Annotated in this window: 61 protein-coding genes (1 of these 61 only partly in view); 28 read left to right on the top strand and 33 right to left on the bottom strand. The window is 57.7% G+C overall.

The window, feature by feature from the left end; all coding sequences use genetic code 11:
* The 5 genes from AC2FF7_RS11765 to AC2FF7_RS11745 form a co-directional block, all read left to right on the top strand.
* Positions 1-1,264: the 3' portion of a xanthine dehydrogenase family protein molybdopterin-binding subunit gene (locus AC2FF7_RS11765; protein ID WP_496905671.1), read on the top strand. It extends 923 nt beyond the left edge of the window; the window shows 1,264 of its 2,187 coding nt (coding positions 924-2,187); the start codon falls outside the window, past its left edge; the stop codon is at positions 1,262-1,264.
* A 111-nt stretch (positions 1,265-1,375) separates the two neighbouring features.
* Complete coding sequence (locus AC2FF7_RS11760) at positions 1,376-2,695, top strand: glutamine synthetase family protein (protein ID WP_480866646.1); 1,320 nt, start codon at positions 1,376-1,378, stop codon at positions 2,693-2,695.
* A 59-nt stretch (positions 2,696-2,754) separates the two neighbouring features.
* Positions 2,755-3,435, top strand: coding sequence for a type 1 glutamine amidotransferase (locus AC2FF7_RS11755; RefSeq protein WP_170752475.1), 681 nt, complete (start codon positions 2,755-2,757; stop codon positions 3,433-3,435).
* Entirely contained in the window at positions 3,435-4,793 is a 1,359-nt protein-coding gene (locus AC2FF7_RS11750) for a glutamine synthetase family protein (RefSeq protein WP_496905670.1), read from the top strand. Before AC2FF7_RS11755 ends, AC2FF7_RS11750 begins: the two co-directional genes overlap by 1 nt.
* Before the next feature lie 6 nt (positions 4,794-4,799).
* A complete protein-coding gene (locus tag AC2FF7_RS11745) occupies positions 4,800-6,104 on the top strand; it encodes an NAD(P)/FAD-dependent oxidoreductase (RefSeq protein WP_480865867.1) in 1,305 nt (434 codons plus the stop codon).
* A gap of 34 nt (positions 6,105-6,138) precedes the next feature.
* Here AC2FF7_RS11745 and AC2FF7_RS11740 read toward each other — a convergent pair whose 3' ends face one another.
* Positions 6,139-7,086 (bottom strand): formylglycine-generating enzyme family protein, encoded by a 948-nt coding sequence (locus AC2FF7_RS11740; RefSeq protein ID WP_480865869.1) that lies wholly within the window; start codon positions 7,084-7,086, stop codon positions 6,139-6,141.
* A gap of 215 nt (positions 7,087-7,301) precedes the next feature.
* Here AC2FF7_RS11740 and AC2FF7_RS11735 point away from each other — a divergent pair, with 215 nt between their 5' ends.
* The gene (locus tag AC2FF7_RS11735) at positions 7,302-8,516 is read left to right on the top strand and encodes a DegT/DnrJ/EryC1/StrS family aminotransferase (RefSeq protein WP_170752468.1); all 1,215 of its coding nucleotides are present in this window, start codon (positions 7,302-7,304) and stop codon (positions 8,514-8,516) included.
* Between the two features lie 3 nt (positions 8,517-8,519).
* On the opposite strand, the gene AC2FF7_RS11730 is transcribed toward AC2FF7_RS11735, so the two are convergent.
* The 4 genes from AC2FF7_RS11730 to AC2FF7_RS11715 all read right to left on the bottom strand — a co-directional run bounded on the left by AC2FF7_RS11730 (position 8,520) and on the right by AC2FF7_RS11715 (position 12,359).
* Positions 8,520-9,278, bottom strand: a complete 759-nt coding sequence (locus AC2FF7_RS11730; protein WP_480865871.1) for a trypsin-like serine peptidase — start codon at positions 9,276-9,278, stop codon at positions 8,520-8,522.
* Positions 9,279-9,289: 11 nt separating this feature from the next.
* A complete protein-coding gene (gene phaR / locus AC2FF7_RS11725; protein WP_480865872.1) occupies positions 9,290-9,844 on the bottom strand; it encodes a polyhydroxyalkanoate synthesis repressor PhaR in 555 nt (184 codons plus the stop codon).
* 133 nt (positions 9,845-9,977) lie between these two features.
* Positions 9,978-10,424 carry a phasin family protein gene (locus AC2FF7_RS11720; RefSeq protein ID WP_170354599.1) on the bottom strand — a complete coding sequence of 149 codons (447 nt, stop codon included), beginning with the start codon at positions 10,422-10,424 and terminating at the stop codon, positions 9,978-9,980.
* Between the two features lie 132 nt (positions 10,425-10,556).
* Positions 10,557-12,359, bottom strand: coding sequence for a PHA/PHB synthase family protein (locus AC2FF7_RS11715; RefSeq protein WP_480865874.1), 1,803 nt, complete (start codon positions 12,357-12,359; stop codon positions 10,557-10,559).
* A 114-nt stretch (positions 12,360-12,473) separates the two neighbouring features.
* Here AC2FF7_RS11715 and phaZ point away from each other — a divergent pair, with 114 nt between their 5' ends.
* A complete protein-coding gene (gene phaZ, locus AC2FF7_RS11710) occupies positions 12,474-13,745 on the top strand; it encodes a polyhydroxyalkanoate depolymerase (protein WP_496905669.1) in 1,272 nt (423 codons plus the stop codon).
* A 5-nt stretch (positions 13,746-13,750) separates the two neighbouring features.
* Complete coding sequence (locus AC2FF7_RS11705) at positions 13,751-14,335, top strand: DUF6151 family protein (protein ID WP_496905668.1); 585 nt, start codon at positions 13,751-13,753, stop codon at positions 14,333-14,335.
* On the opposite strand, the gene AC2FF7_RS11700 is transcribed toward AC2FF7_RS11705, so the two are convergent.
* The 4 genes from AC2FF7_RS11700 to AC2FF7_RS11685 form a co-directional block, all read right to left on the bottom strand.
* Complete coding sequence (locus tag AC2FF7_RS11700; RefSeq protein ID WP_170752458.1) at positions 14,326-15,042, bottom strand: alpha/beta fold hydrolase; 717 nt, start codon at positions 15,040-15,042, stop codon at positions 14,326-14,328. The two genes, AC2FF7_RS11705 and AC2FF7_RS11700, sit on opposite strands and share 10 nt — an antisense overlap.
* Before the next feature lie 81 nt (positions 15,043-15,123).
* On the bottom strand, positions 15,124-15,738 hold the full coding sequence (locus AC2FF7_RS11695; protein ID WP_496849125.1) for a hypothetical protein: 615 nt from the start codon (positions 15,736-15,738) through the stop codon (positions 15,124-15,126).
* A gap of 20 nt (positions 15,739-15,758) precedes the next feature.
* Positions 15,759-16,742, bottom strand: a complete 984-nt coding sequence (locus tag AC2FF7_RS11690) for an alpha/beta hydrolase (protein ID WP_480865878.1) — start codon at positions 16,740-16,742, stop codon at positions 15,759-15,761.
* Positions 16,739-17,488 (bottom strand): alpha/beta hydrolase, encoded by a 750-nt coding sequence (locus AC2FF7_RS11685; RefSeq protein WP_480865879.1) that lies wholly within the window; start codon positions 17,486-17,488, stop codon positions 16,739-16,741. The genes AC2FF7_RS11690 and AC2FF7_RS11685 overlap by 4 nt, the downstream gene beginning before the upstream one ends.
* A gap of 217 nt (positions 17,489-17,705) precedes the next feature.
* Between AC2FF7_RS11685 and thrS the strand changes: the two genes are divergently transcribed.
* The 5 genes from thrS to AC2FF7_RS11660 all read left to right on the top strand — a co-directional run bounded on the left by thrS (position 17,706) and on the right by AC2FF7_RS11660 (position 22,391).
* Positions 17,706-19,664: a threonine--tRNA ligase gene (gene thrS, locus AC2FF7_RS11680; RefSeq protein ID WP_480865880.1), complete on the top strand. Its 1,959-nt coding sequence runs from the start codon at positions 17,706-17,708 to the stop codon at positions 19,662-19,664.
* Between the two features lie 221 nt (positions 19,665-19,885).
* The gene (locus tag AC2FF7_RS11675) at positions 19,886-20,188 is read left to right on the top strand and encodes a BufA1 family periplasmic bufferin-type metallophore (protein WP_170354607.1); all 303 of its coding nucleotides are present in this window, start codon (positions 19,886-19,888) and stop codon (positions 20,186-20,188) included.
* A 72-nt stretch (positions 20,189-20,260) separates the two neighbouring features.
* Entirely contained in the window at positions 20,261-21,118 is an 858-nt protein-coding gene (gene bufB, locus AC2FF7_RS11670) for an MNIO family bufferin maturase (RefSeq protein WP_480865882.1), read from the top strand.
* A complete protein-coding gene (locus tag AC2FF7_RS11665) occupies positions 21,115-21,876 on the top strand; it encodes an HvfC/BufC family peptide modification chaperone (protein WP_480865883.1) in 762 nt (253 codons plus the stop codon). Before bufB ends, AC2FF7_RS11665 begins: the two co-directional genes overlap by 4 nt.
* The gene (locus tag AC2FF7_RS11660) at positions 21,873-22,391 is read left to right on the top strand and encodes a DoxX family membrane protein (protein ID WP_170354610.1); all 519 of its coding nucleotides are present in this window, start codon (positions 21,873-21,875) and stop codon (positions 22,389-22,391) included. Before AC2FF7_RS11665 ends, AC2FF7_RS11660 begins: the two co-directional genes overlap by 4 nt.
* A gap of 1 nt (position 22,392) precedes the next feature.
* Here AC2FF7_RS11660 and AC2FF7_RS11655 read toward each other — a convergent pair whose 3' ends face one another.
* From AC2FF7_RS11655 to AC2FF7_RS11645, 3 genes are read right to left on the bottom strand one after another with little or no spacing between them, the layout of a single operon-like run.
* Complete coding sequence (locus tag AC2FF7_RS11655; protein WP_170752445.1) at positions 22,393-22,761, bottom strand: hypothetical protein; 369 nt, start codon at positions 22,759-22,761, stop codon at positions 22,393-22,395.
* 41 nt (positions 22,762-22,802) lie between these two features.
* Positions 22,803-23,120, bottom strand: a complete 318-nt coding sequence (locus tag AC2FF7_RS11650) for an ArsC/Spx/MgsR family protein (RefSeq protein ID WP_496905667.1) — start codon at positions 23,118-23,120, stop codon at positions 22,803-22,805.
* A gap of 30 nt (positions 23,121-23,150) precedes the next feature.
* The gene (locus tag AC2FF7_RS11645; RefSeq protein ID WP_269149578.1) at positions 23,151-23,285 is read right to left on the bottom strand and encodes a hypothetical protein; all 135 of its coding nucleotides are present in this window, start codon (positions 23,283-23,285) and stop codon (positions 23,151-23,153) included.
* 50 nt (positions 23,286-23,335) lie between these two features.
* On the opposite strand from AC2FF7_RS11645, the gene AC2FF7_RS11640 reads away from it, so the two are divergent.
* A complete protein-coding gene (locus AC2FF7_RS11640) occupies positions 23,336-23,542 on the top strand; it encodes a cold-shock protein (protein WP_008758035.1) in 207 nt (68 codons plus the stop codon).
* A gap of 76 nt (positions 23,543-23,618) precedes the next feature.
* Here the strand turns inward: AC2FF7_RS11640 and AC2FF7_RS11635 are convergent, their stop codons facing one another.
* Positions 23,619-23,819: a hypothetical protein gene (locus AC2FF7_RS11635; RefSeq protein WP_480844989.1), complete on the bottom strand. Its 201-nt coding sequence runs from the start codon at positions 23,817-23,819 to the stop codon at positions 23,619-23,621.
* 159 nt (positions 23,820-23,978) lie between these two features.
* Positions 23,979-24,890, bottom strand: a complete 912-nt coding sequence (thyX, locus tag AC2FF7_RS11630; protein WP_170354614.1) for an FAD-dependent thymidylate synthase — start codon at positions 24,888-24,890, stop codon at positions 23,979-23,981.
* A 177-nt stretch (positions 24,891-25,067) separates the two neighbouring features.
* On the opposite strand from thyX, the gene AC2FF7_RS11625 reads away from it, so the two are divergent.
* From AC2FF7_RS11625 to AC2FF7_RS11615, 3 genes are read left to right on the top strand one after another with little or no spacing between them, the layout of a single operon-like run.
* A complete protein-coding gene (locus AC2FF7_RS11625) occupies positions 25,068-25,496 on the top strand; it encodes a VOC family protein (RefSeq protein WP_170752437.1) in 429 nt (142 codons plus the stop codon).
* Positions 25,493-26,197 (top strand): DUF1194 domain-containing protein, encoded by a 705-nt coding sequence (locus AC2FF7_RS11620; RefSeq protein ID WP_480865888.1) that lies wholly within the window; start codon positions 25,493-25,495, stop codon positions 26,195-26,197. Before AC2FF7_RS11625 ends, AC2FF7_RS11620 begins: the two co-directional genes overlap by 4 nt.
* Positions 26,194-26,916: a DUF1194 domain-containing protein gene (locus AC2FF7_RS11615; RefSeq protein WP_496905666.1), complete on the top strand. Its 723-nt coding sequence runs from the start codon at positions 26,194-26,196 to the stop codon at positions 26,914-26,916. Before AC2FF7_RS11620 ends, AC2FF7_RS11615 begins: the two co-directional genes overlap by 4 nt.
* Here the strand turns inward: AC2FF7_RS11615 and AC2FF7_RS11610 are convergent, their stop codons facing one another.
* The 3 genes from AC2FF7_RS11610 to AC2FF7_RS11600 form a co-directional block, all read right to left on the bottom strand.
* A complete protein-coding gene (locus tag AC2FF7_RS11610; protein WP_170354630.1) occupies positions 26,917-27,414 on the bottom strand; it encodes a MarR family winged helix-turn-helix transcriptional regulator in 498 nt (165 codons plus the stop codon). It lies immediately after the preceding gene.
* A gap of 78 nt (positions 27,415-27,492) precedes the next feature.
* Positions 27,493-27,750 (bottom strand): succinate dehydrogenase assembly factor 2, encoded by a 258-nt coding sequence (locus tag AC2FF7_RS11605; protein ID WP_480865891.1) that lies wholly within the window; start codon positions 27,748-27,750, stop codon positions 27,493-27,495.
* Complete coding sequence (locus AC2FF7_RS11600) at positions 27,747-28,139, bottom strand: helix-turn-helix domain-containing protein (RefSeq protein WP_170354632.1); 393 nt, start codon at positions 28,137-28,139, stop codon at positions 27,747-27,749. Before AC2FF7_RS11600 ends, AC2FF7_RS11605 begins: the two co-directional genes overlap by 4 nt.
* 91 nt (positions 28,140-28,230) lie before the next feature.
* Here AC2FF7_RS11600 and AC2FF7_RS11595 point away from each other — a divergent pair, with 91 nt between their 5' ends.
* Together AC2FF7_RS11595 and AC2FF7_RS11590 are read left to right on the top strand one after the other, a co-directional pair.
* Positions 28,231-29,433 carry a pyridoxal phosphate-dependent aminotransferase gene (locus AC2FF7_RS11595; protein WP_480865895.1) on the top strand — a complete coding sequence of 401 codons (1,203 nt, stop codon included), beginning with the start codon at positions 28,231-28,233 and terminating at the stop codon, positions 29,431-29,433.
* A gap of 13 nt (positions 29,434-29,446) precedes the next feature.
* Positions 29,447-29,848 (top strand): hypothetical protein, encoded by a 402-nt coding sequence (locus AC2FF7_RS11590; protein ID WP_170752425.1) that lies wholly within the window; start codon positions 29,447-29,449, stop codon positions 29,846-29,848.
* Here AC2FF7_RS11590 and AC2FF7_RS11585 read toward each other — a convergent pair.
* Both AC2FF7_RS11585 and ppk2 read right to left on the bottom strand, forming a co-directional pair.
* A complete protein-coding gene (locus tag AC2FF7_RS11585; protein ID WP_170752423.1) occupies positions 29,845-31,206 on the bottom strand; it encodes an MATE family efflux transporter in 1,362 nt (453 codons plus the stop codon). The genes AC2FF7_RS11590 and AC2FF7_RS11585 overlap by 4 nt on opposite strands.
* Before the next feature lie 105 nt (positions 31,207-31,311).
* Positions 31,312-32,220: a polyphosphate kinase 2 gene (ppk2, locus tag AC2FF7_RS11580; RefSeq protein ID WP_170354636.1), complete on the bottom strand. Its 909-nt coding sequence runs from the start codon at positions 32,218-32,220 to the stop codon at positions 31,312-31,314.
* Between the two features lie 128 nt (positions 32,221-32,348).
* Here ppk2 and AC2FF7_RS11575 point away from each other — a divergent pair, with 128 nt between their 5' ends.
* Positions 32,349-33,224 (top strand): alpha/beta fold hydrolase, encoded by an 876-nt coding sequence (locus AC2FF7_RS11575; RefSeq protein ID WP_480865896.1) that lies wholly within the window; start codon positions 32,349-32,351, stop codon positions 33,222-33,224.
* A 4-nt stretch (positions 33,225-33,228) separates the two neighbouring features.
* Here the strand turns inward: AC2FF7_RS11575 and AC2FF7_RS11570 are convergent, their stop codons facing one another.
* Complete coding sequence (locus AC2FF7_RS11570) at positions 33,229-33,837, bottom strand: carboxymuconolactone decarboxylase family protein (protein WP_170354638.1); 609 nt, start codon at positions 33,835-33,837, stop codon at positions 33,229-33,231.
* 91 nt (positions 33,838-33,928) lie between these two features.
* Positions 33,929-34,741, bottom strand: coding sequence for a class I SAM-dependent methyltransferase (locus AC2FF7_RS11565; protein WP_170752415.1), 813 nt, complete (start codon positions 34,739-34,741; stop codon positions 33,929-33,931).
* Positions 34,742-34,913: 172 nt separating this feature from the next.
* Here AC2FF7_RS11565 and parE point away from each other — a divergent pair, with 172 nt between their 5' ends.
* The 3 genes from parE (at position 34,914) to AC2FF7_RS11550 (ending at position 38,115) form a co-directional block, all read left to right on the top strand.
* Positions 34,914-36,872, top strand: a complete 1,959-nt coding sequence (parE, locus tag AC2FF7_RS11560; RefSeq protein WP_170354640.1) for a DNA topoisomerase IV subunit B — start codon at positions 34,914-34,916, stop codon at positions 36,870-36,872.
* 9 nt (positions 36,873-36,881) lie between these two features.
* The gene (locus AC2FF7_RS11555) at positions 36,882-37,574 is read left to right on the top strand and encodes a hypothetical protein (protein ID WP_496905665.1); all 693 of its coding nucleotides are present in this window, start codon (positions 36,882-36,884) and stop codon (positions 37,572-37,574) included.
* Between the two features lie 259 nt (positions 37,575-37,833).
* On the top strand, positions 37,834-38,115 hold the full coding sequence (locus AC2FF7_RS11550; protein WP_496905664.1) for a hypothetical protein: 282 nt from the start codon (positions 37,834-37,836) through the stop codon (positions 38,113-38,115).
* Here AC2FF7_RS11550 and AC2FF7_RS11545 read toward each other — a convergent pair.
* From AC2FF7_RS11545 to AC2FF7_RS11505, 9 genes are all read right to left on the bottom strand, one after another.
* On the bottom strand, positions 38,105-38,884 hold the full coding sequence (locus tag AC2FF7_RS11545; protein ID WP_170752407.1) for an alpha/beta hydrolase: 780 nt from the start codon (positions 38,882-38,884) through the stop codon (positions 38,105-38,107). The genes AC2FF7_RS11550 and AC2FF7_RS11545 overlap by 11 nt on opposite strands.
* Positions 38,885-38,942: 58 nt before the next feature.
* On the bottom strand, positions 38,943-40,088 hold the full coding sequence (locus tag AC2FF7_RS11540) for an iron-containing alcohol dehydrogenase (protein ID WP_480865902.1): 1,146 nt from the start codon (positions 40,086-40,088) through the stop codon (positions 38,943-38,945).
* Entirely contained in the window at positions 40,085-41,467 is a 1,383-nt protein-coding gene (locus AC2FF7_RS11535; protein ID WP_480865903.1) for an aldehyde dehydrogenase family protein, read from the bottom strand. The genes AC2FF7_RS11540 and AC2FF7_RS11535 overlap by 4 nt, the downstream gene beginning before the upstream one ends.
* Before the next feature lie 92 nt (positions 41,468-41,559).
* Positions 41,560-42,921, bottom strand: a complete 1,362-nt coding sequence (locus AC2FF7_RS11530) for a glutamine synthetase family protein (RefSeq protein WP_170752402.1) — start codon at positions 42,919-42,921, stop codon at positions 41,560-41,562.
* Between the two features lie 56 nt (positions 42,922-42,977).
* Positions 42,978-44,663, bottom strand: a complete 1,686-nt coding sequence (locus AC2FF7_RS11525; RefSeq protein WP_480865905.1) for a Na/Pi cotransporter family protein — start codon at positions 44,661-44,663, stop codon at positions 42,978-42,980.
* Between the two features lie 148 nt (positions 44,664-44,811).
* A complete protein-coding gene (locus tag AC2FF7_RS11520; protein WP_170752398.1) occupies positions 44,812-45,846 on the bottom strand; it encodes a TRAP transporter substrate-binding protein in 1,035 nt (344 codons plus the stop codon).
* Positions 45,847-45,897: 51 nt separating this feature from the next.
* On the bottom strand, positions 45,898-47,217 hold the full coding sequence (locus tag AC2FF7_RS11515; RefSeq protein WP_170354649.1) for a TRAP transporter large permease: 1,320 nt from the start codon (positions 47,215-47,217) through the stop codon (positions 45,898-45,900).
* Positions 47,214-47,798, bottom strand: a complete 585-nt coding sequence (locus AC2FF7_RS11510; protein WP_170354650.1) for a TRAP transporter small permease subunit — start codon at positions 47,796-47,798, stop codon at positions 47,214-47,216. Before AC2FF7_RS11510 ends, AC2FF7_RS11515 begins: the two co-directional genes overlap by 4 nt.
* On the bottom strand, positions 47,795-48,550 hold the full coding sequence (locus tag AC2FF7_RS11505; RefSeq protein ID WP_480865911.1) for an N-formylglutamate amidohydrolase: 756 nt from the start codon (positions 48,548-48,550) through the stop codon (positions 47,795-47,797). Before AC2FF7_RS11505 ends, AC2FF7_RS11510 begins: the two co-directional genes overlap by 4 nt.
* Positions 48,551-48,705: 155 nt before the next feature.
* Here AC2FF7_RS11505 and AC2FF7_RS11500 point away from each other — a divergent pair, with 155 nt between their 5' ends.
* Positions 48,706-49,575, top strand: a complete 870-nt coding sequence (locus AC2FF7_RS11500; RefSeq protein ID WP_170752392.1) for a MurR/RpiR family transcriptional regulator — start codon at positions 48,706-48,708, stop codon at positions 49,573-49,575.
* Positions 49,576-50,414: 839 nt separating this feature from the next.
* On the opposite strand, the gene AC2FF7_RS11495 is transcribed toward AC2FF7_RS11500, so the two are convergent.
* A complete protein-coding gene (locus AC2FF7_RS11495; RefSeq protein WP_170354652.1) occupies positions 50,415-51,089 on the bottom strand; it encodes a TIGR04283 family arsenosugar biosynthesis glycosyltransferase in 675 nt (224 codons plus the stop codon).
* A 73-nt stretch (positions 51,090-51,162) separates the two neighbouring features.
* On the opposite strand from AC2FF7_RS11495, the gene ygfZ reads away from it, so the two are divergent.
* Positions 51,163-51,900: a CAF17-like 4Fe-4S cluster assembly/insertion protein YgfZ gene (gene ygfZ / locus AC2FF7_RS11490; protein WP_480865914.1), complete on the top strand. Its 738-nt coding sequence runs from the start codon at positions 51,163-51,165 to the stop codon at positions 51,898-51,900.
* Between the two features lie 105 nt (positions 51,901-52,005).
* Positions 52,006-52,950 (top strand): ABC transporter transmembrane domain-containing protein, encoded by a 945-nt coding sequence (locus AC2FF7_RS11485; RefSeq protein WP_496905663.1) that lies wholly within the window; start codon positions 52,006-52,008, stop codon positions 52,948-52,950.
* A 52-nt stretch (positions 52,951-53,002) separates the two neighbouring features.
* Here AC2FF7_RS11485 and efp read toward each other — a convergent pair whose 3' ends face one another.
* Positions 53,003-53,566 (bottom strand): elongation factor P, encoded by a 564-nt coding sequence (efp, locus tag AC2FF7_RS11480; protein ID WP_480865917.1) that lies wholly within the window; start codon positions 53,564-53,566, stop codon positions 53,003-53,005.
* Between the two features lie 218 nt (positions 53,567-53,784).
* Between efp and AC2FF7_RS11475 the strand changes: the two genes are divergently transcribed.
* The gene (locus AC2FF7_RS11475; protein ID WP_108785849.1) at positions 53,785-54,105 is read left to right on the top strand and encodes a DUF6280 family protein; all 321 of its coding nucleotides are present in this window, start codon (positions 53,785-53,787) and stop codon (positions 54,103-54,105) included.
* 74 nt (positions 54,106-54,179) lie between these two features.
* Here AC2FF7_RS11475 and AC2FF7_RS11470 read toward each other — a convergent pair whose 3' ends face one another.
* Complete coding sequence (locus AC2FF7_RS11470) at positions 54,180-54,749, bottom strand: cobalamin biosynthesis protein CobQ (protein ID WP_480865918.1); 570 nt, start codon at positions 54,747-54,749, stop codon at positions 54,180-54,182.
* Between the two features lie 61 nt (positions 54,750-54,810).
* On the opposite strand from AC2FF7_RS11470, the gene AC2FF7_RS11465 reads away from it, so the two are divergent.
* Positions 54,811-55,128, top strand: a 318-nt coding sequence (locus AC2FF7_RS11465; RefSeq protein WP_496905662.1) for a nucleotide-binding protein, incomplete at its 3' end; no start/stop codon positions are given.

Here is a 55,128-nt window from a genome sequence, read left to right as displayed (position 1 = left end):
CAACGTGAACAAGGCGGATGTTGCAGCGGTTTCAGCAGCCATCGATGGCGCGGATAAGGTGGTTGAAAAGACCTTTTATTTCCCACTGCTGGCCCACGCGCCGATGGAGCCGCTGAACTGCACCATCGAACAAACTGCTGAGGGTGACATCGTTCTGCATGATGGCGCGCAGATGCCGACGGGCCCGCATATGGCCTATCAGCAGATCTTCCAGCTGCCGCCCGAGAAGATCCACATCAAGACCATGCTGGCCGGAGGCTCGTTCGGTCGCCGCGCCACGCCCGATGCGGATTATCAGGTCGAAGCCGCGCTGGCCTTTGTGGTCACAGACCGCTCGCGCCCGGTGAAACTGGTCTGGACGCGAGAGGATGACATTCGCAGCGGTTACTACCGTCCTGCCTTCGGCCATAAGGTGCGTGTGGGTCTGGATACGGATGGCAATATCGTAGGCTGGCAACATCAGATCGCCGGGCAATCGGTGATCAAAGGCACCGCGTTCGAGGCCGTTTTGGTCCATGACGGCGTCGATCACAGCTCGGTCGAAGGTGTGGCTGACAGCCCATATTCCATCCCTGGAATGGCCGTTGGCCTGACCGACACGCCCAAGGCGACAACGGTTCTGTGGTGGCGCTCGGTGGGTCATACCCATACAGCCTACGCGATGGAAACCATGATGGACTTGGTGGCCGAAGCCGCAGGTCGTGACCCGGTTGAATTCCGTCTGGCCCACCTGTCCGATAGCGCCAATCCAGATCAGCAACGCAAGGCCGCCGTTCTGAAACTTGCGGCTGAAAAGGCGGGTTGGGGCAACGCACCTGCGGGGCGCTCGCAGGGGATTGCGGTGCATAAATCCTTTGGGTCTTATGCGGCTGAAGTCGTTGAAATCTCGGGCGATCCGGAAGACGGCATCAAGATCGAAAAGGTCACCTGTGCCGTGGATTGCGGCATCGCGGTGAACCCCGATGTGGTCAAAGCGCAGATGGAAGGCGGCATAGGCTATGGCATCGGCCATGTGATGCGCGACCAGATCACGCTGACAAGCGGGGCGGTCGATCAGTCCAACTTCCCGGATTACGAGCCGCTGCGCATCAGTGATATCGCCGCCATCGACGTGCATATCGTGCCGTCTGCCGAAGCGCCGACTGGCGTGGGCGAACCCGGAACCCCGCCTTCGGCACCGGCGCTGGCCAATGCGATCCACGCGATGTCAGGCGTTCTGGTGGCCGAACATCCAATGGCTGAAAACGGTGTAAGCTTCGCCTGACCCTCTGCCCCGCGCCGCCTGAACCCGGCGCGGGGTTAATTTGATCAAATTTCGTGACAAGGCGCGTCGTGTCGACTAAACCTCGGAGGAACCACAATGATGGAGCCCCCGATGGACCTGAGCGCCTTGCACAGTTTTCGCGTTGCAGCCTGTGATCTAAACGGTCAGTTGCGGGGCAAACGCGTGCCGCCCTCGTATTCCGACAAGCTGGACAAAGGCTCCGTGCGGATGCCGTTCTCGGCGCTGAATGTGGACCTGTGGGGCGCAGATATTGACGGCAGTCCGCTGGTGTTTGAAACTGGTGATGCCGATGGTGTGCTGCTGCCCACCGATCGCGGTGCGGTCCCGATGCCTTGGCTTGAGGTGGACACCGCACTGGTGCCGATGTGTCTGTACGACGACCACGGCACCCCCTTCGCCGGAGACCCCCGCCACGCGCTGAGCGCTGTACTGAACCGCTATGCCCAGCGCGGTTGGTCCGTGATCGCGGCGACCGAGCTGGAATTCACTCTGCTCGATTCCTCGGGCGCGCAGCCACAACCGCCGATGAACCCCATTACCGGGCGCAGGCTGGTGGATGAGGCCGTGCTGTCCATGGCCGAGATGGACGCATTCGATGCCTTTTTCACCGAGCTTTACGATGGCTGCGCCGCGATGGGCATTCCCGCCCAGACCGCCATTTCCGAAAGCGGCATTGGCCAGTTCGAGATCAACCTGAACCATCAGGGCGCAATGCGCTGTGCTGATGATACATGGCTTTTCAAGGTGTTGACGCGCGGTCTTGCCCGCAAACACGGGTTCACCGCGACGTTCATGTCCAAACCCTATGCCGATGACGCAGGCAACGGAATGCATGTGCATTTTTCGGTTGTAGACGATCAGGGCCGCAATGTGTTTGACAATGAAGGCCCCGAGGGGACGGACACGCTGCGCTACGCCATTGCAGGCTGTCTGGCGGCGATGCCCGGCAGCACACTGATCTTTGCGCCGCATGGCAATTCCTATACCCGGCTGGTTCCCGGCGCCCACGCGCCCACCGGCGCCAGCTGGGCCTATGAGAACCGCACTGCCGCCCTCCGCATTCCCGGCGGTGCCCCTGCCGCCCGCCGGATTGAACATCGTGTGGCCGGAGGCGACATCAACCCTTACCTCATGCTGGCCGCCGTTCTGGGTGCTGCGATGAACGGGATCGAGGACGCAACCGACCCGCCCGCCCCGATCACCGGTAACGCCTATGATATCGACGGCCTGCCCCAACTGGCCGGCGATTGGGAGGCCGCGATCACTACCTTCGAATCCGATCCCCACGTGGCGCGTATCTTCCCCGCTGATATGATCCGCTTTCTGGCGATGACCAAACGGCAGGAAATCCGCCGCTTCGCCGAGCGCCCCCCAGAAGAGCACTGGCTAAGCTACGTCGAGGCCGTCTGACCCCCCTTGCCCGGCCCCTTTTGGTTCGTTAGAATGAATTTGATCAAATTTGGTGACCTATGAAAATCGGCATCCTTGTAACCGGCCACCCTCCGGATGAGCTGCGTTCAGACTTCGGCACATATGACGGCATGTTCCGTACCCTGCTGGGCGGCAACGGCTTTACGTTTCAGACCTACAACGTGGTGGACGGCCAGTTCCCTGACGGCACAGACTCTGCCGACGGCTGGGTCATCACCGGCTCGCGCCATGGGGCGTATGAGGATCACGCGTGGATACCCCCGCTGGAAAATCTGATCCGCGCGATCCGCGACAAAGGCCAGCCGCTGATTGGCGTCTGCTTTGGCCACCAGATCATCGCACAGGCGCTGGGCGGAAAGGTTGAAAAGTTCACCGGAGGCTGGGCCGTTGGGCGCACCGACTATGACCTTGATGGCCAAACAGTTACGCTGAATGCGTGGCATCAGGATCAGGTAGTCGCCCTACCCGACGGCGCACGCGTCACCGGTACCAACGATTTCTGTCGCAACGCCATGGTGGCTTATGGCGACACGATCTGGACCGTACAGGCCCACCCTGAATATGGTGACAGCTTTATCCAGGGCCTGATCGAGACACGCGGCAAGGGCGTGGTCCCCGATGAATTGATGCAAGCGGCCACTGACCGCCTGCCCGCCAATGACGACAACCCCAAAATCGGGCAGTTCATGGCGGAGTTTTTGAAGAAAGAGAGGGCCTGATGGCCGACTGGACAGACCAACTGCCGCAGGCAGCCCGCACCTATTTCGAAGGCCACCGACTGGACGAGGTCGAATGCATCATCTCGGACCTGCCCGGCATCGCGCGCGGCAAGGCGGTACCCGCCTCGAAATTCGCCAAGCAATCCTATTTCCACCTGCCCGACAGCATCTTTTACCAGACCATTACCGGTGATTGGGGCGAGGCCGCGGGTGAGGACGGGTTCATCGAACGCGACATGATCCTGAAGCCTGACTTCTCGACAGCATCCGCGGCACCGTGGACCGGCGACTGGACGTTGCAAGTGATCCACGACGCCTATGATCGTGATGACAATCCGATCCCGTTCAGCCCGCGCAACGTGTTGAAACGCGTGGTCCAGATGTATCACGACAAGGGCTGGAAACCCGTCGTCGCACCCGAGATGGAGTTCTTTCTGGTCGCCCCCAATGTGGACCCTGCGCAAAGTATCAAGCCTATGATGGGCCGCTCGGGCCGTCCGGCGGCGGCGCGGCAGGCATACTCGATGACGGCCGTGGACGAATTCGGCCCGGTGATCGACGACATCTATGATTTCGCCGAACATCAGGGGTTTGAGATTGACGGCATCACGCAGGAAGGCGGCGCGGGCCAGTTGGAAATCAACCTGCGCCACGGCAATCCAGTGAAGCTGGCCGACGAGGTGTTCTATTTCAAGCGCCTGATCCGCGAGGCCGCCCTGCGCCACAACTGCTTTGCCACCTTTATGGCGAAACCGATTGTGGATGAGCCGGGCTCGGCCATGCATATCCACCACTCGATCATCGACATGGAGACCGGGCAGAACATCTTTTCCGGCCCACAAGGGGGCGAGACGGACGCATTCTATCACTTCATCGCCGGGTTGCAGAACCACCTGCCCTCGGGTCTGGCGGTGATGGCGCCCTATGTGAATTCCTATCGCCGCTATGTGAAAGATCACGCCGCGCCGATCAATCTGGAATGGGCACGCGACAACCGCACCACCGGCATCCGCGTTCCGCTGTCGGGGCCCGAGGCGCGCCGGGTCGAAAACCGCATCGCGGGGATGGACTGCAACCCTTATCTAGGCATCGCGCTATCTCTGGCCTGTGGCTATCTGGGCTTGGTCCAACAGGAACGCCCGCGCCGTCAGTTCTATGGCGACGCTTACGAAGGCGAAGGCGATATCCCTCAGGTCATGGGCAACGCGCTGGACCTGTTCGATGAGGCGACCGCCTTGCATGAGGTTCTGGGCCCCGAATTTGCCCGCGTCTACGGCATCGTCAAACGCGCCGAGTATGAAGAGTTCCTGCAGGTCATCTCTCCGTGGGAGCGTGAGCATCTGCTGCTGAACGTCTGATCCGCGATGAACCTGCTTTATTCCAACGACCGCAAGGCTGAATACCCGGCCAGCTGGTACGCGGCTACGGCCAATTCGATTGACCGCTTTCCTGTTCTTGCAGGCGATGAAAAAGCCGACGTCTGCGTGGTGGGCGGCGGTTATACCGGCCTGTCCGCCGCGCTGCATCTGGCTGAGGCAGGGTTCAGCGTTGTGCTGCTTGAGGCGCATCGTGTGGGCTTTGGCGCATCAGGCCGCAATGGCGGGCAATTGGGCAGCGCGCAGCGGATGGATCAGGAAGATCTTGAGCGGCTGGTTGGCGATGACGACGCCGCCAAGCTGTGGGATTTGGCCGAGGACGCGAAGGCGCTGGTCAAATCGCTGATTGCCAAGTACCAGATTGACTGCGATCTGAAACCGGGCGTCGCCGTTCTGGGCCTGTCCGCTGGAGAACAGCAGGAATTGCACGACCACGCGGCGCATCTGTCCGACCGCTATGGCTATGACCAGATGGAACTGCTGGACGAAGGCGCGGGCCACGGTCTGTGCCCCTCGCCCGCCTATCGCGGAGGCTATCTGGACATGGGTGCCGCGCATCTACATCCACTGAACTACGCTTTGGGTCTGGCGCAGGCAGCGGCCAAGGCAGGCGTGCGGATATATGAAGGCACCGAGGTGAGAGGGGTCGAGGAAACCTCACCCGCCATCATCCATACCGCGCAGGGCAAGGTCACGGCCGATCACGTTGTTCTTGCCTGCAATGGATACCTTGGCGATCTGAACGGCAAGGTCGCCGCGCGTGTTATGCCGATCAACAATTTCATCGCCGCGACCGAGCCTTTGGGCACCGATGCTGCCCGCGTTCTGACCCGGGACGTGGCGGTGGCCGATACGAAATTCGTGGTGAACTATTTCCGCCTTAGCGCGGATAACAGATTGCTGTTTGGCGGCGGCGAAAGCTATGGCTATCGCTTCCCGGCAGACATTGCCGCCAAGGTCCGCAAACCAATGGTCGAGATTTTTCCACACCTGCGCGACGTCAAAATCGACTATGCCTGGGGCGGCACGCTGGCGATTACCATGCGGCGGATGCCGTATCTGACGCGGGTTGCGCCCAATATCCTGTCAGCCTCGGGCTACTCTGGTCACGGGGTCGGAACAGCCACCCATGCGGGGCAATTGATGGCACTGGCCATTCAGGGGCAGGCCGAAGGGTTCGACACCATGGCCCGCGTCCCCGCCCTACCTTTCCCCGGAGGCCCCGCCTTGCGCAGCCCCCTGCTGGTGCTGGCGATGACGTGGTTTGCTTTGCGGGATCGGCTGGGGGTGTGATCGAGCCCCCAGTTAACTGAGGTCTTGCAGACTATCAAAAATCGCGTAGCACTCGAAACCCAGCGGCCATTAGCCTTGCGTCCTCATCTACTCGCCCGCGCGAAGCGACCCTAGAGAAATCCATAGCGGTCCAATAGGCACCACCTCTCCCGACGCGGTCTGTACACGCAGGCAACATAGCGTGTCGCAGATAGTCACTTACAGTCGCAAAACCTATGTGAGTTGAAGTCCAGCAAGACATTGTACGCTCAACTACATTGCCTGACATATGGCGCAATCCCCACGCATTGGCGGCGTCGAGATCATCAACCCGAACCGGATGACCACGCCGTGCCAGTTCCGGACGCTTGACACCCAACATCTCTTCGGTTGGTTTGCCGTGGAAATTGACTTGATCGGTTGTTACTTCCTCACCCTGAGCAAATGGGGTCTGCGTTCCGGCGCGTGCTGCATACTCCCACTCTGCTTCCTTTGGCAAACGGTACACATCGGCGCCAATCTTGTCGTTGAGCCATTTTGTATAAGCCACGCCGTCGGAATAAGAGACATCAACAACCGGGTAGTTGCCCCGAACATCTACGCAGGCAGCATCGCGCTGTAATATACAATCGCGCGGAACATGCCCTCCACAGCCACCGTCATTGACGCACGCCATCCACTGTTCATGCGTCACTTCATTTCGACCAATAGCAATTGGCATATCAATCTTAACAGGATGAACAGGGCCCTCGTGGTACGCGATATAGGGATCCTCAGGAGTGGCCCACCGCATAGGATTCGCGCCCAAGTGAATTTTCAAACGAGATTCACCCGGCGGCCCGCCGATCAGGAACTCTCCCAACGGCAACACGATCATCTCGGGGCAGACGTCGCATTCCTGAAACATCTCAAGCGGGGCTACCTCGGTTCCGTCGGACAGGACGTATTGCGCCTGAGCTGGCAGAGCGAGAATGGACAATGAAAAAGCAAGTCTAGCAAGCATGATGGGAACAATCCGAACCGTGAAATGCAATGTTTAGATTTTCCCATTGCCACCCGGATTCCCCAACGGATGCAAGGCGCTATCCGGGGTCCGAACGAAGTTATCCTCTGGATTGCGACAGTTAGGTGAAATTTTGCTGCATGGTCACGTAGGGGCTTGGATTGACGTTCTTTTAGCTTTATCTTTTCCAAAGATAGAATTTGGGAAAATCAAATATGACGCTTCCGCCTAACGTTCATGACGCCGAACCCATCCCTGCCGCCGCGCGTGAGGCCATCGACGCCCTGATGCAATCGGGCGACCTGTTCCGCTATACCGCGCCGCAAGACGCGCCGGTCGCGCTTCTGGAAAGCGAATTCGCGGCCCTTTTGGGCGCGAAATACGCGCTGGCCGTATCGTCCTGCTCGGCCGCTTTGTTCCTGTCGCTCAAGGCATTGGGTCTGCCTCGGGATGCGCGGGTGCTGATCCCCGGATTTACCTTTGCGGCCGTGCCGTCCTCGGTCGTTCATGCGGATTGCATCCCGGTGCTGTGCGAAGTGGGCGAGAACTATCGCATCGACATGGCCGATTTCGAGGCCAAACTGGACAGTGTTCAGGCCGTCATCATCAGCCATATGCGAGGCCATACATCCGACATGGACGCGATCATGGCGCTGTGCAACGCGCGTGACATTCCAGTTGTCGAGGACGCGGCGCATTCGCTGGGCACCACATGGCACGGCAAGAATATCGGCACGATTGGCAAAGTCGGCTGTTTCTCGTTCCAGTCCTACAAGATGATCAACGCGGGCGAAGGTGGCATTCTGATCACAGACGACGCCGATCTGGTGGCGCAGGCCGTGATCATGTCAGGCGCGTATGAGCATAACTGGAAGAAACACAAAACCCCGCACGGCGACAACTCGCCCGAGTTGGAGCAGGCCTTTGCCCGCTGGCAGAACAAACTACCACTGTATAACCTGCGGATGAGCAACCTCAGCGCCGCCGTGATCCGTCCCCAGATTCCCGAACTGGCGCGGCGCGTCAAGGATGGCTTGGCCAATCATGACTATGTGGCCGAGCGTCTGAATGGCTCGGATTTCATCGACGTCCCTGCCCCCCTGTCGCCCGAGCGCCGCGCACCGGATTCGATCCAGTTCAATCTGGTGGGCCTCAGCGATGACGAGATCCGCGCCTTTGCCGAAGCTTCCGAGGCGCGTGGGGTCAAGGTTCAGGTCTTTGGTCAAAGCGCGGATAACGCTCGCGCCTTTTGGAATTGGCAGTTCCTACCGGAACAGTTTGAACTGCCGCAGACGCGTGACATGCTGATGAAGGCGTGTGACGTGCGCCTGCCCGTGCGTCTGACGCGTGAGGAACTAGACGTGATCGCCGACATCCTACTGGCTTCGGTTGGTGAAGTAACCGGGCCGGTTCCGGTCTATGGCACCTAGCTGCTAGTTCCCTTGAGGACCAACAAGGTCCGACGAGACAAACAGCGCCGTGACCCCTTGCGCGGTCGCGGCAACACGCGACAGAACGGCTGCCACCTGTGGCCCCTCCGGGCCATCCACCAAAAGCGGCGCACCCGAATCCCCCATCATCACGGGGCAAATAGCCACTAAAATTCCTTGCTCTGCGCGGGTTGGCGGGCATGACGGGGTGCGGCTCAGGACATGCGGCCGCACGCCGGGATAGCCCACCAGATAGGATGAGGGCGCAGCGGTTTTCGCTAAAGGCACCGGTGCGATCTGTTGTCCAAGAGGCTCGGTCAGTTCCAGCAGCGCCCAGTCCAGATCCGCGCGCCGGTTGAATGTTGTTGGTCCCTGCCCGGGCGGCAGCCGATAGCCCGACACGCCCGAGACCGCGACCGCTTCTCCTCGCTGATAACCAGCTGCGAACCGTATGCTGGCGGGTGGGATCCAACGGTTGCGTGCCGTGTTGAAAAGGCAATGCGCCGCAGTCAGAACCAAACGCTCTGCCACCAGAGTGCCAGTGCAATGTGATCGTTGGTCCCGACCTGCAAAATTGACCCGCCCGACTGCGCGCCAGGGCACTTGCGTCGCGTCCTGGATCTCTCGTTCACGCACGGCGTCGCAACCGAGTGAGGCCGCGCTGCCCAACCTGCAAACCTCGGACCAATCATCCGAATAAACACCTTGCGACAGCGCAGGGCTTGACCACGCTAATGCGACACCCAAAACAAGCCGGAGCATTACCGGTCGCGTCAATTCAGCTTGGATAGCTTTTGCTGCAGCTCAGCCAGTTGTTTCTTGATTTCGTCCAGATCCTCTTTGGGTTCTGTCGAAGGCTGTTCTTCTTTGTCCGGACCGGACCAGTTGCCCGAAAGTCCACCGGTCATCGCCTTCAAAAACGCCTGTTGCTGCGCCTGCATCGCTTCGAACCCCGGCATCTGCGACATCGGATTCATGGCGCTCATGTTTTCCATCATCTTCGACTGGCTTTCGCGCAGCATCTCGAACGAGCTTTGCAGGAACTGAGGCATCATACCCCCGCCCGGCAGCATGTAGCTGCGGACCAGATCGTTTAGCACGTTCACCGGCAGAACGTTTTCGCCCCGGCTTTCGTGTTCCGCAATGATTTGCAGCAGATATTGGCGTGTCAGGTCATCCCCTGTCTTCAGGTCGATAATCTGCACTTCGCGTCCATCGCGGATGAACACGGCGATATCCTCTAGCGTGACGTAGTCGCTGGTCTCGGTGTTATACAGCCGACGGCTGGCATAGCGTTTGATCAACAACGGTTTTTCTTGTTCTGACACCGTTTACCCTCCCCAAGGATGATGCGTTGCAGCAGAGATTATGCGACTGCAGAACAAAAAGAAAGGGCAGGTCTTTCGACCTGCCCGACGCGATTGCACCAGATGGGAGGATGGGTGCGCCTCGCGGCCTTACTTACTTGGCAGCTGTTGCTTTCTTGGCAGCAGCAGTCACCTCGTTGGTGGCTTTCTTGACAGCAGCAGTTGCGTCTTCTGCAGCGTCTTTACCGGCAGCCATCAGCAGCTCGACGGTTTCGCTCTGAACTTTTTTCGCGATTTCAGCGAAAGCAGCCATGTTTTCAGCGGCAACTTCGGCCGACGCGCTTGCGAAGTCGGTTGCGGCTTTTGCGTAGTCAGCAGGCTCTGCTTTTGCTTTCGACATCTCGGTCAGTTTGGCCAGAGTGTCTTTGGTCCATTTGTTCGAAATTTCTGCCGATTTCTCTGCAGCTTCCAGAGCAACACCCGACAGTTTTTCGTTCAGGGTTGCGGTCGACTTGAAGGCACCTTCCAGTGCGGTGGTGTCAACGGGAAACGCGCCCATGATGTCTTTCAGAGCAGCGGTGAAGTCTTGTGTCTTAGCCATTGTCCAAATCCTTTTTGCCGAACCGGGCCTGCCCCGGTTTTCATCAGCTTGAGGACAATATGATTGCTGCATCGCAGCATTACAAGAATTTTCTTGCTGCGATGCAGAAAAAACTTCTGATTCCCTGATAAATCAATCGGTTGCCTTGACCAAAACATAGGTTCCGGGTGCCGGACACAAAGACGGATGGTCCGAATCGCCCGGTTCACGCGCCGGGATTTGCTTGCCAGAACGCTTTTTCAACCAAGCTTCCCAAAGAGGCCACCACGATCCCTCATGGAAATCCGCCTCTTTCATCCAACCATCGGCATCCGCCTTTAGATCGGGATTGGTATAGTGTCCGTATTTCTTCTTGCTGGGCGGATTGACAATCCCGGCGATATGGCCGGATTGCGAGACAACAAACGTTTTTGACCGCGAGCCCATCTGCTGCACGCCACGGTAGCAGGCTTTCCATGCCGCGATGTGATCCGTTTCGCATGTTATGGCCATCAATGGCACATCCACATCGCGGATATTCAGCTTATGCCCCAATAGCTCGAACCCATCATTGACGAAATCATTGCTTTGGCAAAGACCCCGAAGGTATTCGATTGCCATTCGACCGGGCAGGTTTGCTCCATCCCCGTTCCAGAACAACAGATCAAAGGCCGGGGGGGTTTCGCCCATCATATAACTACGGATTGCAGGACCATAGATCAGGTCATTGGACCGAAGGAAAGACATCGTCCGCCCAACCACCCAAGCTTTGAGAACACCGTCTTTGCCGACCTGATCCTCGATCCCGTCGACAAAGTCATTCTGGAGGAACGGGGTAAACTCGCCCTGATCTCCGAAGTCGGTCAAAGTGGTGAAGAATGTGGCCGACTTGATCGACTTGTCCCCGCGCTGTTTGAGCAGCGACAAGGTCAGACTAAGCGTCGTTCCCGCAATACAATAGCCTACAGCGTTGACCTGCTTGACCTTGCAGATCTGTTTCACCTGCTCAATCGCGGTCAGATAGCCTTGCTCGATATAGTCGCCCATCCCGATATCCGCGTGGGAGGCATTCGCGTTCGCCCAACTGACAACGAATAGAGTATAGCCTTGTTCAGTCACCCACTTGATCAGGCTGTTCTTCGCCTTGAGGTCCAGAATGTAGAACTTGTTGATCCAAGGCGGAAAGAGAATAATCGGTGTTTCGAAAACGGTCTCGGTCGCGGGTTTGTACTGGATCAGCTCCATCAACTCATTGCGGTAGACCACCTCACCCGGTGTCGTGGCAATATTGCCTCCAATCTCGAACGCGCTGTCATCGGCCAGACGTACGACCATCTCGCCATTGTTGGCTTCGAGATCAGAGACGAGATTCTCCAGACCTTTAATCAAGGATTGACCTTCGGTCTCAACCGCCTTTTCCAAGGCATCGGGATTTGTGGCCAGAAAATTCGTAGGGGACATCATATCGATGATCTGCTGCGAGAAAAACTGAAGCCGTTGCTTGTCTTTTTCGGGCATATCGTCAACTGACGCGACCGCCTGAGCGATCGCTTGGGCGTTTGTCTGGTATTGCTGACGTACAAAGCGGAAATAGGGGTTTGTGTCCCACATCGGGTTGGAAAACCGCTTGTCCTTCGGGCCGAGTTCCGCAGCGTCGGTGTTTCCGGACGCAAGAGCCTGCTGCGCTTCGGCAAAGTTCAGAACTGACTTTCCCCAAAACTCGATCTGATGCTCCAACAGCTTGGCAGGATTTTGCCATGCCTCGGTCATATAGGCCGTTGCTGCTTTTGCAAAAAGATCTTGATTCGGGCCATCTAACGCAGGGGAATGCGCAGTTTTTCCAGCCATGACTTCAACCAGCCGCTTCGACAAAGCTTCGACTTTGTTCATATTTTCTTTAAGCCGCTCAAGGTGTTCCTCGGTTAGCTCTGGCGATCGGTCTTCGGTTGTTGTCATTTTAACAATTCCCCCCTACTATTTTCTGCTATGCAGAATAACGTCGCGGAAACTATAAGGCAAAGCGACGAAAAGTCCTTACGTACAGGCTGACACTCATAGGGGGCCCAATCCATGCGCTACATGATGACCTACGATCTGATGGAAACCATGCGCAATACCAACCAATGGATGGGCGCGACGGCAAGTGCGATGGCTTCGTACCCGCTGTTTGCAATGGTACCCAATCCCGCGTTCAGCATGATGGCTGCCTGGGGCGAAGTGACCGAACGGACATTTCAGCGAATGATTGTCAAACCCGACTGGGGCATTCGCACCTTCACCTGCGAAGATGGTAAGGACCATTTGGTAGACATCGTGCCTGTGTTGGAGCGTCCTTTCGGTGACCTGATCCACATCCGCGTCAACGGACGAAAAGAACAACCTCGCAAGGTTCTGTTGGTTGCGCCCATGTCCGGGCACTACGCCACCCTGTTGCGGTCCACAGTCAAAAGCTTGCTGGTAAATTGCGAAGTGTATGTCACCGATTGGCATAATGCGCGCGACATCCCTGTGTCTGAGGGCAAGTTCGATGTAGAGGACTATACGCTATATCTTGTTGATTTCATGAAGGAGCTCGGCCCTAAAACGCATGTAGTTGCCGTCTGCCAACCTGCTCCTTTGACCTTGGCCGCGACAGCCTATTTGGCCGAAGTCGAGCCAAAGGCACAACCCTGCACCCTGACGCTGATCGGAGGACCAGTGGACCCGGATGCAACGCCAACTGACGTCACCGATTTTGGCCGCCGCGTGACCATGGGGCAGTTGGAAGAAACGATGATTCAACGCGTGGGCTTCAAGTACAAAGGCGTCGGGCGTATGGTCTATCCCGGCCTGCTGCAGCTTGCCTCATTCATGTCGATGAATGGGGATCGCCACTCCAAGGCGTTCTCGGACCAAATTCAGCGCGTCATGCGCGGTGAGGCGTCGGACCATGACGCACATAACCGCTTTTACGATGAGTACCTTGCAGTGATGGACATGACGGCCGAGTTCTACCTGTCCACCGTGGAGCGCATCTTTAAGAACCGTGAAATTGCAAAGAACGAATTCATTGTAGCGGGACACAAAGTAGATATCGGCAAGATCACTGACGTAGCAGTTAAAACGGTTGAAGGCGCGAATGACGATATCTCTGCGCCTGGCCAGTGTATCGCAGCGCTTGAACTTTGCACCGGCCTGCCCGCTTCGAAAAAAGCCAGCCACGTCGAGCCCGGCGCTGGCCACTACGGCATCTTCGCAGGGCGAAGCTGGCGCGACAATATTCGTCCGTTGGTTATCGATTTCATGAACGCCAACACGCGCAAGCCTCAACGTCGCCCGGCAAATAAAAACAAAGTCGCCTGACCAAGATGCGTAAGGCAAAGGCAGTGGATACAGCCTTTGCCTGTTCGTGTGGTTGTCTGCGCGGTCATATTACCGCGGCAGGTATAAGGTCTTCGACACATGTCGTTTGCTATTGCAACGACTGCCGCGCGGCCCAGCTCTATTTCAACCAACCCGATCCAGCGCCCGGGCCGGTCGAAGTTCTGCAGATGTTGCCCGAAGAAGTTCGTATCGAAACCGGTGCCGAACAATTGGCATTGATGCAACTCAGCCCAAAAGGAATGCTGCGCTGGTACGCCAGTTGTTGTGATGCCCCATTGGCCACCACGTCACGCACAGCGAAATTCCCATTCGCAGGATTCATTGTCGCGCGCATGTTGGATACATCCGCCGTCGGCCCTATCACCACACGTGGCTTTGTTCCAAATCCCGGCGGCAAACAAGAGCATGAAAAGCTGGGATACGCGGCTTTCGGGCTTGTCTCACGGGTACTCAAGTCTCTTTTGACAGGAAGCTGGAAGCACACTCCGTTTTTTGACATCGGCACGGGTGATCCGATCAGAACCCCTGTTATCCTAACCAAGGCTGAACGTTCAGCACTTTATAAGTAAGGCAACCCGACTCTAATATTCAGCCATTCTTCCAGCGCTTGCGTGACTTCTGCGGGCGTCTCTAGAGGGGGCAAGTGCCCTGCGTCTTCCATAATCTTCAGTTCGGCGCTAGGGATCATCTCGGCCATAAACCGGTGCCGCTTGACTGGCGTAAGCTGATCATGTGCCCCGCAAATGATCAGTGTCGGCACGTTTATATGCCTAAGCGCAGGTTGCTGATCCGTGCGCCTCTGCAGCGCCCGCATCTGCCGTTCAAACAGCTCTGGCCCCTGATCCTTTGCCATGGCCATAACCTCGTTCAAAATCGGTACGCGCCCCGGCCCCGGAGCAAGCGTCTCCGTTCCAATCAAGCGCTGCATGACCTCTTCGAACCGGCCTGATTTGGCCCCTACGATCAACTCCTCTCGGTCAGCAGCAATCTGGGGTGTATCGGCCTGTGCGTCGGTAGACATCAGACACAAACGCGTCACCCGGTCAGGAGCCCTACGGACAAGTTCCAAAGCAACGACCCCGCCCATGTTAAACCCGCAGAGCGCAAAGCGATGTGGCAACTGGTCCAACAACCCCGAGGCTATTTCCTCGATCCGCTCGCCGCCCGATACCGGGGCAACCGTCACAGCACGAGCACCAGAAATCTGCAAAATCTGGGCGCCGAACAACCTTGCATCACACATAAACCCGGGCAGAAATACCAACGGTTCAATCACACAGGGCCTCCTTGAAATCGACCACTTTGTGTTACGTTTTCCGTAAGATGCGTAGTTTTGTTGAACTGGGCAAGCAAAAGTTCAGGGATAAGCGATCCCCTTGAACGGCGGAAAATCTGCATAGCGTGCGCGCCGTCGATGCTGATTTTCTGCAGGCTCGGCGCCGGGTCGCAACAGGCATCCGCGCGGCGCAATATAACTGTCGATCCGCTTGTGGGGCATCGGCCTCCAGACCAAATTAAACGCGCAGAGTTTGGGAAAAAACCATATCTCGGAATAGTCCAGATGATCGTGCATCCACCACGCCAGATCCCGCCAGTCCCGGCCTGCGTCATACTGATCAGCAAACCAAGGAATCACGATCGAAGCCCCCGCTATGCGCGCGTCCCCTTCGCCCCGATCCCAGATGTGGCACTCCAATGGATTGTCGTTGCGCGCGCAATTCAGCCGGTTTTCATTGCCGAACCGGTTCAGCGACGGCGACCGATAGCCCGAGCGTACGGCGACACGCCCAAAGGTTTCCTCTAAAGGATCCAGCAAGGTTTGGCACAGGGCTTGACCTGTTTCTATGGCAAGGTTGGGGTTATCGGGAAGGTTTTGTTTTTCATGGAAATTCCCGATCTCGGAATACAGGAAATCGCGCATGTAGAAATGTTTGGACAGTCGCACGCGGCCCAACGCCTCAAGGCTCCACATGCTGCCTGGTTTGCGCATGGTTATTCGACCCCCAGAGTTTTAAGCCATGCCAGAATACCCGATACGGTCGCATCGGTTTGCCCCGGCGACATCAGGCGTCCGGCTATGACATGCGATGCCGGATCATCCTCGGGGCCCATAGTCACCAGTTCGACCACAGCCGGTCCGCCCCAGGCTTGCGCAACTTTGTGGGTTAGATCAGGGCGCACCACCTGATCGTCATCCGAGAACCAGAATAATGCCGGCACCTGCGCATCCGAAAAATCAAGCGCATAGACCACATCCAGCAATACAGTCATGGGAACCACTGCTTCCCAAGGATAGGACGCTGACCAATAGGTGTTCTTTTCTTCGTCCGGCCCCGAGACATCACGGGTTTCACCCATCACCAGCGGCAACCAGCTTCGCGCCCATGGCAGACCAGGAATCCAAGCCCCGGGCGCATTCACACCGAAATTCGGTGACACGAATACCATCCCCGCTACATCCTGGCTTAACTCAGGGTTTACCGCTACTGCTGCTGCAAGTGTCCCGCCGGTTGAGGTTGAGATCACTATTACCTTTTCCCCAACGGCGCGGGCTGCGGCCAATCCTTCGGCGACATCCTGCATCCAACCCGAGGCCGTGCCCTCAGCCATTGCCTCGCCACTGCGGCCATGACCTTGAAGCCGTGTGTAGACCAGATTGGCCCCAAGCGCATCGGCCACCAAATCAGGGACCGGGCGGATTTCCTCGGATGAGGCTGAAAACCCATGAAGATACAAAATGGAAACAGGTGTGCGCTGCTCTTTGAAACCGTCCTGCCAGATCACGCGCTTTTCAACACCGGGTACGATATCGTCATATGCCGATTCTGTGCTTTCGAAATAGACCTGAACACCTTCCCCGAACTTGCGTGACTCGAATGTGGGGTTGAGTTCCACCGGTTCGCGTGGACCAAACCAATAAGTCCCGAAACCTACTGCGACTAAAAGCAGACCAGTCCAAACCAATGCGCGCTTCATTGTGATGGCATCACGTCAAGTACCGCCTGTTCGATCAGCTCAAGACAAGGGCCATCCGAAAACCGATGGTCGGCGTCTTTGACCAGCAATAGCCTCATATCCGGCCCGTCGGCGTGGTCCAGCAGACGAACGGCAGTTTCAGTGGACACGGCAGTATCTGCAGTGCCTTGCAAAAACCGAACTGGGAAGGGCAAATTCAGCGCTGCGCGCAAGACCAGCCTTTGCCGTCCGTCCTCAATCATCCGCTTGGTTATGACGTAAGGCTCCATGTAGTCCGAGGGCAGTTCCACATGCCCCACCGTCTCCAGCGCTGCCTTCTGCTCATCACTGAACGAGGCCCAATACCCGTCCTCGGTAAAATCCGGCGCAGCAGCGATTGTAACCATCCCGGCGATCCGTTCCGGCATCGCGTTTGCCAACAGCAACGCCTGCCATCCGCCCATCGACGATCCCACAACGACCAAGGGCCCTTCGGTCAGTGCCTCAATCGCCGCAACTGTATCCTCATGCCAGTCCCCAATGCATCCCTCTTCGAACGTGCCGGAACTTTCTCCGTGCCCAGAGTAATCGAACCGTAAAAACGCCTGCCCGCGTTCCTGTGCCCACGCCTCAAGATGCACCGCCTTGGTACCCTCCATATCCGACTTCAGCCCGCCAAGAAAAACAATCGTAGGCGCCGCCCCCTCGCTTTTGCGAAACGCCAACCGCCGCCCCTGCGCGGTGTCCATAAATTCAGCCACTGCCATAAAACCCTCTTTGCTTTACCGACATCATGCACGTCCCAACCCCAACCGCAATTCCCTGATCCGCCCTTCATCTGGCCCAAAATACCTCGGGGTGCGCGAGGGGCAGCGCCCCTCGCTCCAACACTTGACACACGCGCACCCACCTGCCAAAGCAGCCAGATGCAAATAACCCGCAACCGGGCGTTCAGTGGGCGCCAAACCGACGAGGAGAGCCAACATGGCCTTGGATTCAAAATCCGTCTCACTCACCTTCCCCGATGGCAATGCACGATCCTATGACGCAGGCATCACACCTGCGCAGGTGGCAGCCGATATCTCGACCTCGCTGGCCAAAAAGGCAATCTCGGCCACGGTCGATGGCAAGCATTGGGATTTGCAATGGCCTATTGAGACCGACGCACAAATCGCCATCCACACAATGAAGGATGAGGAACAGGCCAATGAGCTGATCCGCCACGATCTGGCGCATGTCATGGCCCGCGCCGTGCAGGAAATCTGGCCCGCGACCAAAGTCACCATTGGCCCCGTCATCGAAAACGGCTGGTACTACGACTTTGACCGTGAAGAGCCGTTCACGCCCGAAGATCTCGGCCTCATCGAGAAAAAGATGAAAGAGATCATCAACAAACGCGACCCCGTCACCACCGAGGTCTGGGACCGCGACCGCGCGATCGAATTCTACAAGGCCAATAACGAGCCCTATAAGGTCGAGTTGATCGAATCCATTCCGGGCGATGAGCCACTGCGCATGTATTGGCACGGCCACTGGCAGGACCTGTGCCGCGGCCCGCACCTGCAGCACACCGGCCAACTGCCCGGCGATGCGTTCAAACTGATGAGCATCGCGGGCGCCTATTGGCGCGGCGACAGCGACCGCGCGATGTTGCAACGCATCTATGGCGTGGCCTTCACCGGCAAGGAAAAGCTGAAAGCCCACCTGCATATGCTGGAGGAGGCCGCCAAGCGCGATCACCGCAAGCTGGGCCGCGAGATGAACCTGTTCCACATGCAGGAAGAGGCCCCCGGCCAAATCTTCTGGCATCCCAACGGCTGGAAAATCTACACCACCCTTCAGGACTATATGCGCCGGATGCAGGAGCATGACGGCTATGTCGAGGTGAACACGCCTCAGGTCGTCGACCGTAAGCTGTGGGAGGCCTCGGGCCACTGGGACAAATACCAGGAAAACATGTTCATCGTCGAGGTTGACGAAGATCACGCCCGCGAAAAGGCGATCAACGCGCTGAAGCCGATGAACTGCCCCTGCCACGTGCAGGTGTTCAATCAGGGTCTGAAATCCTATCGCGACCTGCCGCTACGCATGGCCGAGTTCGGGTCTTGCGCACGTTATGAACCCTCGGGCGCGCTGCACGGGATCATGCGGGTGCGCGGCTTTACGCAGGATGACGGCCATATCTTCTGTGCCGAGGATCAGATCGAATCCGAGACCGCAAAGTTCATTGCCTTCCTATCCAAGGTCTATGCCGATCTGGGCTTCCACGACTGGACGATTAAACTATCCACCCGCCCGGAAAAGCGCATCGGGTCGGATGAAAGCTGGGATCTGGTGGAAAAGGCCCTTGGTGATGCCTGCAAGGCGGCCGGGTACGACTATGAGATCCTCGAAGGCGAAGGCGCGTTTTACGGACCCAAACTGGAATTCACCCTGACCGACGCGATCGGGCGGACGTGGCAATGCGGCACGCTGCAGGTTGACCCCAACCTGCCCGAGCGTCTCGATGCCAGCTTTATCGGCGCAGATGGCGCAAAGCATCGCCCCTTCATGCTGCACCGGGCAACACTGGGATCGTTCGAGCGTTTCATCGGCATTCTGATCGAAGAGCACGCAGGCAAACTGCCCTTCTGGCTCGCCCCGCGTCAGGTGGTTGTCGCCTCGATCACCTCCGAGGCGGATGACTACGTCAATGAAGTGGTCGAAACCCTGCGCGCCGCTGGTGTCCGGGCCGAGGCCGACATTCGCAACGAGAAAATCAACTACAAGGTTCGCGAGCATTCAGTCGGCAAAGTGCCTGTCATTCTGGCCATCGGACACCGTGAAGTTGAGGAACGCACCGTCAGCGTTCGCCGTCTGGGTGAGAAACAAACACAGGTTCAATCACTTGAGGCTGTAACAATTGAACTTTCCAAGTCGGCAACTCCGCCCGATCTGCTGTAACATTCGGTGAAAATTCACCGCTGATCCGGCCCCAAGATAGGGGCCGGGTTGAAATATTTTCCTTTTTAGATTTCAAAAACAATGTGTTAACTTGCAATAGGGCATGACAGTGCCTGACGGGGTTGTGAGACACGGGCTCGTGAATTCAACTCTGCCCCGCAAGCTACTACCTTTGTTAGTGTCAAACACGGACATACGCAGTCATCAAAAGGATTACCGAGATGTCGAACACCGCTAAATCCCTGGTTATCGCAACCGCAGTCGCAGCCGCCGTATCCGGTGCCGCCACCACCGCAACCGCCCAAGCCAAAGAAAAGTGCTATGGCGTTTCGCTGGCAGGTGAAAACGATTGCGCAGCAGGCCCCGGCACCACCTGCGCCGGTACTTCGACCGTTGATTATCAGGGTAACGCATGGACGCTGGTCGACGCAGGCACCTGCGCCGATATCGAGCTGCCCCAGACCGCAGACGGTTCGGACCGCAAAGGCTCGCTCGAGCCGCTGGACCGCGACCTGCCGGCATAAGCCCGCGCTTAGGAAAACCGAAGGGGCGGGCCTTGTCGCCCGCCTCTTTGTCGCGAACCGGAGACCATTGTAATGCTGGACAACGCTATTCGATCAAACAGACTGCCCGCAGCGCCGGGTATCGGATACAAACCCCAGCATTTTCAACAGATTCTGGATCACGCGCATCCGGTGGCATGGCTGGAAATCCATGCCGAGAATTACATGGGCGATGGCGGACGCCCGCTGGCGCAGCTGCGCCACCTGTCGGAACAGTTTCCTGTTTCTGTGCACGGTGTCGGCCTGTCCATTGGCGGCGAAGGCCCATTGGACCCCGATCATCTGGCCCGTCTGAAACATCTGGTCGGCTGGCTGAACCCAGCCAGTTTCTCTGAGCATCTGGCGTGGTCAACCCATGACAGCCACTTCCTGAACGACCTGTTGCCTCTGCCCTATACTGACGCAACACTTGCCCGGATTTGCGAACACATCGATCAGGTGCAAGCGGTTATCGGGCGGCAGATGCTACTGGAAAACCCTTCCAGTTATCTGGCGTTTGAGGAAAGTACGTGGTCCGAGCCTGACTTCCTGCGCGAAATCTCGCGCCGCACTGGCTGCGGCCTTTTGCTAGACGTGAACAACGTTTTCGTCTCGGCCACCAATCTGGACTTTTCACCACAGGGCTATATTGACGCCTATCCACTTGAAAAAGTTGGCGAAATTCATCTAGGCGGCCACGACGAAGACGAGGACGACCACGGTCGCCCCCTGCTGATCGACAGCCACGGGCGCGAGGTCGTGGACCCCGTCTGGGCATTGCTGGACTACGTGCTGGAAAGTTCGGGTCCGAAACCAGTCCTGATCGAATGGGATACAGATGTTCCCGACTGGCCTGTTCTTCGAGCCGAGGCTGACCGGGCACAAGCGGCATTGGACCGCATCCCGGCATGAGCGTGTCTCAATCCACCTTTCACACTGCCCTTTTGAACCCGTCTGAGGCGGTTCCAGAGGGGTTGGTGGATGCCCGCGCCCAACCGGCAGGCCGACGGTTCAGCGTTTATCGCAACAATGTTGCGGTGTCCCTGACCGAAGCAATGCATCAGGCCTTCCCGGTAATCGCGAAGCTGTTAGGCGCTCAGAACATGGATGGTCTGTCGGGAATTTTCCTACGCCAGCATCCCCCGACGACGCCGATGATGATGTTCTACGGCGAAGCGTTCCCTGAATTTCTGGCGGGAATGGAGCAGCTTTCGCACCTGGGATATTTGCCCGACGTTGCCCGGTTGGAACTGGCCCTGCGTCGCTCCTACCACGCGGCGGACAGCACGCCTGCACCGGGTGACGCACTGGCCGTGGACCCAGAACAGGTCATGCGGGCCAAGCTGGAATTCGCACCATCAATGCAGGTGGTCCGCTCTGAGTGGCCAATATTCTCGTTGTGGCGGTTTAACACCATGGACGACGCCCCCAAACCCCAGCCCGGTGCTGAAGACGTGCTGGTTACCCGCCCCGAATTTGATCCCGCGCCGCATCTGCTGCCTGCAGGCGGCGCAGATTGGATATCTAAGATGCAGACTGGTCATACGATCGGTCAAGCATTCGAAAGCGTATCCGCTACCACCCCCGAGTTTGACCTTGGGGCCACTCTGGCGCCTCTGCTTCAAGGTGGCGCCATTACTTCTGTGACTATCGAAAGGCTGGCACAATGACTGCCCTGATCTCTCTTCACAACAATGTCCTGGGACGGCTGGACAGCTCGGCCAACTGGCTGACACCGACCCTGGCACGGCTTGTTTTTGTTGCTGTATTGCTTGTTTACTACTGGAATTCGGCCACTCTGAAGATTGACGGGTCGATCTTCTCGGCGTCAGCCGGTGCCTTTGGCCAGATCTTCCCCAAAGCGGCTGAAGCCGTTTTGTATGACGTCACCCAGATGACCTTCTTCCAGCGTATCGTGATCTTTTTAGGCACCGTGGCCGAGTTTGTTCTACCAGCATTGCTGCTGGTGGGTCTACTCACCCGCGTCGCGGCCCTGGCCATGATCGGCTTCGTCTGGGTTCAAACCATCGTTGATGTCGCCGGTCACGGTGTGAAACTGGGTGGGCTGTTCGACAATGCCATCACCTTGATGGACCAGCGCGTCATGTGGACGTTCCTGTTCCTGGTCATCGTGATCAACGGTGCAGGCCCCATTTCAATAGACCGCATCTTGCGTCTAAAGTGATTTAGAAATGCGCCTTGGGCTCGTCCGGTTTACCCGCGGCCAGCCCAAGGGCCCCTGCCACCCCGGCAAATGCAACCGGGAACATGGTAAAGGCATTGAACCCAAACGCGTAATACATGCCGCCGGCTGAAATTAGCAACAATGCCCCGCCAATCAATGCCCTCGCCTTGGCCATAGCCCCTCCGGCAATCGCCAGCAAAGGTGCCAGGATCGACATAGCCTGGATAAGCTGCGCGTTGTCCACCTGCTCGGCAAGGCCGTCGATCTCTCCGAACCGGTCGATCAGTTCGACATATCCATAGCCGACAAAACCGACCAACATGCCGATTAGCCCGGCAATCACACCCAAAATCATCGCTGCGTTACGCATCTTTCGTCCTCTTGCTTGCGCCTTTGCAGATAAGCATCCGCTCAGTCGACGCCAAGAGCCGCCTTCGTCGCCGCCGTCCAGCCAAGAAAAAGCTGCCCGTCACGCTCGATCAAAGGACGTTTCATCAAGGTCGGATGATCGTGCAACAGCTCCAGCGGTGCCCGCGCGCGCTCGTCTTCGCTTAGGCCCCGCCATGTCGTGGACCGGGTGTTGAGCAAAGCCTCGCCGAATTGTGTAAATGCCTGTGACAGCACTGTTTCGGGCACCCCATCCGCTCGCACGTCGACAAAATCAACACCTCTCAATGATTTCAGTACCTTACGGCAGGTATCACAGTTCTTTAGTCCATATAGGCGCATTTTAGGGGGCTTCCTATGCTTGTGTGAATTTTAGGCAAATTCGCCAAGGTGTTCCGGTAATTCTTGATTTTTTACTTCACCGTGCAATGTTGAAAAAGACGAAATACGCAATTCGGGCCGAAGCGTGTGGGCGCGGCGGTGATGAAAGGCGGTGGCGTCAATCACTTCCCCCACCAATTTGTGGGACAACGTGTAAGTAGAAGGAGACACGGGAAATGCCAACTGGCACCGTGAAATGGTTTAATACCACTAAAGGCTATGGGTTTATTGCCCCCGATGAAGGTGGCAAGGACGTATTTGTACATATCTCGGCTGTTGAACGGTCAGGTCTGACCGGGCTCGCAGACAATCAGAAAGTCTCATACGAATTGCAGGACGGACGCGACGGTCGCCAGATGGCCGCCGATTTGAAACCGTTGTAAGGCCCCCTCCCGACGGGAAGACAAAGCAGGGCAACGGCCAATTTCCGGCCGTTGACCAATAATGGTTCGACCAATGTTAACCGCGCGCCGGATCTGTGTCGGCGTGCGTGAACCAGTCTTGACCCATCGCAACGATGCAGGACGTGCCGGTCGAATAAGTGACAACCATCGTCCAATCACCTTTCTCGCTAGTCCAGACTTCCATGATCTGTTCGGGACTGCGCACCCCGGTGGCCGCGCGCTGCGAGCCGAACTGACGTTCAAGCTTGTCGTGCATTCGGGATGTCGGTTCACACAATACCTCGGCAATCGGAGACTTGGCGAAAACCGGGCCGCCAAGCAAGCAAAAGAGGCATGCAAATCGGATGTAAGAAAGACATGTCATGAAGCCAATGTAACAGCTTCACGACAAAACGTATAGACAAACGATATGCGATTAGCTTTCGCGGATGACGGCCTCAAACTCGCGCCACTCGCGGGCGGTCATTCCCGAATTTTCCTGAGAAACGGTTTCCCCGGACAACATTCGCCGCAGGCAGTCGACCATCTGCGCGGATAGATTCACCGCGCCAAGACGGTAATCTTCAAACGCCTTGTAAGCGAAAGGAACCCAGTCGGCGACGATTTTGCACATCGTGTCCGCATATACACGGATTTCATATTGCGCGTGGGGGTCCGCTCGCAGCCGCAGGAAGTGGAACAGATTGTGCAGGTCCACCTTCCAGTACCATTGAGTGTAGATATTCGCCGGAAGGTTCATCCGCGCCAGTTCACGTGCCAGACCCTGCTGACCATCCTGACTGATCATCGCCTCGTAATTGTCATAGCACCGGGCACTGTCTGCCTTGAGCATCTCAAGTACGCGCGCGGCTTCTTCGCCCTGCAGAGCGTCGCCCCGGCCCTGGTTGTTCACCTCGGATTGTGCCGCGACATGGTCGGGCGCGGGGATATAGAACTCGCGGTCCAGGATAGAATATCGCGCCGAGTATTCATTCACATTCGCAGTCCGATGTCGGATCCATTGCCGCGCCACAAAGACGGGCAGTTTCACATGCAGCTTGATCTCGCACATTTCAAAAGGGGTCGAGTGCCAGTGACGCATCAGGTAACGGATCAGGCCCTCATCATTCTGTACGGATTTGGTACCCTTGCCATAGGACACACGGGCAGCCTGACAAATCGCCGCGTCGTCGCCCATATAGTCGATCACACGCACAAAACCGTGGTCCAGAACCTGATGCGCGGTGTACAGGTGATCCTCCATCCCCGGGGCAACAACACGACGCGTTTGATACGATTGCGCCCGTTGCGCTTCGATCTCGGTCAGTTGGTCAGAGGACAGCGGCATGAAATTTCCTTTCCAGCGAATGAGTCGCAGACCACTATATATCGGCAAAACCACGACAGGAACCGCGATATGTGCGCTAACTTGCGCAAACTCTAAATTGTGTCCGCTGCGCCCCTCGACAGACTACGTTAGCGCGCTAAGGTGCATGGCATCACCTGAACAAAAAAGGAAACCGCAATGGGGCTGACATACCTCCACACCATGGTCCGTGTGAAAGATCTTGAGAAATCCATGGCGTTTTACGAACTGCTGGGGCTACAAGAAACCCGCCGGTATGACAGTGAACAGGGGCGGTTTTCGCTGATCTTCATGGCGCCTCCGGGGCAAGAAGATCGTCCGATCGAGCTGACATATAACTGGGATGGCGACGACGGATTACCTGGCGATAGCCGCCATTTCGGTCATTTGGCCTACGGGGTCGATAATATCTATGAAATGTGCCAACTGCTTCAAGATAATGGCGTCGTGATCAACCGGCCGCCGCGTGACGGGCGCATGGCGTTTGTGCGCTCGCCCGACAACATTTCGGTCGAGCTGCTGCAAAACGGCGACGCGCTGGACCCCGCCGAACCCTGGGCCAGCATGGAGAGCACCGGACATTGGTGATCCGCTGGCTGGCAACCTTGGGCTTGGCCGTATTGGCCAGCCCCTTGCGGGCCGAGACCTGCCGACTGGCGCTTGCCTTGGCGATGGACATATCGACCTCGGTGGACGCCACTGAAGACACATTGCAAAGGCAGGGTCTGGCCGCAGCTCTTGTCGCGCCTGAAGTGACCAAGGCGTTTTTCTCATCGCCAATGCCCGTCGCGCTTGCGGTCTATGAATGGAGCGGGCGCAGCACGCAGCGCGTCATTCTGAACTGGTCGATGATCCGTACACGGGCGGATTTGCTGGCTGCAGCCACGACGATACAGCAATCAGTTCGTTCCGATAGCGGTTCGGCCACGGCGATGGGATATGCGTTGGCCTTTGGTGCGACACTGATGCAGCAAGCCCCGCCCTGCCTTTTCCAGACCATTGATCTGTCTGGTGATGGGTCGAACAATGACGGGTACGGGCCGGATTCGGCCTACCGCCACTTTCCGTTTCAGGACGTCGTGGTGAACGGGCTGGTCATCAACGCTGCTGATTTCGAAGGCGAGCTGTTCCTTATCCCGTTTTTCGAGAACAATGTCCTGCATGGCCCCGGCGCTTTTCTTGAAGTGGCGCAAGGGTTCGAAGACTTCGAGCGCGCCATGCGCCGGAAGCTTGAGAGGGAATTGCAAGGCCTGCAAATCGGCGCTTTGTCCGGTGAAGCGCCAAAATGATCCGGTACCTTGCCGCTGTCGCAGCCTTTTTGGGAACACCCGCCCTGTCTGAGTGCAGACAGGCTCTTGCATTGGGTCTGGATGTCTCTGGCTCGGTCGATAGCGCCGAATACAGTTTGCAACTCGGTGGTCTGGCCGCTGCCCTGCAACAACCCAAGGTCAAGCAACTGCTTCTTTCGGGCCTTGGTCCTGCGGTGCGGCTCGCCGTATTCGAATGGAGTGAGGCCAGTCATCAGCGCATGCTGCTGGACTGGACAGAAATCCGATCCGAGGAACAACTGGTTGGCATTTCAAACCTGTTAAACTCGGTAATGCGCAGCTCGGCGCCTCAGGGGACAGCAGTTGGATCGGCAATGCTGTTTGGCGCTGAATTACTGTCCCAACAGCCCGAGTGCTGGAAGCAAACGCTGGACCTTTCTGGCGACGGAAAGCACAACATTGGCCCTCACCCCCGCGAGGTGAAACAAGCACTGCAAGCCAGCGGGATCACCGTCAACGGTCTGGTTATCGGCCCCGATGACGCCAATGTCGGGGACAAGCGCGACGTACAGATCAGTGAGTTATCCGCTTACTACAATGCCTGGGTCATTCTGGGCCCCGACGCCTTTGTCGAGGTTGCCGTCGGGTTCGAAGCTTATGAGGATGCGATGACCCGCAAGCTAATCCGCGAGCTTGAGGGCTTGGTCCTGTCCGACGCCAGGCCATACACCCGACCCTGATCAGTAAATATAACGGATCTGGTCCGTCCAATACCGTTCAACCCGACGGAGAGAGGTGGTGATGTCCTCAATCCCCTCAAGCCCCAACACGCCACGTGACTGCAAACCATCGGCATGGCGCGCGAACAGCTCGGACACAGTGTCACGAATTTCACGTCCACGCGGCGTCAGACGCACACGGACCGAACGGCGGTCAATCTCGCAACGCTGGTGGTGCATATAGCCCATCTCAACCAGCTTTTTCAGGTTATAGCTGACATTACTGCCCTGGTAATATCCCCGGCTTTTCAGCTCACCTGCCGTGACTTCATGATCGCCGATGTTGAAAAGCAGCAATGCCTGAACCGCGTTGATTTCAAGTACGCCGACACGTTCGAACTCGTCCTTGATGACGTCCAAAAGCAGACGGTGCAGCCGTTCGACAAGGGCAAGCGCCTCAAGATAACTGGTCATGAAGCCCTTGGCCCCGTGCGCGGAGACCTGCATTTCCATACTCATCCGATCCTCCGATTCAATCGCGCTGTTTCAGGCAGAATGAATCGAAAAACCGAAAATTCGGTTAAACCGTCTTTTTCTTTATTTTTGAAATGTTTGTGCGATATCAGTTATCAGATCCCCGAACCGCTCTGGGGCGGTGACCTGCCCGGTCACCCATTGATACAGGTCCTGATCATTTTCGTGCAGCAGCGCATCATAGGTTTCCAACCCCGCACTGTCCATCGCCGCCAAATTGCGTTCGGCATACGCTTGCAGGATCAGGTCCATTTCCTTAATCCCCCGGCGCATGGAGCGCATTTTCAATCGCTTGATCTGAACGTCACGCGGCTCGGTCATTGATTTCGCTCCAACATCAGGCGCACGCGTTTCTCCAACTTGGCGGCCCGTTCGGCGCTGGCCCGCATCTCGCCACGGATGGCGCGCAACTCGGTCACGACTTCAACAAGCTCAGGCGCGTTTTCCACCACTTCAACCGGGGCATCCATGCCCTCACCCTCGCCAGTCAAAAGCCACATGATCGAGACGTTGATCATTCCAGCCATCATCGACAAACGGTTGGCGCGCGGCTCAGACAGGTCGTTTTCCCAAGCGACGATCGTGGCCTTCTTGACGCCAAGCCGCCGCGCAAGCTGCGATTGCGTCATACCTGCCGCTTCACGCGCGCCTGCCAGCCGGTCGCCAAAAGTTGCTGATTCCGGGCCGTACCAGTCGCTTTCGTCGTTCATTCGCGTCTCCAATTCCACTGTGCATATCGCTTGATCGTCATTCGGGCGCACCCTATGACAGACAGGTTGAACATACAAACCGAGGCCGATCATGAGTTTCCTGTCTGCGACACTGTCACGCGTAAAACCATCACCGACCATCGCAATGACAGCGAAAGCCGCCGAATTGAAGGCCGCAGGGCGCGACGTCATCGGACTGAGCGCGGGCGAACCCGATTTCGACACGCCGCAGAACATCAAGGACGCGGCTGTCGCCGCCATTGCCGCGGGGAAAACGAAATACACCGCGCCCGATGGCATCCCCGAGTTGAAACAGGCGGCTTGTGCCAAAATGAAACGTGATCACGGGTTGGACTATAAGCCTGCCCAGATCTCGGTAGGTACCGGCGGCAAGCAGACGCTGTATAACGCCTTAATTGCTACCATGAACGACGGCGATGAGGTGATCATCCCCGCCCCCTACTGGGTCAGCTATCCCGATATGGTTCTGCTGGCAGGCGGCACGCCGGTCGTGGTGGAAACAACCTTGGAAAACCAGTTCAAGCTGACAGCCGAACAGCTTGAGGCCGCGATCACGCCGAACACCAAGTGGTTCATCTTCAACTCTCCTTCCAACCCTACTGGTGCGGGTTACAGCCGGACCGAGCTAAAGGCGTTAACCGATGTGCTGATGCGCCATCCGCATGTTTGGATCATGTCTGATGATATGTATGAACATCTCGCCTATGACGGGTTCGAATTTTGCACTCCGGCTGAGGTCGAACCCGGCCTGTATGAGCGCACACTAACCTGTAACGGTGTGTCCAAAGCCTATGCCATGACCGGCTGGCGGATCGGGTATGCCGCAGGCCCGGCCGAGTTGATCGCAGCGATGCGCAAGATCCAATCGCAGTCGACCTCGAACCCTTGTTCGGTCAGCCAATGGGCTGCGGTCGAGGCGCTGAACGGCACGCAGGATTTTCTGGCCCCCAATGCCGAGACATTCAAACGACGCCGCGATCTTGTGGTGAAGATGCTAAACCAGATCGACGGCATCACCTGCCCCACGCCCGAAGGTGCTTTTTACGTCTATCCTTCGATCGCGGGTCTGATCGGAAAAACAACCCCGGCGGGTACCGTGATCGCATCGGATGAGGCATTTGCCACAGCGTTGCTGGAAGAGGCTGACGTTGCCGTTGTTTTTGGTGCCGCGTTTGGCTTGTCTCCGAATTTCCGTGTCAGCTATGCTACATCGGATGAGGCGCTGACCGAGGCTTGCACCCGCATCCAAAATTTCTGCGCTGCACTGACCTGAGCCCGGAGGCCGTATGGCGACTGAACTGCCCGAATACTATTTCCGTATCCGCGAGAATGGAGCTGCGGTATTCCGGATCGACACTGAAAACCGCCAGCAACGGATCGAGATGGACCAGATCGCCGTCATCAACATCCGAAATGGCGAGGTCAAACCGCAAGGCCAGCGCACCCTGACCGAAGCCGACCAAGCCGAAATCGCGCGCTGGATGGAGGCGCGCAAGGCCTTGCTGGCCCAGCGCGACATGGATGATATCCACCGGGCCGTGGATTACCTGAACCTGACGACTCAATGGGCACAGTCAAAGGCGACCGATGATCAGCTTGAGGATGTGACCGACAGATTGTTGATGGCCATGCATGACCTGCGCAGCGTCCTCGTGCGCAAAAAGGCGGATCGACTCAGCAAGGGCTAAGCCGCCACCGGCACAGACCGAACCGATCGCATCCAGAACCGTGCCATCAGAAGCACCGCCGCACAAGCCAGCCCCAGAACAAGACCCAGCCAGACTCCAATTCCGTCCATCCCCCGGACAAAGCCAAAGTAATACGACGCTGGAATGCCCACGACCCAATAGCTAAGCCCCGCCATTACCATCGGCACTTTGGCGTCCTGCAAACCACGCAACAGGCCCAGCGCAATCACCTGCGCGCCATCCACCAGTTGGAACAGGGCCGCCATGGCCAGCAACCCGGTGCCAATCAACAGGATTTCCCCCCGCTGCGGATCGTCTGTTTCCATAAACAACGAGATCAACGGCTCGGCGCAGGTCAGGAACAGGATGACCGTCAGCACCGACATCACCAAAGACATGCCCGTTACGGCAATCGCGCCTTTTTCCAGATGCGCCCGGTCCTTGCGCCCCAGCGCGTTGCCCGCTCGGATCGTGGCTGCGTTCGACAGGCCCAGATGCACCATGAACGTAGCCGAGGCCAAATTCAGCGCGATCCCGTGCGCCGCCAGCGGCACCTGACCCAGCCACCCCATCATGATCGCGGACATCGCAAACAAGCTAACCTCGGCCAGAGTAGTCAATCCGATGGGCACGCCCAGACGCAGGACGCTGAAGAAGAACTCCCAATCCGGGCGCCAGAAACGCTGAAACAGGCTGTGTTCGGGCAAGACACGCACCGCATAGATCACCACAAAGACCAGCGAAACGATCTGTGTAACCACCGAGGCCACGGCGGCGCCGATCACGCCCATCTCGGGCGCGCCCCAGTTCCCGAAGATCAGCGCATAGTTAGTTAGGCCGTTGACCACGGCGGCTGTTACCGTAATCCAAAGAACGATCTGGGTCCGTTCCAACGCGGCCAGATAAGACTTCAAGACCATCACGATAAGCGCCGGGAACAGGCCCCACCCAGCAACCCGCAGGTACTGGGAAGCCGTTCGCGCAACATCAGGGTCCTGATCCAAAGCAATCAGGATCGGGTAGGACCACCATAGCAACGGCATCATAAGAGCCGCATAGATCAGTGACAGCCACAACCCCATGCGGGTCGAGCGGCGAATACTCGTTTCGTCCTCTTCCGCAGCGGCCGTGGCGACGATAGGCATAACGGCCCAGCCGAACCCGGCCCCGAACAGAAACAGCACGAAATAGTAGCTGCTGGCCAAGGTTACAGCAGCCAAAGCCTCGACCCCGTACCAGCCCAGCATGATTGTATCGGTCAAGCCGATCGCGAACTGCGCCAGATGCCCGCCCACCAACGGCAGGCCGAGCACGGCGATGGCCCGGAAGTGGCCGCGATATGTCATCACCTTGTTCATTGCCCCAGCCTTATGCCCGGCTAGAAGCCGGGACAAGACCAGATCAACGAAATTTCAAGATGAGACTCATTATCAAGAGCCGGTAGTCAGCTTCAAATGGCCCTTTCAAGCGTCCGGATGCAGAGACGTACCCAGTATGTGCTCGGACCGATGGATCACGTGATGTGCCTGCCCGACGATCAGAGGATCCGGATCGCTTACGATGTCATGGTTCTTACCGGGATAGTCCAGCGTCGACAGGAAGTGGCGCATCGTGTTCAGACGGGCACGTTTCTTGTCGTTGGACTTGATGATCGTCCAGGGCGCATCGGCCGTATCGGTGTAGAAGAACATCGCCTCTTTCGCCTCGGTGTAGTCGTCCCACTTGCTAAGACTCGCCTTATCGATCGGTGACAATTTCCACTGTTTCAGCGGGTCGGTTTCACGGCTTTTGAACCGGCGCTGTTGCTCTTCCTGCGTGACTGAGAACCAGTATTTGTAAAGCTGAATGCCAGAGCGCACCAGCATCCGCTCAAAATCCGGGGTCTGACGCATGAACTCCAGATACTCATTGGGCGAACAAAAGCCCATCACCCGCTCAACGCCCGCGCGGTTGTACCAGGAGCGGTCATAAAACACCATTTCGCCCACGGTCGGCAGTTCCTGAATATAGCGCTGGTAATACCACTGACCCTTTTCTTCCCAGGTGGGTTTGTTCAACGCGACCACACGGGCCTGACGCGGGTTCAGGTGCTCCATGAACCGTTTGATCGTGCCACCCTTTCCAGCAGCGTCGCGGCCTTCAAACAACAACACAAACCGCTGACCCGTCTCTTGCGCCCACAGCTGAACCTTCAGCAACTCGGCCTGCAACTCGGCCTTTTGCGCCTCATACGTCCTGCGCGCCATTTTGCGACCATAGGGGTATTTGCCGCTTTCAAAAGCCAGGCGAATTTTCTCGGGACTGGGCGCTGCAGAGGCGGGCACCACAGTAACGGGCGTTTCTGTCTTTTCTATCTGTGCCGCTGTTTCCATTCAGTTTCTCCTTGCTAAGCTTGTTAGATGAAAGGCTAACAGGGACCGGCACTTCGCGCTTTGATTGGTGTCAAATTGCTGTATCTTAGGTGCTCTGTATTTCGATTTCAGACCATAGGGTTAGCCCCATGAACAGCAGGTTTGTCACACTCAACGGTCAGCCGTTTTTTCTACGCAGCTGGGGTGATCCAAATTTGCCCACGCTGCTGCTGCTGCACGGCTTTCCAGAATATGGCGGCGCATGGGCCGATCTGGCACCGTACCTCGCCCCGCACTACCATTGTGTTGCGCCCGATCAGCGCGGTTACGGGCAAAGCTGGGTGCCGGAAAGCGTTGGCCACTACACCCTGTCCAACCTGGTGACGGACATGGCCGCACTGATCGAAACGCAGGGCGGGCCTGTAACGGTTCTGGGTCACGATTGGGGGGCTTCGGTGGCCTATGGCCTGGCTATGTTTCGGCCCGAACTGGTCGACCGCCTGATCATCGCGAACGGAGTTCATCCGGTTCCATTTCAGCGCGCCATGGCGGCCGGAGGAGCGCAGTCCGCAGCCTCGCAATATATCAATGACCTGCGCGCCGAGGACGCAGCCGATCGATTTTCAGCCAATAACTTCGCCCTGCTTGAACGTTTCTTCAGATACGGCATGGGGTTGGATTGGTTGTCTGATCATCAGATGCAAGACTATCGCACCGAATGGGGTCGGCCCGGTCGGTTGAACGCTATGTTGAACTGGTATCGCGCTTCTCCTTTGGTGGTGGCCAAACCGGGCGAGCCTTTGACGGACCTGCCCGAGTTGCCGGTAGAGCGCCTGATGGTCCGATGCCCGCATCTGCTTCTTTGGGGACCGGAAGACAAAGCGCTGCTGCCAGAGGCGACCTCTGGGCTCGAAACCTTCGCGCCCGACCTGAAGCGTGTCGACATTCCCGGTGCCGATCACTGGCTGCATCACCAACGACCTGATGCAATGGCGCAGGCAATTCTGGACTGGAGCGGTGCCTGACGGCCTAGCGATGCCCCCAATCCGCCGGGTCCTCGGAGTTGTTGGGAGATAGTCCCAAAACATCCCCATCGGTGTCGCACCCCAGCCCCAGAACAGTGCGGTTGGCATACGAGAAATAGGCGCAGACCTGATTAATCTCGAGTATCTGGCCGTCATCCCACCCCGCCGCGCGTAACGCGTCGATATCTGCTTCTGTCATATCCGCCGGTGCCTGAGTCAACATGCGCGCATAATGCATCCCAGCGACCTGCGCGGCATCCAAAGGGGCGGTATCTGGCGCTTTGGCCTCAATCGCTGCACGAATAGCTTCTGCGCGTGCAGGATCGTCCAGCAAACGCTGTAGACCACTGAAGTGATGCTCGACACAGTATCCACAACGATTCAACGAACTGACCCAGACGCCCAGAACCTCGAGAAACCATTTCGGAATGGTGTTGGCCGAATGGTGCAACACGTTTTTGTACAACGCCATGTGGCCTTCCATCGAATGCGGGCGCAGGGAATGCACCATCATGATGTTGTCAACGTTGTTCCCCGGCCCGGTGACCCGTTCATACAGTTTCTTCAGTCGACCTGTTGCCTGCTCGAAGGGCACCGTCTTGATCCAACTCATTCCACTTCCTTACGATTTTGGTCGCGTCAATCACAGATTGAGTTGTTACCGGCGATGCCCCAGGAGGCAAGCTTCGATTTCAAAGGTGGGGTTAATCCATTTGTCCGACAAAAGTCGTGGCCGACAAGGGCATCACCATGTCCTCTGACCCAAATCGCTGATCCAATGCCTTTGCCATTTCCACCGCGACCTCCTCGGGATCGGCACCGCCGCGCTCTTTTATTTCGTCCACCAAAGGGTTTCCGAACACCAAAGCGCGCGAGAATGCCGCGGGATCCAGGATCTTTTTACTCAACCGTATCGTCTGGAATGTCACATTGTGCCAACCGGCGGCGGACAAGTCAGCCAATACGGCCTGCGGGTCTCCGTAGTGAAACGGAACTTGGTAAAAACCCGGAGGGTCGTCCGGGAAGACCTGCGCAACAACGTCCTGAGCCATCTGCGAAACCGGGTTTTCAGCCATAGAACTCCAGACATTAAAAACGTAACGCCCTCGGGGTTTCAGCACTCTCGCGGCCTCACGGAACGAGGCGACTTTGTCGGGAAAAAACATCACGCCAAACTGACACACCATCAAATCGAACTTTGGTGTTTCGAATGGCAGTTCCATCGCGTTGACAACGTCAAAACGAACGTTTTCCGAGCTAGAAAACTTAGTCTTGGCAACATCCAACATCGGTGCGTTCAAATCAGTGACCAGCAGGTTTGCTGCTGCAGGCAACTGATCTCGGAGCATTCTGCTGACTATGCCGGTTCCGGCTGCAAGTTCGACCACTTCGCTAGCGGGTTCGCTGCAACATGTCTCGACCAAGTGTTGTGCGTAATCGACGAAAATATTTGGTCCAAGACCAGTGTCATAATATGTCGGAATGTCACCAATAAACTCTGCGGAATTTGCCGTCATCCAATTGCCCCTAGTTGATAGAAAATACAAACTGCCCCCATCTTAGTCGAAAACAGGCCATATACGAAAACCCGCGTGATCCTCGCATTTTTCTACAACACTTCGCGCCCCTCTTCCCCCGGACTACATCACCTGCCATAATGGATAAAACTCAAAAACAAGAGCAGCACCGATGCCCGACGATCTGTTGACGCCTGAAGCGACTTCCACCTATGACGCCTCCTCGATCGAGGTGCTTGAAGGGCTGGAACCCGTTCGCAAACGCCCCGGCATGTATATCGGCGGCACGGATGAGCGCGCGCTGCATCACATGGTGGCCGAAATCCTCGACAACTCGATGGACGAGGCGGTCGCCGGTCACGCCAACCGGATCGAGGTCGAGCTGCACGCAGATTACGCCCTGACCGTGCGCGACAACGGGCGCGGTATCCCAATTGATCCACATCCGAAATTCCCGGACAAATCCGCGCTTGAAGTCATTCTGTGTACCCTGCACGCGGGTGGTAAATTCTCGGGCAAGGCCTATCAGACCTCGGGCGGTCTGCATGGGGTTGGTGCCTCGGTGGTGAACGCCCTGTCGGACTCGATGGTCGTACAGGTGGCGCGGGACAAGACGCTGTTCGAACAACGGTTCTCACGCGGTATCCCCTTGGGACCGGTCGAGAAAATCGGTGCGGCTCCCAACCGGCGCGGCACCACCGTGACATTCCACGCCGATGCCGAAATCTTTGGCCACCACAAGTTCAAACCGGCGCGGTTGTTCAAATCCATCCGGTCCAAGGCCTATCTGTTCTCGGGCGTGGAAATCCGCTGGAAATCCGCCATCGACGACGGCGAAACCCCGACCGAGGCCACGTTCCATTTCCCCGGCGGCCTGTCTGATTACCTCAAGGAGACGATGAACGGCTCGTCCACCTACGCCGAGCAGCCCTTCGCAGGCACCGTGGACTTCACCGAGAAGTTCGGGACACCGGGCAAGGTCGAATGGGCGATCAACTGGACACCTTCGCGCGATGGGTTCATCCAATCCTACTGTAACACCGTCCCCACCCCCGAAGGCGGCACACACGTGGCGGGATTCTGGGCCGCGATCCTCAAGGGGATCAAGGCTTATGGTGAGCTGATCAACAACAAGAAAGCCGCGCAGATCACCCGCGAAGACCTGATCACCGGCGGCTGCGCGCTGGTGTCCTGCTTTATCCGCGAGCCGGAATTCGTCGGCCAGACCAAAGACCGTCTGGCCACGGTCGAGGCCCAGCGACTGGTTGAGAATTCGGTCCGCGACCATTTCGATAACTGGCTGGCCGCGGACACGAAATCTGCCGGCGCGATCCTCGACTTTGTGATACTCCGAGCCGAGGAGCGTCTGCGCCGACGAGCCGAGAAAGAGACACAACGTAAATCCGCCACTAAAAAACTTCGTCTTCCCGGCAAGCTGGTGGACTGTAGTAGTTCAACACGGGACGGCACCGAATTATTCATTGTCGAGGGCGACTCGGCCGGTGGCTCGGCCAAAATGGGGCGTGACCGCAAAACGCAGGCCCTGCTGCCCCTGCGCGGCAAAATCCTGAACGTGCTGGGCGCGGCCAGTTCGAAACTGGGCACCAATGCCGAGATCAACGATCTGACCCAAGCGCTGGGTGTGGGCCTTGGCACCAAGTTCAACGTCGACGACCTACGCTATGACAAGGTCATCATCATGACCGACGCGGATGTGGACGGCGCGCATATTGCGTCCTTGCTGATGACGTTCTTCTTCACCCAGATGCGGCCCATGATCGACGCGGGCCACCTGTATCTGGCCTGCCCGCCTCTGTATCGCCTGACCCAAGGCGCCAAACGCGTCTATTGCCTGGACGAGGCCGAGCGCGACGAATGGCTGGAAAAAGGTCTGGGCGGCAAAGGCAAGATCGACGTCTCACGATTCAAAGGTCTGGGCGAAATGGACGCCAAGGACCTGAAAGAGACAACCATGGACCCCGCCTCCCGCAAACTGATCCGCGTCACGATTGACGAGGACGAACCCGGCGAAACCGGAGACCTGGTCGAGCGCCTGATGGGCAAAAAACCCGAACTGCGGTTCCAGTATATTCAGGAGAACGCGCGGTTTGTGGAGGAGTTGGATGTTTGAGGAAAGTAATTGAACAAGCTTTTATTGTTTGGAGTTTTTGTAACCACGCTCTACGCTATTTTTCTTACATACCTATTGGTAGAAAACTGGGGTGAGTTTTCCTCGTTAGACCCCAATGAATGGGGTGACTTTTTAGCCGGTTCACTAGGGCCTGTAGCCGTATTTTGGCTAATTCTTGGCTATTTTCAACAAGGTCGAGAACTGCAGCACAGCGTCGAAGCCTTGAATCTGCAAGCTGCAGAACTAAAGAACGCAGTTGGCCAACAAAAGACAATGGTCGGTGTAACCCGACGCCAATTGGAAATTGAAGAAGCAGCGTTCAAGGAGAATTCGTGGATGAGACAAGAGGCTGAGATGCCTCATTTAGTCGTCTCGCGGCACAGGCACGGGACGAATTACGGCCACCCATTCTATGAATACAAGATCACTAATATTGGCAAATCGGCGGTCAGAATTAGCCTATCGATATCGCCCACGCTGGAGAAGGTTTACCCCCTTGAATTCAGGGCAGTACCAAGCAACGGGGAAGTCACATTCGAAGTTGTATTTGACAATGAGACGGAACAGGTAGACTTCCAACAAACTCACGAATTGACACTCATTTCAGAGAACCAAATGGGCCGCACGAAAATCCAGTCCTACGACTTGAAGGGAACTGAGGTGGTTCAGACGCGCACTACGGTCGAAACGGTGGCGTGGTAGCCTACAAACATGTTGACTTCCTAAACGAGTTTAGGATGCGTACGCACCCACCCTCGGGCCGGGAGCGTACATTGTGCTTCCCAACATGCATTAGTTGGATAGCGCGGGACGCCCCCCCAAACGATCTTCAAACACGCCCCTTGCCTAACCCGTTGATCCCGTTCACACTTACTCTCAACCCGTCATGCAAGAACGACATTTGAGGTTCCCGAGCGTCCAAGAGCCATTTGACCCACTGATCTCTCAACGGGAGGACGACATGAAGACATTACCCCTCGGGCTGGCCCTGACTCTGCTGGCCAGCCAAGTGACCGCGCAACAAACGCTCAGCACTGCATCGCCAATTCCGGATGGGGCTGAGACCCGGTTTTGCTATTACGCAGGCATGGCCTATTCACAGGACGCTTTTGTCGTGATCTTCGGCGACAATACTGTGACCGACACGATCAGTACCCGTGAAGAGCACCTACTGCGCTGTGTCAAGAACGACGACGGCTTACTCAGCTGGAAACCCCAAAGCAGCTTTCAGATCAGTCGGTGACACCCGGCGTCTGATCCAGCCAATCCGCGATCTGTCCGGCCGGTCCTTCCCAGCCGGGCTCCATAAACAGAAAATGCGCGTGGTTCTCGGCGGGTAGAAAGGTTGCGCGGTCGCCGTAGAGTTTCGCCAACGCGCGGCAGGTGTTGGGGTTCACGGCCCGGTCCTCGGTGCCGGAAACGATCAGGACGGGACAGTCGACCTTGTCGATATCCACCTTCATCGCGTGGTGGTCGTCGAACATCCAAAAGAACATCTCGAACATCACTCGCCCGCTTTCGGGGCCGAGTTGGTCGAACACCTCATGCTGCTGCGCTTCGGGCATTTTATTCAGCGCAAAGGGCGCCATCAGGTCGAAATCAACCCGCATGGGCTGTTTCCAGAATGCCCCGCCCTCCATCAGCGCACGCGGCACGGCGCGCTCATCATCGGTTTCAGGCAACGTCCCCCAGGCAGCGTTCGGGTTGATCAGAACAATGGCGCTGGCCAGCCCGCGAGACGCCACCTGCTGCGCCACAACCCCCGCGATGGCGTGGCCGAGCAGCACTGGCTTGCTGTCCAGCCCCTGCACGAATGCGGCGATGTCATCGGCGTAGTCCATGACGCTGGTGTCGGTCAGGCCGGGATCGGGCTCGGCCTTAGGGTCGCCGCCATGGTAGCGCAGCGCAGGGGTGTGAACCGTCCAGCCGCGCGCGCGGAAGAAGCCCGCGTAATCCTCCATACACCACGGCCCGGCAAAGGCCCCGTGGATCAGAACAATCTCTTTGGTCATGAAAATCTCCCTCACCTGCACACAGTATGCGAGGTGAGGGAGCGGGTCTGCAACCCTGTTACAGCGCGGCTTTGAACAGCGCGGTCAGGTTGTCTTCGGTCAGTTCAATCGGGTTGCCGCCACAGGACGGGTCGGTGATCGCGCCTTTGACCAGTTCAGGGATCGACGCTTCGGTCACGCCCAGATCAGAGAGTTTGCGCGGGATGGCAAAGCTGTCGTTGAACTCCTGCACAAAAGCGCGGAAGCCGTCAAAGCCGCCTTCTATGCCCAAATAGGCCGCGGCCTGCTGGAGCCGTTCGGCGATGGCGGGCGCATTGAAGTCCAGCACGGCGGGCATGCAGACCGCGTTGGTGGTGCCGTGATGGGTGTTGAACACCGCGCCAATCGGATGGCTCATCGCGTGGATCGCTCCGAGGCCCTTTTGGAACGCCGTCGCCCCCATCGCCGCCGCGCTCATCATCTGGGCGCGGGCTTCGATGTCGGTGCCGTCGGCATAGGCGCGCGGCAGGTAGTCCTTGACCAGCCGCATCCCCTCCAGCGCGATGCCCTGGCTCATAGGGTGATAGTGCGGGCTGCTGAACGCCTCGACACAATGCGCAAACGCGTCCAGACCGGTGCCTGCGGTGATGAACTTGGGCATCCCGACGGTCAGCTCGGGGTCGCAGATCACGACCGCAGGCAGAACCTTGGGGTGGAAGATGATCTTCTTCGCATGCGTTTCCGAGTTGGTGATGACGCTGGCGCGGCCCACCTCGGACCCGGTCCCGGCGGTGGTCGGCACGGCAATGATCGGTGCGATGGCGTCGGCATCCGCGCGAGTCCACCAGTCGCCGATATCCTCGAAATCCCAAACAGGGCGGGTCTGGCCGCACATAAAGGCAACCATCTTACCCAGATCCAGCCCCGAACCGCCACCAAAGGCAATCACCCCGTCATGGCCACCCGCATTATAGGCGGCAACCCCGGCTTCGAGGTTCTTTTCATTGGGGTTCGGGTCTACTTCGCTGAATAGCCCTCTTCCCAGCCCGGCGGCCTCAAGTATATCCAGAGTGGCCGTGGTGATCGGCAGATCAGCCAACCCCTTGTCGGTCACCAGCAGAGGGCGTTTCATCCCAGCAGCCGCGCAGGCCTCGGGCAATTCCTTGATCCGGCCAGCGCCGAATTTGATCGCGGTCGGGTAAGACCAGTTTCCAACAAGGCTCATGATGTCACCTTTTTCAGATGGTAGGATTTGGGACGTGTGAGGTTGTGATAGCCGATGACCGACAATCCGCCCCCGCGCCCGGTATTCTTGCAGCCGGTCCAGCACAGGCCCGGGTCCAAATAGTCAGCACGGTTCATGAACACGGTGCCGGTCTCGATCTGGTCGCCCACCTTCGCCGCACGATCCACATCGCGGGTCCAGAGGCTGGCAGTCAGGCCAAATTCGCTGTCATTCATCAGCGCGATGGCTTCTTCGTCCGAGGACACTTTCATGATGCCCACAACCGGGCCAAAGCTCTCGTCCCGCATCACGCGCATGTCATGGCTGACATTGGTCAGGATCTGCGGCGTCAGGTAGGCACCGCCATCGTCCTCGGCGAAGGTCTCGATAAGAGCGACGGCACCTGCCGCGACCGCCTCAGAAATCTGCGCGCGTACCTCATCAGCAAAACGAACATTGGCCATCGGCCCGATCGTCGTCTCCTCGTCCAGCGGGTTGCCCAGCTTATAGCCCCTTACGACCTCTACCGCCTTGGCGACGAAATCGCCATAAAGGCTCTCATGCACATAAATCCGCTCGATACCACAGCAACACTGGCCCGAGTTGAACATGGCCCCGTCGATCAGCGTATCGACCGCCGCATCCAGATCGGCATCCTCCATGACATAACCCGGATCCTTGCCACCCAGTTCGGTGCCAACGCCGGTAAAGGTGCCCGCCGCCGCGCGCTCCATCGCCTGCCCGCCACCGACCGAGCCGGTAAAGTTCACGAAATCAAACGCTTTGCCCGCGATCAGATCATTGGTCACGTCATGGCTGAGGAACACGTTCTGGAACACATCCGCGGGCACTCCCGACGCATGGAACGCCTGCGCCATACGCTCACCCACCAGCAAGGTCTGCGTGGCGTGTTTCAACACCACCGCATTGCCCGCGATCAGCGCAGGCGCAACCGTGTTGATCGCCGTCATGTAGGGGTAATTCCACGGCGCCACCACAAACACGACCCCGTGCGGGATGCGCTTGATATAGCGTTTAAAGGTCTCATCCTCACCCACGGCGATATCGGCCAGAGCGTCTGAAGCAATTTCGGCCAAATGACTGGCGCGCTCATTGAACCCGCCAAACTCACCGCCATAGCGCACCGGACGGCCCATCATATGCGCAAGCTCAGGCACGATCTCATCATTCATCGCCCCAACTGCGGCCACACCTGCCATTACAAGATCAATCCGCTCCTGCAATGGGCGCGCCGCCCATTCCCCCTGCGCCGCACGCGCCCGCGCGGCGGACTTGAAAGCCGCTTGTGCCGACAGCACTTCACGCTCTGCATAAACCGATCCATCAATCGGCGAGACACATTTCAACATCTGCCCCATCTTTACTCCATTTCCGAAAGAAACAGGATCCCTGCTTCATCTGGCCAAAAATACCTCGGGGAGCGCGAGGGGCTGGCCCCTCGCTTCCACCGCTAAGCCCGCTCAAACCCGCGCGCAATTTCCCAATCGGTCACCACACGCTCGAACTCTTCAATCTCGACCTCTGCCGCGCGGGCGTAGTGATCGACCACGTCATCCCCCAGAGCCGCGCGCAACATGGCCGACCCATGCAACGCATCCCGCGCCGCACCCAGATTGCCGGGGATCATGCCCGTTTCCCCCTGGTAGACGTCGCCCTGTGTCGGAGGCTGCAATTCCAGCGCTTCCTCGATCCCGGCAATCCCTGCAGCCAGCATCCCGGCCATCGCCAAATAGGGGTTCATGTCCGAACCCGGAATCCGGCACTCCACCCGAACCGCCTTGGTGCCATCGCCGCAAAGACGGAACCCCGCCGTGCGATTGTCCACCGACCAGATGATCCGCGTCGGCGCAAAAGTACCCTTCATGAACCGCTTATAGCTGTTGATATAGGGGGCCATAAAATAGGTGTAATCAGCGGCGTATTTCAGCAAACCCGCCATATAGCTTTTCATGATACCCGACATGCCCAGCGGATCTTTTTCATCAAAAAAGGCTGGCACCCCATCCGCCCAAAGCGACTGATGCACGTGGGACGAGCTGCCGACTTTCTCATGATGCCATTTCGGCAGGAACGTCGCCGCGTGGCCGTGCTGCCAGGCAATCTCTTTCACCGCGTTCTTGGCGATCGAGTGATACTCGGCCGTCTCCATCGCGGGGGCGTATTTGATGTTTAGCTCTTCCTGCCCGGTCTCAGCCTCACCTTTCGAGTTCTCGACCGGAATCCCCGCGTTCCACAGATGGTTGCGGATCGGGCGCATCACATGCTCTTCCTTGGTGGTCTGCAGGATGTGATAGTCTTCGTTATAGCCCGAGATCGGCTCCAGATCGCGAAACCCTTCCTTGCGGATCTGGTCAAAGCTCTTCTCGAACAGGAAAAACTCCAGCTCGGTGGCGCACATGGCGTCATAGCCCATGGCCTTCAGCCGGTTCACCTGCTTTTTCAGGATGGACCGAGGTGCGTGGGGTACTTCCTCATGCGTATGGTGATCCAACACATCGCACATCACCATGGCGGTGCCCTCAAGCCACGGAACCGGGCGCAGAGTGCTTAGGTCAGGCTTCATCACATAGTCGCCGTATCCGCGTTCCCAGCTGGTGGCAGCATAGCCATCGGGCGTCGCCATCTCGAGGTCGGTTGCCAACAGATAGTTGCAGCAATGGGTCTCTTCCCACGCGCCCGCCACGAAATGCCCCGCGTGGAACCGCTTGCCCATAAGACGCCCCTGCATGTCGACCATGCAGACCAGCACGGTATCGACCTCACCGGCTTCGACCTTGGTTTTCAGGTCGTTCAAACGTGCTTCATTGCCCATCCCGTTCATCCTTTGTCACTTTCCGGGACTGTTGTCCCAAGCTCTTGCCCTCGGCCTTAGTCCTCGACCGTTTCGTTATCCATTTCCATCACCAGACGTGTCTCCAGCAGCTGCCCGCTTTGGTAGAGGATCGGATAGGCGATGGCGGCGATATGCCCGTGCAGGTCGCGCATGGCGCGCAACGTCTCAAGATGCAGATCGCTTGAGGCAAAGCTTTCGGTCTGCCCCCTCTCAAGCCGCTTCAAATGCGCCTTTCGGCTGTTCCGCGACAGGCGCTTAACCTCGGCCTTGTCCAGCACCAGACGGCGGGCGCAATCCATGTCATCCACCAGCAGCACATGACGAGCCAGTGAGAAACTGGCCAGCACCGCCGCGTGCAAATCCTTGAGTTCCTTCCAGCCCTGTGCCGAAAAATCGGTGCGTTCGGTGTGTTTGATCTGCGCGGTTCGGGTCATGCGGTTCGACACCACGTCGCCCGCCGCCTCAAGCCGGATCGCGTATTCGACCAGGCCGCGCGCGGCCTTGATCTGCGCTTTGTTCATGTTCTGGCGCGGCAGTCGTGCAACAAAGCGTCGGATTTCGGTCAGCTGCGCGTTCACCCTCTCATCCTGCTGCCACAGAGCCGAGATCGCATCGCTGTCATCCTGCTCATAGATATCCAGAACCGGGCGGAACATGCGCTCAACCTGTGTGACCATCTGCAACAGCTCATGCCGGACCGAGGACATCGCAACATTCGCCCCCGAAACGCTGGGATCGTTCAGTGGGCTAAGCGCGTCCGAGAAGTGGTCCATCGCGTGCGCCTTAACCTCGGGCTCGGGCAGCAGCAGCGCCATCGGTCGCTCCATCCAGTCCACGAACCCTGTGGCCAGCACAAAAACGGCGAGGTTGAATCCGATATGAGCCAGGATCAACGACTGCCCTGCCCCCGCGACCATCAACGTCTGATGCGTGCCGGTCACGTTGACCACAATCAGCATCACCAGCGCCGCGCTGCCGCGTAGCAGAAGGTTGGCCAGTGGAATACGACGTGCGGAAACGGTCAGGTCACGGGTCAGCCAGATCGGAATAAAGGCCGAGCCCAGATTGGCCCCAAGAACCAGCGACAGCCCGGCAGCAAAAGGGATGGCTCCGATCTGAACCAGTGTCACGCACATCAGGATCGTCGCAACCGAACTGTGCATGACAAAGGCCAGTACCGCGCCCACGATAAAGGCGCTGAAATAGTCGCTTTCCAGATAGCCCGCGATGGCGGGCAAAAAAGCGCTCTCGCGGATCGGGTCAACCGCATCGCGCAAGAACTGCAGTGAAACCAGAATGAACGCGATGCCCAGAACAATGCGCCCGATCAGCCGCACATTGGCGCGGTCGGACTTGAGGTACAGCCACCCGCCCAGCGCCAGCAGCACGGGCTGCAGCCAGCCCAGATCATAAGACAAAACCTGAATGACAAGCGCTGCGCCCAGATCCGCGCCCAGCACCCCGGCCAATGCAAGGCCAAAGCTGACCATGCCTGCCGCGGCAAAACCGGTCAGCAAAACTGTAACCGCAGCCGAGCTTTGCAGGATCGTTGCCAGAACCATTCCGGCCCCACCGGCAACAAAAGTGTTCGAGTGACGCGTCAGCAGCGACTGGAACAATGCGCCAAAACGTCTTTCGATGCCCGTACGGACCAGCCGCACCGCAAACAGCAGCAACATGGTCGCCGCAAAAATCTCGATCAGGAACCCAGCTATCGCCATTGGCCTATACCCTCCTCGCCCGGTTCACGCCAAAGCACGACCAGCGTGTTCTTGTCTGTATCAGAGGCAAGCCTAGCATCAGGGATCGGGGGTCCAGAGGTCCAATACCGGCACGCGACCGAGGCCGCGCGCCGAAATTGTATGGAATTTAGCCGTAGCGATAAGGCCGTCCGGCCTTGAGCATGTCGGCGTTATACTGCTTGAAGATTTCGACAACCTTGGCCTTGGTTTCGGATTCAGCTGCGATCTCATCCCAGAAGGCAACGGCGGCCTCTTCGACCTGCGCCCATTCTTCATCGGGGATCGTGGTCAGCTGCATCTTGTCGCCATTCACCCGCAGGCTGGCCTCGCCGCCCCAATACCACCATTGACGATAGTAGTGCGACTGGTCACAGCAGACACGGAACAGGGTCTGCAGGTCTTCGGGCAGCTCGTTCCAACGGTCCATATTGGCAAAGAACGATCCCGCCCATGCGCCCGAGATATTGTTCGTCAGGAAGTAGTTCGTCACATCGGCCCAACCCACGGTGTAGTCCTCGGTGATGCCCGACCACGCGATGCCGTCCAACTCGCCGGTTTGCACCGCGACCTCGATGTCTTCCCACGGCAGAGTGACTGGCACAACGCCGAACTGTGACAGGAAGCGGCCCGCTGTCGGGAAGGTGAAGACGCGCTTGCCCTGCAGGTCGGCCAGGCTGTTGATCGGATCTTTGGTGGCAAAGTGGCACGGATCCCAAGCACCCGCGCTGATGTGCTTGACGCCGACCTTAGAATATTCCTCATCCCAGATCTCGTTCAAGCCGTATTGGTTGAACAGCACCGGCACGTCCAGCGAGTAGCGCGAGGCAAATGGGAAATAGCCGCCGAACACGGTCACATCGGTGGGCGAAGCCATCGAGTCGTCATCTGACTGAACCGCATCAATCGTGCCCTTCTGCATGGCGCGGAACAGTTCTCCGGTGGGAACCAGCTGATCAGCATAGAACAGCTCGATCTGCATCCGGTCACCAGCGATCTTGTTGAACATCTCGATCGCGGGGTCGATCACGTGAGCAGCCAGCGCAGGACCGGCATAGGTCTGCATCCGCCATGTGATCGTGCTTTGCGCCAATGCCGGCGCGGCCAGAGGGGCAGCGGCAACGCCGACCCCGGCTGTTTTCAGAAACTTACGTCTTGTTGTCATGTCATTTCCTCTCTGTTGCAGGTTTGCGTGCCTCTTGAGCGGGCATTCTTGTTAATTTCCGTAGACATATCCGGGCAGCCACAGGGCCAGTTCCGGGAAGATCATGATTATCGTCAGCGCCAGCACCATCACCGCCACGAACGGGAAGATCGAGCGATAGATGTCGCGCAGCGTGATCTCGGGCGGGGCCATCGCGCGCATCAGGAACAGGTTATAGCCGAAGGGCGGCGTCATATAGGCGATCTGGGTAGTGATCGTATAAAGCACCCCGTACCAGATCAGGTCAAATCCGAGCACGCCCACCAAAGGCACATAGAGCGGCGCCACGATGACCAGCATTGCTGTGTCGTCCAGAAACGTACCCATGACGATAAAGCTGAGCTGCATCAGGATCAGGATCACCCAGGGCGACAGGCCAAGCTGTTCGGTGAACAGGTTGTCGATGGCTTTCACCGCACCCAGCCCGTCGAACACCGCGCCAAAGCCAAGAGCCGCAAGGATGATCCACATAAACATGCACGAAATCGCCAGTGTCTGCTTGGTGCAGTCTTCGAAAATCTTCCACGTCATGCGGCGTTTCACGACTGACACCACCAGCGCCGTCAGCGCCCCGATGGCCGAGCTTTCCACCAGCGAGGTCCAGCCATTCACAAAGGGCACCATCATAGCGGCAAAGATGATCAGCGGCAGTGCGCCCGCGCCCAGCAGCCGCAGCTTTTCCGCGCGTGGCACTTCATGGGCGTCTTTCATCGCGGGGCCAAGCTCGGGCTGAATGCGACAACGGATCCAGATATAGAGGATGAACATACCCGCCATCAGCAGCCCCGGCACGATCCCCGCCAGCCACAGCTGCCCCACCGGTTGCCGCGCAATCATCGCATAGAGAACCAGCACGACCGAGGGCGGTACAAGGATTCCCAGACTGGACCCCGCCTGAATGACACCCGTGACCATCGTCTTGTCATAGCCCCGCCGTAGCAGTTCCGGCAGCGCAATTGTCGCGCCAATGGCCATCCCCGCGACGCTCAGCCCGTTCATGGCCGATACCAGCACCATCAGGCCAATCGTGCCAATCGCAAGCCCGCCATTCACCGGACCCATCCAGACATGGAACATCCGGTACAGGTCATCGGCCAGACGGCTTTCCGACAGCACGTAGCCCATGAAAATGAACATTGGTAGCGTCAGCAGCGGATACCACTTCATCAGCTTCATCGCGGCCGAGAACGTGATGTCCTGCCCGCCTGTACCCCACAGGGCCAGTGCGGCCACTGTGGCAACCGCTCCGATCGCGCCAAAGACGCGCTGACCTGTGAACAGCATCAGCATCATCGACGCGAACATGAAAATGGCGATATATTCCTGGCTCATGCCCGAGCGACCCCGATTTCCTGCCCGTTGATCCGGGCAATGTCTTTGAAAAATTCCGAAATTGCCTGCAGCAGCATCAGGAAGAAGCCCAGCACCATGATCGCCTTGATCGGCCAGATGTAAGGCCGCCATGCGGTGGACGAGCGTTCTAGCCGCCCGATCTCTTCACTGCCGGTCAACAGACCAGTGAAGTACGAGATCGGAGAATCCCCCCAATATCCAAGGCTATAGGCGGTGGACCCCAGCCCGCCGTAAAACAGCACGCCCAAATACAGGATCAACAACAGAACGGTGAAGGCGTCGAACCACGCTTTTTTCTTGTGGCTCCAGTTGTGATAGAACAGGTCCATCCGCACGTTCGAGCCCAGCTGAATCGAATACGGCCCGCCCATGATGTAATAGGTCACCATGGCAAACTGCGCCATTTCCAAGGTCCATAGCGATGGCAGGAAGAAGGTTTTCGAGATCGACGACCACAGCAGGATGCCCATCATAACGAACAGACCCCACATCATCACCCGTCCGATCCTGTAATTGACCGCGTCAACAACACGGACATATACGCGCATGGCCCGGATCATTCTGCCGCCCTTTCTTCAAACCCTGAAAGAGTTCGCGATATCCAAGGAACAAGGCAGCCCGCCACCGCATTTTGCTGCTCGGGCGTGCGGATCAGATCATTCCGAACCTCGATCATCACATTCAGCAAACCATTCGGCAAAGCCTGTGCATCCAGAGTGTGTGCAACGCCATCAGCGGCCGAGTATGGCTCGTTCAACATGGTAACATAGGGGTTTTCAACCGCTTTATGCGCCATCATCGCTGCTGCAAACCGGTCATCGGCGCCGTGCAGGATACCCAGTTCGACCTGTCGGCGCTTGCCCAAATAGACCGGAGTGAAACTGTGGACCGTCACCATCAGCTCAAGCGTTCCCCGGTGCTGCAGGATCAGCTTGGAGAGGGCTTGGCGAAACGGTTCGTAGACGCCCTCAATCCGCGCCTGCCGTTGATCCTGCGTCATCCGAGTATTTGCGGGTATGTCGATATCTTCACTGCGCGACGGCATAGCGCCTTTTGCCTCGGGCGGCCGGTTGCAATCATAGACCAACCGGGACACACCACCATGTACCAGCGGTGCGGCCATTTGCACCGACATCCGCTTGGCCACCGCCAAAGCTCCGGGATCCCATGCGATGTGGCTTTCACGTGCCTCAGCACTTAGCCCCATATCCCCCAGAAACGCAGGGATCCGGTTCGACGCGTGCTCGCAGACAAGAACGACTTTTGGCGCACCGTCTGCCATATCCGTGTGAACGACTGTTCCGAAATCCAACCTACTGCCCTGCGATTCCCAAAATCCTCATTGCGGAAAAATTTCCACACAGTCCGATCGCCTGTCAATAATTTTCCTGTATAATTTTCTCCACACTTGATCTTGATGAAAAATTATTCACATTATGCCTTTGTCGCATACAGGAGGATCGTTCAGTGCGGGTGACGGACAGGCTGCTGGCCCATCGGGACAAGATGACGCCCTCGGAACGGCAACTGGTCAGTGTTCTGCTGGATGACTATCCAATGGCCGGGCTGGGCAGCATTACCGAATTGGCCAGCACCGCCTCGGTTTCGACCACCACAGTTGCGCGGATGTTGCAAAAGACCGGGTTTGACGGCTATCCGCAATTTCAGGCCGCCCTGCGGGGCGAAGTGAAAGAGATGATCTCGGGGCCCATAGCCAAGCGCGACGTCTGGCAAAACGACTTGCCCGAGGAACACATACTCAACCGCTACTCCCAGCAATCCCTCGCCAATCAAAAGCGCACGATTGATGAGGTCGACCCAGAAGAATTCGACAGTTTTTGCAACCTGTTATCTGATCCCGATCGGCGCATTTTCATCACTGGGGGGCGCATCACGGGTACAATGGCGCAGTACCTGTACCTGCATTTGCAAATGATCCGTCCCGACGTCCGAATGCTACCGGTGGCTGCGTCGTGGACCCATGATCTGCTGGATGTACGCAAAGATGATGTCCTGATCGCGCTGGACGTGCGACGATATGAAAACTCGACCATGTTGATCGGTCAGCTCTGCCAGGAACGCGGGGCCGAGATTGTGCTGTTCACAGACCAGTGGCGTTCCCCCATTCACCGGCTGGCCAAACATACCTTTGCCGCACGGATCGCGGTGCCGTCCGCTTGGGATTCGATGGCGTCAATCCTGACACTGATGGAATGCGCCATCGCCGAGGTTCAAGAACGCCTTTGGGACTCAGTCAAGAACCGCACCGACGAGCTTGAGGCCGCTTTTGACCGCACCAAGCTGTTTCGTAAATTCGGCCAAAGCTCGGGTTCTTAACATCTGAATTTGCTATAATTTACAACTGCCCGTGATCAGTGTTGCCACTTGGGGGCCGCGCGTTCACTTTATGGGCATGAGCTTTATCGCCGATAACCAACTGCCGCTTCTGATCCTGTTCTTTCTGGTCGGACTCGTGGGCACCGGGTTTCTGTTCCGCAAACCTGCGGGGCATCGGGCGTGGAAACTGGCCGATCTGGTTTGGGTCGTGTTGGGCGGTATCGGTGCGTTGGTTGCCGTTTTGGCCGGTCTTTACACCGCCGACAGTTCTCGGTTGGACCGGCAGATCGACGTAGCCTATGCCGCAACCCTGGCCTTTGACCGAGACGCTGCCCGCTTTCGCCTGCGGTTTTGCGACCCGGCCTATGATGATGACATTGGCGTTCTGTGCGAAAAGGTGGAGTTCCTATCGGCCTCAACCGCCAGCAACGCTGACCTGCCCCTGTTTATCGCCGTGACCAACGAAGTCGCGCCGCTGCAAGGATTGCACTTCCTATTCGGACGTCAGGCAAAAGACGATATGGACGACGCACGCGCGATGGCCGCAAAGGCCAACGCTTTCGACATTGACCAGTTTCTTGTCTTTACGACCGTTGACGACAAGACCCAGATTGCCATCGACAATATGCGCCGCAAGGTGCCTGCGATAGCCGGTGACTATCTGATCCTTGCCCGAAGCTATGAGGATCTGATTGCGCAGGTCGGAAAGCTGAAGGACGAATGGGAATACCTGCAGGCCAACGCACATATCCTAGTGCTGCAGATTATCGCTTTGTGCCTTGTCAGCTTCGCCGCCCCGTTCCGATTGGGCAAGTCGATCGTAGAAATGCGCACTGCCTTCAGCGCCGATACGCCCGCGCCAGTTTTGCAGGATCTGCCCCCAGAAAATACCGCAACAGAGTCCACAGATTCCGCGCCCCTCGGCGCATCCACCCCGCCTTCTGGTATCGATCCGCGCTCGTAAACGCACGAGAAGGCAATAACGCGACGCCCCGCACCCGGCGCATAAGTGCAACGTCTTCCATGAGGGGTTGATCCGGGAACCCTCCGGCCTGTTCATAAGTCCGTCGCGGGATCAGCAACCCCTGATCCCCATAGGGTAACCCCAACACCCGGCTGCGCAGATTGGCCCATCCAGCAACCCAACCGGGCGCAAATCCCACAGCGCGAAACGCCAGTCGGAAAACCGCAGGCTTGCCTGATCGAAGGTGATCGCCGACAGCTTTGGTCCAACCATCCTCGAGAACCGTGTCGGCATGCAGAACCAGCAGCCACTCGCCTCTCGCCTGTTTGCACCCGCGACGCAACTGCCCGCCACGCGACGCGGCGCCGGTGACGATCTCGGCCCCGGCCTCATCCGCAATCTCCAGAGTTTGGTCGGTGGATCCGCCATCCGTAACGATCAATTCGCGGATCAGCCCGGTGTGCAGTCCTTCCATCAATGCCTGAAGGGTCGCAGGCAAGGTCTCGGCCGCGTTCAAAGTCGGAATGACAATCGAGATCGGTGCTGGCACGTGGATTACCCTCTGGTCTTGTCGGCGCGAACTCCTATATCACGGGACCGAGGGAAAGCACGAGGATACCCCCATGCCCAATCGCCGCATCCTGCGCCTGAGCGGCGCAGACACTGACAGTTTCCTGCAAGGGCTGGTGACAAATGACATCGGCGGGCTTCAGGATGGTCTGGTCTACGCTGCGCTTTTGACTCCGCAAGGCAAATATCTTGCCGATTTCTTCCTCAAGCGCGAAGACGATGCGGTACTGCTGGATGTGGCCGAGATTTTGGCCGAAGGGCTGGTCAAACGTCTTGGGATGTACAAGCTGCGTGCGGACGTCACCATCGAGGAAAGTGGGCTGAACCTGCAGCGAGGCACCGGCCCGGCACCACAAGGTGCCTTACCTGACCCGCGTCACGTTGACATGGGCTGGCGAGCCTACACCGCAGCACCCGAAAGCGATGATGACTCCGATTGGGATGACATCCGCGTTCGCCATTGCATCCCGGAAACAGGCATCGAGCTGACCCCAGAAAGCTATATCCTTGAATCCGGGTTCGAACTGCTGAACGGTGTCGATTTCAAAAAAGGCTGCTATGTCGGGCAAGAGGTTACAGCTCGGATGAAGCACAAAACCGAGCTGCGCAAGGGACTACGCCGCGTGACGGTAGATGGAAGCGCCCCGGTCGGGACTGAAATCTTTGCAAACGGCAAGCCAGTGGGAACCTTGTTCACCCAATCTGGCGGCGCCGGAATTGCCTATCTGCGACTGGATCGCGCCACAGGGGATATGCAGGCCGATCTGGCCAACGTTGGTCTAAGCGATTGAATTGTTGCGCAAGCGGCACGGCTGAACTGCGGCACAGCGCATATAGATTGCACCCCCTACCCTGGCCCTGTCACAATACGGGCAGGTCACAAGACGGGTGCGGGCATGTTCAAACTATATAGGGCAATCTGGCGTGCCAGTGCCGGACGGCAGATCATCCTTATCATTCTTTCGATCGCCGTGGCCGCTTTGGCGGCTGTACCGCTTGAATTTCAGCGCGACATTATCAATCACCTTACAACCGACGATGTGCAGGCTGACCGCCTGTTATGGCTAGGGGCCGGTATGATGGCGGTCATTCTTCTAAGCCTCGGCCTGAAATGGGTTCTGGGTTATCGCGCCGGAACACTGGGCGAAGACATGGTCCGCCTGATCCGCCAACGGCTGTTGTTGCGTTCGGCCGATCTGAATGAAACCGGCGAAGATGTACGTAAGGGCACCATGACCACCGCCATTTCCGCCGAGGCCGAAGAGCTTGGCAAATTCGCAGGTGGTGCCTTTTCTGACCCCGTCGTGCAGATCGGGACTTTGATCAGCGTGATCGGCTATATCTCATCGACACAACCGGGACTGGGGCTGATCGCGTTCTCGATGATCGTTCCGCAGATCGTCATCGTGCTGGTTTCACAGCGCAAGGTGAACGTCTTTGTCGCCGAACGAGTCCGCATCCTGCGCAATGCGACCGACCGACTGACCACTGAGCAGATCGAGGAAACCTCGCGCGAGATCGAGACTGAATTCGATTCAATCTATGAAACCCGGCGCAAAATGTTCATCTGGAAACTATCCGCCAAATTCCTGCTGAGCGTCATCAATGGCGCAGGTACTGTTGGCATATTGATGCTGGGTGGCTGGCTGGTCCTAGAAGGCCGCACAGATGTTGGCACTGTGGTCGCTGCGACAAGCGGGTTGGCCCGGATACAGGGACCTACCGCGTTTCTGATCGCCTTCTACCGACAGGTAAGCGCCAACCGCATCAAGTATGAGCTGATGTTGGAACTGTTCGGCACCAACCCCGAGCAATACCGCCACATCAAGCGCCGCACATAAAAAAAGGCCGCGTATGGTTGCTGACGCGGCCTCTTGGTGATTTCAACGCGGATTAGGCGCGTTCGGAGTATTCCATGGTCTCAGTGTTCACCACGATCATCTCATCCTGACCAACAAAGGGGGGAACCATGACCTTGATGCCATTTTCCAGAATGGCCGGCTTGAATGAGTTCGCCGCGGTCTGACCTTTTACGACTGGTTCGGTTTCAACGATCTTGCAGGTCACCTTTTGGGGCAACGAGGCGTTCAGCGCCTCGGATTCGTAGAACTCGACCACAATTGTCATGCCGTCCTGCAGAAAAGGGCGACGCTCACCCAACAGGTCCGATGGCAGTTCGATCTGCTCATAGGTCTCGGAGTCCATGAACACCAGCATCCCGTCGGATTCGTAGAGGAACTGCTGATCCTTCTGTTCCAGCCGCACGCGCTCAACCTTGTCCGCCGAGCGGAACCGTTCGTTCAGTTTCGACCCGTTGCGCAGGTTGCGCAGTTCGACCTGAGCAAAAGCGCCGCCTTTTCCAGGCTTTACGTGATCAACTTTTACAGCGGCCCACAGACCGTCATTATGCTCAAGCACATTGCCGGGGCGAATTTCGTTCCCATTTATCTTGGGCATGACATAAATCCTTCACAAACGGTTGATGCGTCAGTTGCGCTTCCTATATCTGGCGGGACAACACGTGGCAAGACAACGAAACCTTGCGTTGCAGGTGCAGCGAGCCATGCAGATGACGCAACGCAACTATGCATATTAGCTGTATCCGAATCACACTTTATCGGTCATAAGGACCGTCACGCCGAAAATGCAAGAGCAAGAACAACAAGGAAAACGAGATGAGAGATTTCGTTGACGGCACCGCCTTTAACAACGAACAAGGCAACCGTGCGCGCAAACTTTTTGCAGCCGTTGTGTTGGCTGCGCTGGATGATGCTATTGCCGATGACAAGAAATATGGCAATGGCCCCGAACAAATTGCCCGCTGGGCACGTTCGCGCGACGGCCGCGAAGTGCTGTCCTGCGCCGGTATCGACCCGAACGAACGGGTTGTGAGCGGCTTAATGGATTTCGTTGGTCGTGGTGTGCGCACCTCGGTTGCACTGTCGCGTGAAGAAAGCGAACGCCGTAACGCTGCTCAGCAGGCCGAAGCCGCCTGACCTAAGCCGCTGTTTCCAAGAAAAAGCGCGCTCGTGCATTGCAGAGCGCGCTTTTCTTTTGGCCAGTGGCTATCTCAGAAGAACATCAGCCATTGCCGCGCGACCCATATTTCCGCTCCAAGCAACACCCCAAAGAACATCTTGGTCGAAGCGTCTAACCCGCGCCGCCAGAGTATCACGTAGGATGCCGCACACGCCGTGATCGAGACGGGAACAACCCATTGCGCATGATGGGCACTGTCCCAATAGCTGACCGGGCTATGAAAAACCCAGTTGCTTATCGGCCAAAACTGCGGCCGCCCATCCCCGGCATGCAATACAAAGTCGGTTATCAAATGCAGTAACCCGGCCGAGGCCCCAAGGACCACAGGCCGCGCGCCCACCCACAGCGCCACGACTAAAGCCAACCCCCAAACCAGAAACGAATTGTCGATGGAGAATACTGTTTGCCATGCATCGGAATAGTACAGTTGCCCGAAGACCACCTGCTCGGGGATACCCAGAATGAACAGCGACACACCAGCCATCAGGTAAAGGGACAGATCCGGCAAAACTGATCCGATCAACACTGCGCGCAGAATGCGCCCTTGCGGCGGGCGGGCAAAGACGGCGGCTCCGATCAAAAGATGGGCGGGTGTGTTCATCCGGTCTTTTCCTCTCCCGTCAAATCGGGTCATGTGCCCGTCAGGTTATAGGAGATCAATCATGGTTCGCGCCATCATGATTCAAGGTACTGGCAGCAATGTGGGCAAATCGGTTCTCGTGGCCGGCCTGGCACGCGCTTATTCACGGCGTGGGCTTAGAGTGGCTCCGTTCAAGCCGCAGAACATGTCGAACAACGCAGCCGTAACCGAAAACGGAGGTGAGATCGGGCGTGCGCAGGCGCTGCAGGCGTGGGCTGCGAACAGGCCAACTCACACCGACATGAACCCGATCCTGCTGAAGCCCGAAACCGACACCGGTGCTCAAATCATCGTTCAGGGTCAAAGGGCGGGCACGATGAAGGCGGGTGACTACCGCAAG

This window comes from Ruegeria sp. YTSC325, assembly GCF_059609525.1.
The sequence above is the reverse complement of the archived record's forward strand: the minus strand, read 5'-3'. Positions and strand labels throughout refer to the sequence as shown.

Excerpts from the sequence above, each read along its gene's own strand:
- AC2FF7_RS11760 (WP_480866646.1), top strand. The coding sequence starts at position 1,376 with ATGGACCTGAGCGCCTTGCACAGTTTTCGCGTTGCAGCCTGTGATCTA.
- AC2FF7_RS11755 (WP_170752475.1), top strand. The coding sequence starts at position 2,755 with ATGAAAATCGGCATCCTTGTAACCGGCCACCCTCCGGATGAGCTGCGT.
- AC2FF7_RS11750 (WP_496905670.1), top strand. The coding sequence starts at position 3,435 with ATGGCCGACTGGACAGACCAACTGCCGCAGGCAGCCCGCACCTATTTC.
- AC2FF7_RS11745 (WP_480865867.1), top strand. The coding sequence starts at position 4,800 with ATGAACCTGCTTTATTCCAACGACCGCAAGGCTGAATACCCGGCCAGC.
- AC2FF7_RS11740 (WP_480865869.1), bottom strand. The coding sequence starts at position 7,086 with ATGCTTGCTAGACTTGCTTTTTCATTGTCCATTCTCGCTCTGCCAGCT.
- AC2FF7_RS11735 (WP_170752468.1), top strand. The coding sequence starts at position 7,302 with ATGACGCTTCCGCCTAACGTTCATGACGCCGAACCCATCCCTGCCGCC.
- AC2FF7_RS11730 (WP_480865871.1), bottom strand. The coding sequence starts at position 9,278 with ATGCTCCGGCTTGTTTTGGGTGTCGCATTAGCGTGGTCAAGCCCTGCG.
- AC2FF7_RS11720 (WP_170354599.1), bottom strand. The coding sequence starts at position 10,424 with ATGGCTAAGACACAAGACTTCACCGCTGCTCTGAAAGACATCATGGGC.
- AC2FF7_RS11715 (WP_480865874.1), bottom strand. The coding sequence starts at position 12,359 with ATGACAACAACCGAAGACCGATCGCCAGAGCTAACCGAGGAACACCTT.
- phaZ (WP_496905669.1), top strand. The coding sequence starts at position 12,474 with ATGCGCTACATGATGACCTACGATCTGATGGAAACCATGCGCAATACC.
- AC2FF7_RS11705 (WP_496905668.1), top strand. The coding sequence starts at position 13,751 with ATGCGTAAGGCAAAGGCAGTGGATACAGCCTTTGCCTGTTCGTGTGGT.
- AC2FF7_RS11695 (WP_496849125.1), bottom strand. The coding sequence starts at position 15,738 with ATGTGGAGCCTTGAGGCGTTGGGCCGCGTGCGACTGTCCAAACATTTC.
- AC2FF7_RS11690 (WP_480865878.1), bottom strand. The coding sequence starts at position 16,742 with ATGAAGCGCGCATTGGTTTGGACTGGTCTGCTTTTAGTCGCAGTAGGT.
- AC2FF7_RS11685 (WP_480865879.1), bottom strand. The coding sequence starts at position 17,488 with ATGGCAGTGGCTGAATTTATGGACACCGCGCAGGGGCGGCGGTTGGCG.
- thrS (WP_480865880.1), top strand. The coding sequence starts at position 17,706 with ATGGCCTTGGATTCAAAATCCGTCTCACTCACCTTCCCCGATGGCAAT.
- AC2FF7_RS11675 (WP_170354607.1), top strand. The coding sequence starts at position 19,886 with ATGTCGAACACCGCTAAATCCCTGGTTATCGCAACCGCAGTCGCAGCC.
- bufB (WP_480865882.1), top strand. The coding sequence starts at position 20,261 with ATGCTGGACAACGCTATTCGATCAAACAGACTGCCCGCAGCGCCGGGT.
- AC2FF7_RS11665 (WP_480865883.1), top strand. The coding sequence starts at position 21,115 with ATGAGCGTGTCTCAATCCACCTTTCACACTGCCCTTTTGAACCCGTCT.
- AC2FF7_RS11660 (WP_170354610.1), top strand. The coding sequence starts at position 21,873 with ATGACTGCCCTGATCTCTCTTCACAACAATGTCCTGGGACGGCTGGAC.
- AC2FF7_RS11655 (WP_170752445.1), bottom strand. The coding sequence starts at position 22,761 with ATGCGTAACGCAGCGATGATTTTGGGTGTGATTGCCGGGCTAATCGGC.
- AC2FF7_RS11650 (WP_496905667.1), bottom strand. The coding sequence starts at position 23,120 with ATGCGCCTATATGGACTAAAGAACTGTGATACCTGCCGTAAGGTACTG.
- AC2FF7_RS11640 (WP_008758035.1), top strand. The coding sequence starts at position 23,336 with ATGCCAACTGGCACCGTGAAATGGTTTAATACCACTAAAGGCTATGGG.
- AC2FF7_RS11635 (WP_480844989.1), bottom strand. The coding sequence starts at position 23,819 with ATGCACGACAAGCTTGAACGTCAGTTCGGCTCGCAGCGCGCGGCCACC.
- thyX (WP_170354614.1), bottom strand. The coding sequence starts at position 24,890 with ATGCCGCTGTCCTCTGACCAACTGACCGAGATCGAAGCGCAACGGGCG.
- AC2FF7_RS11625 (WP_170752437.1), top strand. The coding sequence starts at position 25,068 with ATGGGGCTGACATACCTCCACACCATGGTCCGTGTGAAAGATCTTGAG.
- AC2FF7_RS11615 (WP_496905666.1), top strand. The coding sequence starts at position 26,194 with ATGATCCGGTACCTTGCCGCTGTCGCAGCCTTTTTGGGAACACCCGCC.
- AC2FF7_RS11610 (WP_170354630.1), bottom strand. The coding sequence starts at position 27,414 with ATGAGTATGGAAATGCAGGTCTCCGCGCACGGGGCCAAGGGCTTCATG.
- AC2FF7_RS11605 (WP_480865891.1), bottom strand. The coding sequence starts at position 27,750 with ATGACCGAGCCGCGTGACGTTCAGATCAAGCGATTGAAAATGCGCTCC.
- AC2FF7_RS11600 (WP_170354632.1), bottom strand. The coding sequence starts at position 28,139 with ATGAACGACGAAAGCGACTGGTACGGCCCGGAATCAGCAACTTTTGGC.
- AC2FF7_RS11595 (WP_480865895.1), top strand. The coding sequence starts at position 28,231 with ATGAGTTTCCTGTCTGCGACACTGTCACGCGTAAAACCATCACCGACC.
- AC2FF7_RS11590 (WP_170752425.1), top strand. The coding sequence starts at position 29,447 with ATGGCGACTGAACTGCCCGAATACTATTTCCGTATCCGCGAGAATGGA.
- AC2FF7_RS11585 (WP_170752423.1), bottom strand. The coding sequence starts at position 31,206 with ATGAACAAGGTGATGACATATCGCGGCCACTTCCGGGCCATCGCCGTG.
- ppk2 (WP_170354636.1), bottom strand. The coding sequence starts at position 32,220 with ATGGAAACAGCGGCACAGATAGAAAAGACAGAAACGCCCGTTACTGTG.
- AC2FF7_RS11575 (WP_480865896.1), top strand. The coding sequence starts at position 32,349 with ATGAACAGCAGGTTTGTCACACTCAACGGTCAGCCGTTTTTTCTACGC.
- AC2FF7_RS11570 (WP_170354638.1), bottom strand. The coding sequence starts at position 33,837 with ATGAGTTGGATCAAGACGGTGCCCTTCGAGCAGGCAACAGGTCGACTG.
- AC2FF7_RS11565 (WP_170752415.1), bottom strand. The coding sequence starts at position 34,741 with ATGACGGCAAATTCCGCAGAGTTTATTGGTGACATTCCGACATATTAT.
- parE (WP_170354640.1), top strand. The coding sequence starts at position 34,914 with ATGCCCGACGATCTGTTGACGCCTGAAGCGACTTCCACCTATGACGCC.
- AC2FF7_RS11550 (WP_496905664.1), top strand. The coding sequence starts at position 37,834 with ATGAAGACATTACCCCTCGGGCTGGCCCTGACTCTGCTGGCCAGCCAA.
- AC2FF7_RS11545 (WP_170752407.1), bottom strand. The coding sequence starts at position 38,884 with ATGACCAAAGAGATTGTTCTGATCCACGGGGCCTTTGCCGGGCCGTGG.
- AC2FF7_RS11540 (WP_480865902.1), bottom strand. The coding sequence starts at position 40,088 with ATGAGCCTTGTTGGAAACTGGTCTTACCCGACCGCGATCAAATTCGGC.
- AC2FF7_RS11535 (WP_480865903.1), bottom strand. The coding sequence starts at position 41,467 with ATGGGGCAGATGTTGAAATGTGTCTCGCCGATTGATGGATCGGTTTAT.
- AC2FF7_RS11530 (WP_170752402.1), bottom strand. The coding sequence starts at position 42,921 with ATGGGCAATGAAGCACGTTTGAACGACCTGAAAACCAAGGTCGAAGCC.
- AC2FF7_RS11525 (WP_480865905.1), bottom strand. The coding sequence starts at position 44,663 with ATGGCGATAGCTGGGTTCCTGATCGAGATTTTTGCGGCGACCATGTTG.
- AC2FF7_RS11520 (WP_170752398.1), bottom strand. The coding sequence starts at position 45,846 with ATGACAACAAGACGTAAGTTTCTGAAAACAGCCGGGGTCGGCGTTGCC.
- AC2FF7_RS11515 (WP_170354649.1), bottom strand. The coding sequence starts at position 47,217 with ATGAGCCAGGAATATATCGCCATTTTCATGTTCGCGTCGATGATGCTG.
- AC2FF7_RS11510 (WP_170354650.1), bottom strand. The coding sequence starts at position 47,798 with ATGATCCGGGCCATGCGCGTATATGTCCGTGTTGTTGACGCGGTCAAT.
- ygfZ (WP_480865914.1), top strand. The coding sequence starts at position 51,163 with ATGCCCAATCGCCGCATCCTGCGCCTGAGCGGCGCAGACACTGACAGT.
- AC2FF7_RS11485 (WP_496905663.1), top strand. The coding sequence starts at position 52,006 with ATGTTCAAACTATATAGGGCAATCTGGCGTGCCAGTGCCGGACGGCAG.
- efp (WP_480865917.1), bottom strand. The coding sequence starts at position 53,566 with ATGCCCAAGATAAATGGGAACGAAATTCGCCCCGGCAATGTGCTTGAG.
- AC2FF7_RS11475 (WP_108785849.1), top strand. The coding sequence starts at position 53,785 with ATGAGAGATTTCGTTGACGGCACCGCCTTTAACAACGAACAAGGCAAC.
- AC2FF7_RS11470 (WP_480865918.1), bottom strand. The coding sequence starts at position 54,749 with ATGAACACACCCGCCCATCTTTTGATCGGAGCCGCCGTCTTTGCCCGC.